This is a genomic window from Endozoicomonas sp. ISHI1 (assembly GCF_024606225.1).
Lineage (GTDB): Bacteria > Pseudomonadota > Gammaproteobacteria > Pseudomonadales > Endozoicomonadaceae > Endozoicomonas_A.
On sequence record NZ_JAGRPU010000041.1, the window covers coordinates 1 to 51,689 of the forward strand.

A 51,689-nucleotide genomic window follows, 5' to 3' on the forward strand; every position below is an offset into this window, starting at 1 on the left:
GACACGTTACAGCTCGACGTTAAACCCTACGCAAGAGTGGAGTTAGACACGATTCGTCGTGCATCCACGGTGACGGCGTAGATAAGTCTACATAATTACAGATTATGTTAGATTTTTAGTAGCGGCATTCATAACTTCTAACAGGGCTTAATCGGTAGCACGATCTGAAAGAAATCACTATCTATAGCTTTATACCGATTTCTTTTGGATGGCTATGGAGGGATCATCCACTGTTTTCTGATATCAAAGTTCGTTGCGGGTATTCTCATTTTTACCAGGATTAAACTTATCAAACTCCTGATCAGCCAGTGGTGTATTCACGGCTGCGGCCTCTGGCGCTGCAGTCGCTCTGTTGTCACCGCTCTGTTGCCAATCGTAGAAGATGCCCAGTGTGTAAGAGTAAGGAATACTTTCTGCGTGAGAGAATGACCATTTAGGCACATTTTCCCTGAAGTATCTCTCCCAGCCATTTTCATACATCTTCACGGTGTGATCGCGTCGTTCACGGAACTGAAGATAATTCTCTTTCCGCGTCCAGCCATGCATCATATGGTTGGCTTTAACACGGTTGGCATACTCTTCTTCCGTTTCACTGAAGCGTTGAGGCGTGGCAATGGCAGTTCGTTTTACATAGTCAGATTCCGTTTCGCCCACGGCTGTCCAGCGATTGATCTTGTCAAGACCGCGGCCCAGAGGTCCGCCCAGCCATTGAGCGAGCATCTTGTTGTCGTTCATGAAGAAGTCGAAAGTGAGACTGGATGCCAGAGCGAATCCGAAGGTTTGAGCATAGGTAAACCCGGATATAAGACCATGGGTGTATGCTCCGACGGTGGCTACCGGACCCAGCACCAGACCGGCTGTGGCCGAGGCCAGAGTCTTTACTTTTTGTGGCGTTATCCGGTGCAGCAGTGGTACCTGAAATCCTTGTCCGGAACCCATGGATTTCACCATTTCGGGAACCAGACGGGAAATGCTGTGATACATCCGGGGGTTGGCGTTGTGTTGTCTGGCAAACAGCATGGTGCCGGTTCTCAGCAGAATGACTGAAGAGGCGACCTTGCCCAATGGCATCGCCAGCCCACCCACTTCAGAGAGTTGTTCCATTTCACTGTGGAAGGTGTACTGGCGCGCCCGGTCAAGATCAACACCATAGTGTTCCAGCCAGTGCTGGAAAGGTATGAGCATCCTGTGCGTGTAGTCACCCCTGTTGGTCAGGTCCAGAAGATAGAGCAGCGACATGTTTGACAGTGATAGCATGGTAGCCTGCAACACATTATGAGCCACCAGCAGAGGTTTGTAGCTGGAAAAGTACCAGGTGGCAATCTGTGCCAGAGAGGCTGAAGGTTTGATCCAGTAATCATTGAGCTGTCGCTCAACCGCTGTAGCATGAGCCTGCATCAATGTACCATGGATGATCTCGATCAGGTCTGATTCAGACAGGCCAACAGCATGGGCATAAGGTGCCAGAGTATCCTGAGCATGGGTCAGGAATGCCAGAGTCCTGCGACCGTTATCAAAGGCAACATCGTCAAGAACGTAGTTGGCGATGAGCGCAGTAGCGTACTCTTGCATGCCGGCAACAGACTCTTTCATGCCTGCCGGGCCAGTGGCGGTCACGGTCACAGGAGTAAAGGCACTTTGCATGAATTCCTCAGTACCCTCGTCGGACAGCATCTGGACAACCTTCCTGAACTCAGTCACCTTGACGCCATGTTTATAACCAAGAAAGTGCTCAAATTCAGTCACTGTCTGATAACCATCGACACCTCTGACGGCCTTCATGTGGTGCTCAAGTTCAACCTTGCTGATCAGACCTTCACGCAGCAGAGCGATGATCCTGTTACCGCTGGCAGAACGGGCAGCGAAGTATTCCGGGAAGCTTTTCAGGTCCTTTGGTTCATACTCGACGTAGTGAATGCCTGCTTTGCCCATGCCGAGAATTTCGTCGTCGTATTCTTGTGCCCCTGTTGCTATCTCTTGCCTGGCGCGGTACGACAGAATCTGGACTTCTTTGAGAACTCTCGGAGGTTGAGATTCCGATGAGGATGTCCTCAGGCTTTTGAAAATTTCCACAATCCGACTGGCCTGATCAAACCTCAGATGGTTTCCGGCCAGTGCCCGCATGCGAATCGGTGCAAATTCATCGTCAAAATCGAAAGTCGTCAGCAATGGTATGGCCTTACCGCTTTCTCTTGCAACTACTGTCAGTCCAATTGCAGCGTCCAGGGCTTGCTTTTTAAGAGGGTGCTGCTGTGTGAATTTTTGGATAGCGTTCAGAACTTTTGCCTGTTTCGGCGTGTATTGGAAGGGACCGCCGTCACTTTGGATGGCTTCCTCTGCAGCCTTCAGGACTATCTTCATTCTCTCAATGTATGCTTTCCTGCTTTTAATCTCATCTTGCAGATGAACCTGTTCCTGAATCAGTTTTCGGATCCTGCCGCCAAAACCATCATTCCCGCCCAATTGTAGCTGTTTGTTTCTCAGGGCATTAAGCCGTTGTTCGTGGGTGTCATTGGCGTCTGGTTTAAGACCCACGGCTTCTTCAGTGGCGTCAAGAGCCACGTTTTGAAATTCCGTCAGAGCGACTTCTGCTTTTGATACAGCATCACTTGTTTGCTCCAGGGCCAAATTCAGCCTGACCATTTCGTTTTCATATACGGTTTTAGCCTGCTTATCGTAGTCTTCAAAATCGATAACTTCCTGTTTTTTTCGATCCAGATTCTCTTGTAAATTTCTCTCTTCAAGCCTTGCAAGGGTCACTTCCATACTCTTCCTGTCGTGCTCACGCAAGAATTGTGCGATCTGAGTGTACTTTTTCCAGGTTAAAATCACTTCACCCAATGCTTCATCGGATTGGTTCTGAACATCAGAATTTGCGTAGGCTGCAATGGCAATAAAGTAATCAGATTCTTCCTTCAATCCGAGGTCACCAGTCCGGATGTTCAGATTTGATTTGGTTCTGATTTCCTCAAGGACTTCATCTCGTTTTTCTGCACTGCATTCCAGCAGGAAGTGCTTGATGTCCCTCATTCGCTCTTCAGGGGTTTGCTCATCAACTGCAGCCAGACCCAACCCGATCTGAACATCTTTCATTCCTTGATTGAGAGCTGTTTTTTCTTTATCCGAGATATGTCGGAGATCAGCACGGTTCAACGCCAATACTACGTTTTTGCCACGAAGAGTCTTCAATCTGTGATAAACACCCGCCAGTTCACTTTCAGCTTTTTTAATGGCTCGCCTGGCCATCGCGACATCACGATCAAGGGCGAATCGGGGCTTATGCCCCAGGCGAGCCATTTGCCTGTCCAGTTCATTTTCAATGGCTGCGATACGCTCATCAACCTCGGGCTGACCCGCTTTAAGCACTTCTACATCCAGATGTTCAAGTTTTTCCTCAATTAGACAGTTCTGCTCGTCTATACCGGCATGACTTTTATAGCCCTTAATCTTGAGTTGAACAGCAATTTGATTGTTTCTGATTCTCTTGGCACCTTCATCGTCATAAGTTTCGATTACTTCTTCCATTAATTCCCGAATTTTCTTTCTTAGAGCATGCTGCTGGTCGGACAGATTGGCATCGTCTGCAAACCCTATCTGCAGATCACCGGCCAGTTTAGCTATGAAGATTTTTCCTTTTTCTTTGGCAGCAGGATTTACATGAGGGTGGATATTTAGCGCCTTCTCCATAGCGGTAAGATAATGTGCCTGTCGTTCTCTGGCTCGCTGATCAGATTCTTCGACTATAAATTTGAGACGATCACGAATACCAAAGAGTATGATATCCACCCCCACCAGCCCCGCCTTCAGATCTCTTTCCAGATGCTTCTCCAGGTCTGGTCTGTCAGCTTCCCACCAGACGAAGTTTTCCATCTTACTCAGCTCGTCATTTGGAACATCACCGCTATCAAGCCTTGTAAGAACCCTTTCCAGTCTTGTTGCTTTGTCGTCCCCTTCATTGATTTCGATCTTGAGTATTGCTTCCAGGGATTGCAGTGTGAACCAGGCCTCTTCCTCTGATTGCTGCCTGGCTTCTCTGATATATAGTCGCATGTCTTCAGAAATGACCTGACGTTGAAAATACACATCGTCCTTTTCTCTAAGGTGACTCTTCCTCCCCAGAGCTTTTCCCGCAGCACGGAGTGTCTCAAGTACTTCAGGCATGGCTTTTGAATGGCATGGTATGCTGATGTCTTTCAGTTCTTCTTCCAATGCTGCATTCTTGAGAAGCGTGTTGTAAACCATTGACTTCAGGGCATTGAGGTCTTCTGTCGTGATGTCTTGATTCAGTTCACTCGAATCAGGGGCGGAAGTCGCTGCCAGCGCAGATTTTCTGGCCCTGGTGTAAGAACTCTTTATGTCCTCTTGTTCATTTATTGTTTGGCTCGGTTGCAGAAACCCTTCCTGATTGACCTGAGCTGCCTTCTGCTTCGTGTACTGCTGAATGGTCAGGGAACGGACTTCAGGCTCCTTGTCGATATCCGGGATCAGATCGAGCTGGTGTTGAATCTTGGCCAGGCGATTGTGGATTACAGCATCAATCCGTTCTGTCTGTTGTTGCAGCTGCTGTTGCAGGTAATGCAGGATGGACTGATAACGTGCATTGAGATCGTTTTCATTGTTTGGAGTAATATCGAGCTGCTTTTCAATGTCGGCCATTTTTGTTTTCACAGCTTCTTCCAGAGGCTGTTCTATTACGGCATCTGTTACAGCAACCGATCTTTTGATTTCATGAATTCTCTTTATGATCAGTCTTGCTTGTTCTTCTGGTGGCTGGCTATCATCCCAGTAATCAATACCAAGCATCTCTGCCAGTTGTGTGTTGTAAACCATACCGGTTTCTTTTATGGCATCATGGAGGTGTTGTTGCAGATACTGGATTCGTTCGACTTTATACTGAAGTTTCTGTGACTGCTCTTCCAGTTTTTTCAGCACTTTACGAATCAGTACGAGGTCATCTTCAACTTGTTGCTTGAGCCCAAGTGCTCTGTGTTTTTTCTTTTCATTGGCAGTAGCTGTCTCCGATATAAGCTCTAATTGGTTTTTAACCCGGATGAGTTCGCTTTTTGTTGCGATGTGCTCTTGCAGCTGTCTTTCCCACTCAACCGTTTGTCTGGCCATGTTGCTCACAACTTTGGCAGCAAACTGTTCGTTGTGGTTAAAAACATCGAGCTGTGATTCGTCGACGACGGGTATAAGATTCATAATACCCTTAACGAAATTCTGACTGATCAGAAGCTCTTTGAGTGCGGGTTTGAAACTGAAGTGTTTGGCGAGTTGAATCTGCAACCAGGTTGGCGTGATGACAGACGAAGCGGCTCTGACATGCTCTGGTGTGAATTCAAATTCGACTGCCTGAGCTGGAGTGGCAATGGACAATGCCAACTGGAGACATTCGTAGTATGAAAGCGCAAGCACTGCCAATTTATCTTCGTCTGTAAGCGTTGTCGGTTGATCTTTGTTGACTCCGGCGTCGTGCCGCGCAGCAAACCCCTCCAGCAGTGCCATCTGCCTGCTCCGAATGGCGTACTGGTAGCTTTTGACCCTGTACTTTTTAACCCATGTTGCAGCAGGGGCGGGGGTATTAGTCTCAGCTTCTACCCAGAATTTATAGAGGTTTTCTACAAAAGCGATATCATCGGGATTCGGCTTCTGGCCTCGGAAAACAATAACCTCCCCGGGAGCTTCTTTTACTTCCAGCTTTGGGTAACCTGCAGGCGCTGGATAAACCCGCGTGTCATCCTCGACGTGAACAACATAGCCGACAGGTTTGCTGTGTGCTAACAGATCATTAAGGGCCTGCTGTTGTAAATTTTCTTCCAGGACATGAACCTGCATATAGGCAGAAGTGGCTGCCGCCAGGAGAGCCTCATCATTGACAAAGAGTGATTGACCCAAACGTTGCAGTTCAGGGGGCTGATCGTCTAAAGCGATAAGACGCATGAAGGTACGCCCATTGACTTCAACCTTTTCAACTTCAATGGTGGCAAGAGCGACGTAGTGATCGTTTGTTCCGAGGTTTCCTGCTCTGTCGCTGGCAACTTCCAGCACAGTAGCCAGTTGCTCGGGGCTGGCGATTTTAGTAAATGGTTCTAGTGCCTGGATGCATAGTACTTGATAACGGATGGCCTCAACTGAATCCTGATCGGTCATTCCGTCTCTGACTTCAATAAGCAGTTCCTTTTCTTCAAGGTTATGGGTGAACCTGAAGACGCCCTCACCACCCACTTTCAGAACTTTGGTGTATTTCTGAGCAACGTTATCCTCGTCTGTTTCAAACTGATCAACAGTGGAAACGCCACCATGAATACTGTAGAGAACTTCTGTAAAGCTCGTAGAAGGAAGGTCATAGCCCTCACTTCTTCGAGGCTCATAAGGGTAAGTGGTTGTAGAGGATTTGGCTATTGGCTGTTCGTTAAGACCTAAAGTTGGCTGAAGCATGACCTCACTCTGGATAAACTCCGCATATCCATTGCCCGGAATAACGGCAGATTTTGTCTGCAGCCTGCGATCGGCCAGTGCCTGTGTACCAATGATGGAAGAGCTGATGGCAACTGCCACTGCAAGACATAATGCATTGGGACGAGCACTTGTCATTCTGTTACCTCAGAGCTGAGTACTTTTGTCACCGGAAAAAGTGATGTTCACACCAGACGAGTAAGCAACGGTTAATCGTCCATGGCTGTCAATTGGCTGTCCTGTCAGCACTGTTTTTCCACTCGTAGAAGGTGCCCAAAGTGTAAGAGTAAGGAATACTTTCTGCGTGGAAGAATGACCATTTAGGTACATTGTCCCTGAAGTATTTCTCCCAGCCATGCTCGTACATCTTCATGGTGCGGTCACGTCGTTCACGGAACTGAAGATAATTCTCGTTTCGTGTCCAGCCACGCATCTCGTTCCGCATCCAGCCATTTATCATGTTGTTTGTTTTAATACGGTTGGCATACTCTTCATCCGTTTCTTTGAAGCGCTGAGGCGTGGCAATGGCAGTACGTTTTACATAGTCAGATTCCGTTTCACCCACACGTCTCCAGCGATTAAGCTTGTCAAGACCCCGGCCCAGAGGTCCACCCAGCCACTGAGTAAGCATTTTGTTGTCGTTCATGAAGAAGTCGAAAGTGAGACTTGACGCCAGAGCGAATCCGAAGGTTTGAGCATAGGTAAACCCGAATAAAAGACCGTGGGCGTATGATCCGACAGTGGCTACCGGGCCCAGCACCAGACCGGCTGTGGCAGAAGCCAGAGTTTTCACTTTTTCTGGTGTGATTCTGTGAAGCAGTGGCATCCGAACTCCTTGTCTGGAAGCCATGGATTTCACTATTTCGGGAACCAGACGGGAAATGCTGCGATACATCCGGGGGTTGGCGTTGTGTTGTCTGGCGAATAGCATGGTGCCGGTTCTCAGCAGAATGACTGAGGAAGCGGCCTTGCCCAATGGCATCGCCAGCCCACCCACTTCAGAGAGTTGTTCAATTTTACGGTGGAAGGCGTACTGGCGCGTTCGGTCAAGATCAACACCGTAGCGTTCCAGCCAGTGCTGGAAAGGTGTGAGCATCCTGTGCGTGTAATCACCCCTGTTGGTCAGGTCCAGAAGATAGAGGAACGACATGTTTGACAGGGATAGTATGGCAGCCTCCGGGGTGGTATGGGCCACCAGCAGAGGTTTGTAGCTGGAGAAGTACCAGGTGACAATCTGTGCCAGGGACGCTGAAGGTTTGACCCAGTAATTATTGAACTGTCGCTCAACCGCTGCGGCATGAGCCTGCATCAATGTGCCATGGATAGCTTTGATCAGGTCTGATTCAGACAGGCCAACGGCATTGGCATAAGGTGTCAGGGTATTCTGAATATTGGTCAGGAATGCTGCCGTTCTGCGGCCATTTTCAAAGGCAATATCGTCAAGAAAGTAGTTGGCAATGACCGCAGCTGCGTACTCTTTCATGCCGGCAACAGACTCTTTCATACCCGCCGGGCCATTGGCGCTCACGGTTACAGGAGTGAAGGCACTCTGCATGAATTTCTCAGTACCCTTGTCGGACAGCATTTGCACAACCTTATTGAACTGAGGCAAATTGACGCAGTGTCTGTAGCCAAGGAGGTGCTCAAATTCATCCACTGTCTGATATCCATCGACACCTCTGACGGCCTTTATATAGTTTTCAAGTTCAATCTTGCTGATCAGACCTTCACCCAGCAGAGCAATGATCGTGTTACCACTGGCAGAATGGGTAGTGAAGTATTCTGAGAAGCTTTTCAGGTCTTTTGGTTCATACCCGAAGTGGTGAATGCCTGCTTTGCCCATACCGAGAATTTTGTCGTCATATTCCTGTGCCCCTGTTGCCATCAGACGTCTGGCCTTGTTCGACAGAATATGCACTTCTTTGAGAACTATCAGAGGTTGAGATTCCGGTGAGACCGCCTTCAGGCACTTAAAAACTTCCACAATCCGACTGGCTTGTGTAAATGTCAGTTTTTCTCCGATTATTGCCTGCAGGCGAATCGGTGCAAATTCATCGTCAAAATCGAAACTCGCAAGAAATGATGTTGTTTTAACGCTTTCTTCTGCTAACTCTGCCAGACCTATTGCGGCTTCCAGAGCTTGTTTTTTAAGAGGGTGCTGCTGTATGAGTTTGTGGATAGCGTTCAGAACTTTTGCCTGCTTCGGAGTGAACTGGAAGGGGCCAATGTCACTTTCGACGGCTTCCTCTGCAGCCTTCAGATCCTCCTTCATTCTCTCAATGTCTGCTTTCCTGATTTCAATCTCACCTTGTAGATGAGCCTGTTTCTGAATCAGTTGCCGGATCATGCCGCCAGTACCCTCATTACCGCCCAGTTGTATCTGTTTGTTTCTCAGGGCATTAACCCGGTCTTCATAGGTGTCAGAAGAGTCTGGTTGAAGCCCCACGGCTTGTTCAGTGGATTCAAGTATCTCTTTAAGATCCTCCAGAGCTTTTTTCGTTTCTGCTACAGCCTGACTTTTATGCTCCAGGTCTGAGTTCAGCATAGCTATTTCGTTATTATGCAGGGCTTCAGCCTTCTCATCGATCTCTCCAGAAGGGGTGTTCTCCTTTTTTTTAAGAGCCAGATGCTCTTTTACATTAGTTTCTTCACGCAGTGCATGAGTTAACTCCATACTTTTCCTGTCGTGCACACGCAGGAAGTCTTTGACCCGAGTGTACTTTTGCCTGGTTAAAGGCAGTTCACCCAATGCGTAATGGGCTTCGTCCGGGTCATTAGAATTTGTATGGGAAGCAATAGCAATAAAGTAATCTGCTTCCTCCATTAATCCGGGGTCACCTTGTATCTGAAGGTTAAGATGTTTACTGGCAGCTTCCAGTTTCTCGAGGACTTCATCCCGTCTCTCAGCGCCGTCTCCCCTCAGGAAATGTCTGATGTCGTCTACTCGCTCTTCAGTGGTTTGCCCGTCGTCTGCAGGCAGGTCGTAATCGATCTGGATTTGTTTAATGGCCTGATTGAGAGTCTTTTCGTCTTCGTCCGTGATAGCAGGGTAGACGTCGGTACGACTCACATAGACCACTTGTTTGCGACGAATATTATTCAGTTTTCGATGAACACCTGACTGATTACTTTCAGCTTTTTTAATGGCTCGTTTGGCCCTGGCGACATCACGATGAAGGTCGAACCGGGGCTTAGGACCCAGACGAGCCATTTGCTTGTCCAGCTCATGTTCAATGGCTGCGATACGCTCATCAACATCAGGCTGACCCGCTTTAAACACTTCTTCATCCAGATGTTCAAGTTTTGCCTCAATCAGACTGTTTTGCTCGTCTATACTGCCGTGATATCTGTAGTTCTTAATGTTGAGTTGATCGGCAATTTGATTGTTTTTGATTCTCTTGGCACCTTCATCGTCATAAAATTCGTTTACTTCTTCCATTAATTCCTGGATTCTGTCTCTTAAAACATGCTGCTGGTCGAAAAGGTTGGCATCATCTGCAAATCCCAGCTGTAAAGCTCTGGCCAGTTGAGCCATGAAAATTTTGCCTCTTTCTTGAGCAGCAGGGTTTTCATGAGGGGAGATATTTAGTTCCATCTCAAGAGCGGTAAGATAATTTAGTTGTTGTTCTTCGGCTCGCTGATCCGATTCTTCGACTACGGAGTTGAGACGATCATGAATATCTGAGAGTACGATATCCGCCTCCGGCAGATCTGCCTCCAGGGCTGGTCCCGGCCGTAAGATCATGTACATCCCACTCAGCTCGTGATATGAGACATCACCGCCATCAATCTTTGCACGGATCCTTTGCAGTCTTGTTGCTTTGTCATCACCTTTATTGATTTTGATGGTGAGTATTTTTTCCAGCACTTGCAGTTTGATCCGGGCCTTTAACTCTGACACCCGTCTGGCTTCTCTGATGCACAGATGCATAAGAATAGCAATGACCTGACGTTGGAAATACACATCGTCCTTATCATTGAGGCGATTCTTTTTCCCCAAAACTCTTGCTGCGGCACGAAGTATCCGAAGCACTTCAGGCATGGCTTTGGGGTGGCCTGGTGTGCGGATGTCTTTCAGTTCTTCTTCCAGCGCTGCATTCTTGAGAAGCGTATTATAAAGTCTTGCCTTCAGAGCATTGTGGTCTTCTGTCGTGATGCCTTCATTCTGCTCACTCAGATCAAGGCCAGGGATCTGCCGCTTCAGGTACTGCTGAATGGCCCGGGAACGGACTTCCGGATCCTGCTTGCTTGCCATTTCAAACGTCTGTCCGGCAAAGTCGCCAATGACTTTGGAAGCAAAGCTTCCGTCTTCGGGAGGAGAAACGCCGTAGGCTTTGGTGACAATGGGTACCAATTCATGAATATTCTGAACAAAATGCCGGTTAGACAGCAGATCTTTAAGTTCAGGTTTGAAGCCGAAGTGTTTTAAGAGTTGATTATACATCCAGGTTGGCGTCATGACCGACGAAGCGACTCTGACGTGCCCTATTGAGAATTCAAATTCATCTGCGACACCTTGAGTAGCACTATCTTGAGTAGCACTATCTTGAGTAGCACTATCTTGAGTAGCACTGGTCAATGCCTGCTGAAAAGACTCATAGTACGCAAGCGTCACCAGTATATCTTCGTATGATCGAGTCGTCAGTCCATCTTCGTTAAGTCCGGCATTGTGCTGTGCAGCTAACTCCTCCAGTAACGCCGTTTGCCTGTTTCGAATGACGTACTGGTAGCTTTTGACCTTGTCTGTTTTGATCTTTGTTATTGTTTCAGTAGCGGGTGGGAAGCCATAAAATTCTTCCAGGAGGTGGTACAGACCCATTTGCACAAAGGCGATATCGCTGGGATTCTGTTTCTGACCACGGAAGACAATAATCTCCCCCGGAGCTTCATTCACTGCCAGTTTTGGATAGCCAGCAGGTACAGGATAAGCCTGTGTCTCATCCTCTGCGTGTACAACATAGCCAACGGGTTTAAGGTAGGACAACAGATTAGTCAGGGCCATCTGTTGTAAGTCTTCCTTCAGAACATGAACCCGGGTATAGGCCGTGGTGGCCGCTGCAAAAAGAGCCTCATCATTGACAAAGAGCGATTGCCCCAGATGCTTCAGTTCCAGAGGTTGATCGCCCGCGGCGATAAGACGCATAAAGGTGCGCCCGTTGACTTCAACTTTGTCTACTTCAATGGCGGCAAGGGCAACATAGTGATCAATTTCGCCCAGGCTTCCTGCTCTTTTATTGGCTCCTTTCAGTATTGCGACCAGCTGTTTGGGGTTGGCGACTTTCGTTAATGGTTCTAATGGTTGGATGTCACCTGATTGACTACAAACAGCCTCGACTGAATCCTGACTGGTCATTCCGTCTCTGACTTCAATGATCAGTTTGCTGTCTTCAAGGTTATGGGTGAACCTGAAGACTCCCTCATTACCGACCTTTAGAATTTTGGTGTATTTCTGAGCAACCCCATGCTCGTCTGTTTCAAACTGATCAACACTGGAAACACCCTCATCGATGCCAGAAAGAACATCTGTGAAGCCTTCAGAGGGAACGTCATAGCCTGCTCTGGCTACCGCCTGATCAGGGTAGGTGGTGGTAAAGGATTTGGGGATTGGTTGCTGGTCGTGACCTAAAGTTGGCCGAACCATGACTTCACTGTGGGTAAACTCCCCACGTCCACTGCCCGGAATATCGACAGATTTTATCTGCAGCCTCCGATCGGCCAGTGCCTGTGAAGCAGCGATGGAAGAGTTGATGGCAACAGCCACTGCAAGGCTTAATGCATTGAGGCGGGGATGTGTCATTCTTCTACCTCAGAGCTGAATACTTTTATTGCCGTGAAAAGTAATGCTTACACCGGGCGAGAAAGCAACTTCTAATTTAATCGCTCATGGCTGTTTTACCATGCTGTTGAGACAATCTAGTCCACAGTGGCAAAAGTTCAACGCCAGCAAAATTGAGTTGTTTTTTTCAGAGAAGGAGTGCATTCATGGCTTCTAACATAGCTTCCAAGATAGCCTCTGACAGGGTTTAATCGATGGTATGGTCTGAAAGAAACCAGTATGTATTGCTTTATACCGGTTTCTTTTGGGTGGCTATGAAGGGATCATCCACTATTTTCTGATATCAAAGTTCGTTGCGGGTATTCTTATCTTGATCAGGATCGGACTTCTCAATCTTTTGATCAGTCAGTACTATTTTCACGGTTGCGGTTTCAGGTGCTGCAGTCCTTGATCCGAAGAAAACACCCAGAGTGCAGGAGTAAGGAATACTATCTGCGTGGGAGAATGACCATTCAGGCACATTTTCCCTGAAGTATTTCTCCCAGCCATGCTCATACATCCTCATGGTGCGATCACGTCGTTCGCGGAACTGAAGATAATTCTCGTTCCGCGTCCAGCCATGCATCATGTCCTTTGCCTTAACACGCTTTGAATACTCTTCATCTGTTTCATTAAAGCGTTGTGGCGTGGCAATGGCAGTACGTTTCACATAGTTCGCTTCCGTTTCACCCACACCTCTCCAGCGGTTGATCTTGTCAAGACTTCGGCCCAGAGGTCCGCCCAGCCATTGGGTGAGCATTTTGTTGTCATTCATGAAGAAGTCGAAAGTAAGGCTCGACGCCAGAGCGAATCCGAAGGTTTGAGCGTAGGTAAACCCGGATACCAGACCGTGGGCGTACGCTCCGACAGTGGCTACCGGACCGAGCACAAGACCGGCTGTGGCGGAGGCCAGGGTTTTCACTTTTTCAGGTGTGATTCTGTGCAGCAGCGGTACCTGAACCCCTTGTCCGGTGGTCATGGATTTCACTATTTCGGGCACCAGGCGGAAAATGCTGCGATACATCCGGGGGTTGGCGTTGTGCTGCCTGGCGAACAGAAGCGAGCCGGTTTTCAGCAGTATGACCGAAGAAGCGGCCTTGCCCAATGGCATCAGCAGCCCACCCACTTCGGAGAGTTGTTCAATTTCACTGTGGAAACCGTACTGGCGCGTTCGGTCAAGATCATCACTATAGCGTTCCAACCAGTGCTGGAAAGGCGTGAGCATCCTGTGCGTGTAATCACCTCTGTTGGTCAGGTCCAGAAGATAGAGGAACGACATGTTTGACAGCGATAGCATGGTGGCATCCAGTACATTATGAGCCACCAGCAGAGGTTTGTAGCTGGAGAAGTACCAGGTGACAATCTGTGCCAGAGAGGCTGAAGGTTTGACCCAGTAATCATTGAGCTCTCGCTCAACCGCTGCGGCATGAGCCTGCATCAATGTGCTGTGGATGGCCTTGATCAGTTCTGATTCAGACACGCCGACAGCATTGGCATAAGGCGTCAGGGTATCTTGAACATGAGTCAGGAATGCTGCCGTCTTGCGGCCGTTTTCAAAGGCAATATCGTCAAGAACGTAGTTGGCGATGACCGCAGCGGCGTACTCCTTCATGCCGGCAACAGACTCTTTCATACCCGCTGGACCAGTGGCGGTCACAGTCACAGGAGTAAAGGTGCTCTGCATGAATTCCTCTACACCCTTGTCGGATAGCATCTGGACATTAGCCCTGAAGAGTGGCACATTGACGCCGTGTTTGTGGGCAAGGAAATGTTCAAATTCAGCCACTGTCTGATATCCATCGATTTCTCTGACGACCTTCATGTAGTTCTCAAGTTCAACCTTGCTGATCAGACCTTCATGCAGCAGAGTGATGATCCTGTTACCACTGGCAGAACGGGTAGCGAAGTATTCCGAGAAGCTCTTCAGATCCTTTGGTTCATAGTTGACGTGGTGAATGCCTGCTTTGCCCATGCCGCGAATTTCGTCGTCGTATTCTTGTGCCCCTGTCGCTAGTTCAAGCCTGGCCCTGCGCGTAAGAATCTGGATTTCTTTGAGGGCATTCCCGGGTTGATCTCCAACAGGCTCGGGAGAGGATTCAGGGAAGGTCGCCTTCAGGCTCCTGAAAACTTCCACAATCCGACTGGCCTGTTTAAAAGTCAGTTTGTCTCCGATCAGTGCCTGCATGCGAATCGCTGCAAATTCATCGTCAAAATTGAAAGTCTCAAGCAATGGTGTTATTCCACCGCTTTTTCTTGCCACTTCTGACAGGCCAATTGCGGCTTCAAGAGCTTGCTTTTTGAGAGAGTGCTGCTGCGTGAATTTGTGGATAGCCTGCAGAACTTTTGCCTGTTTCGGAGTGTACTGGAAGGGACCACCGTCACTTTCGACGGCTTCCTCTGCAGCCTTCAGGGCCTCTTTCATTCTCTGAATGCCTGCTTCCCTGGTTTCAATCTCAGCTTGCAGATCAGCCTGTTCCTGAATCAGTTGCCGGATCTTGCCGCCAGTACCATCATCACCGCCCAGTTGTACCTGTTTGTTTCTCAGGGCATTAACCCGGTGCTCATAGGTGTCCGAAGAGTCTGGTTGAAGCTCCACGGCTTCTTCAGTGGTTGCAAGAGTCCCTTTAAGACCTGCCAGAGCATTTTTCGCTTCTGCTACAGCTTGACTTTTATGCTCCAATTCTGACTTCAGCATAGCTATTTCGTTATTATGAAGGGCTTCAGCCTCCTCATCGATGTCCCCGGAAGGAGGATGCTCCTCTTTTTTCAGAGCCAGACTCTCTTTTACTTTAGTTTCTTCACGCTGTGCAAGAGTGACCTCCATACTTTTCCAGTCGTGCAAACGCAGGAAGTGGTTGACCTGACTGTATTTTTGCCTGGTTAAAGGCAGTTCACCCAATGCGTAACCGGCTTCGTCCTGGTCGTTAGTATTTGTATGGGATGTAATGGCAATAAAGAAATCATCTTCTTCCATTAATCCGACGTAACCATGTATCTGAAGGTTAAGATTTTTGATGGCAGCTTCCAGTTTCTCCAGGACTTCATCTCGTCTATCAGTGCCGTCTCCCCGCAGGAAGTGCCTGATGTCGTCTACTCGCTCTTCAGTGGTTTGTTCTTCGCCTGCAGGCAGGTCGTAATCGATCTGGATTTGTTTAATGGCTCGATTGAGAGTCTTTTCGTCTTCGTCCGTGACAGCAGGGTAGACATCGGTTCGACTCACATAGACCACTTGTTTGCGACGAATATTATTCAGCTTTCTATGAACCCCTGACAGCTCACTTTCGGCTTTTTTAATGACTCGTTTGGTCATGGCGACATCACGATCAAGGGCGAACCGGGGCTTAGGCCCCAGGCGAGCCATTTGCCTTTCCAGCTCATTTTCAATGGCTGCGATACGTTCATCAACCTCGGACTGACCCGCTTTGAACAGTTCTTCATTCAGATGTTCAAGTTTTGCCTTAATTAGACTGTTCTGTTCGTCTGTGCTGGCTAGACCTTTATAGTTCTCAATCTTCAGTTGATCAGCGATTATATTGTTTCTGATTCTTTTGAGATCTTCATCGTCATAGATTTCGTTGACTTGTTCCCTTATTAATTCCTGAATTTTGTTTCTTAGAGCCTGCTGCTGGTGGGACAGATTGGCACCGTCTGCAAACCCTATCTGTAAATCACTAGCCAGTTTAGCCAGAAAAATTTTTCTTTTTTCTTTGGTAGCAGGGTTTTCATGAGGGTAGATATTTAGCTCTTTCTCCAGAGCGGCAAGATAATTGGCCTGTTGTTCTCTGGCTTGCTGATCCGATTCTTCGACTAAAAATTTGAGACGATCGCGAATTCTGGAAAGTACGAAATCATCCCTCAGGAGGCCCGCGTTCAGATCTCTCTCCAGGTTCTTTTTAATATCTGGCCTCTCACTTTTCCACCAGATGAAGTTGTCCATGTTGCTCAGCTCGTAATTTGAGACATCACCGCTATCAAGCCTTGTAAGAATCCTTTCCAGCCTTGTTGCTTTGTTGTCAACTTCATTGCTTTTGATCTTGAGTATTGCTTCCAGAGTTTGCAGTGTGAACCGGGCCTCTTTCTCTGATTGCTGTCTGGCTTCTCTGATGTATAGACGAATGTCTTCAGAAATGACCTGACGTTGAAAATACACATCGTCCTTATTGCTGAAGTGACTCTTTCTCCCCATAGCTTTTCCCACGGCACTGAGTGTCCGAAGTACTTCAGGCATGGCTTTGGGGTGGCCTGGTGTGTTGATGTCTTTCAGTTCTTCTTCCAGTGCAGCATTCTTGAGAAGCGAGTTATAAACACTTGACTCCAGGGCATTGAGGTTTGCTGTCGCGATGCCTTCATTCTGCTCACCAGGATCAAGGCCAAGGATCGCTGCAAGAGCAGATATTCTGGCTTTGGTGTGAGAATTCTCTATATCCTGTTGTTCATATATTGTCTGAATTCTGCGATGCAGGATTTCTTTTTGGGCATCCGTTATCGCAAGTTTTTGATTCAGGATTTGTATTTGAACATTTATTGTCTTAATTTTTTCAAGCAGGCGTTCTTGCTGAGCGTCAATATCAGCTTTGCCATCAAAATTCGGAATGTTCAAGACTGCGGCAAGGGTTGCATAGCGGGCTCTGATTCCAGTGGCATCTTTCGTATCTTTTGTGATGCTCAGTTGCTGAAAACGTTTCTGATCCTCAGTTGCCCACTGCTTCAGGTGCTGCTGAATGGCCCGGCATCGGGCTTCCGGCTCCGTGTCGACATCCGGGACCAAACCGAGCTGACGTTGAATGTTATTCAGACGATTGCGGACTACAGCATCAATCAGCTCTGTCTGTTGAAGCATTTGCTCTTGCAGGCAGAGTTTAATGAACTCATAGCGGGCACCGAGATCGTTTTCATTGTCTGGAGTAATATCGATCTGCTTTTCAATGTCTGCCAATTTTGTTTTTACGGCTTCTTCCCGAGACTGTTCTATCGCGGCATCTGTTGCGGCATCTGTCGCGGCAACCGATCTTTTGATTTCATGAATGCCCTTTCTGATGAGTCTGGCTTGTTCTTCTGGTGGCTTGCTACCATCCCAGTTATCAATACCCAGTTCATTGGCCAGTTGGGTATTGTACTCATCTCTGATTTCTGCCAGGGAAGCACGAATGTCTTTTATCAGCGTTGGCATTCGAGTGACTTCCTGCTGAAATTTCGTTAGCCTCTTTTTTTCTTGTTCCAGCATTTTTTGAAGTTCAAGATGCTGCTGAATGGTCCGATGACGGGCCTTCAGGTCATCTTTGTTGAGCGGGACCAGACCGAGTTGACTTTCAACGATAGCCAGTCTGTGCGAGGCCTCCTCCTGATCGGTCGCTTCAGTCGTATGTTGCATATACTGTTGAATGGACTTACAGCGGGCACCCAGATCGTTTTCATCGACCGGAGTAATACCGAACTGGCCTTCAATGGCTGCCAGTTGTGCTTTCAGAGCTTCAGGACCAGGCTGTCCTGCTGCGGCCACTGATTGATTGATTTCATGAATTTTTTTTCTGATAAGCCTGATTTGTTCTTCCGGTGGCTGGGTATCATCCCAGTTATCAATACCAAGCATCTCTGCCAGTTGAGTCTTGTAGGCTATACTGGCTTCTTCCCTGACATCACGGATTTGTTGTTGCAGATACGGGATTCGTTCGACTTCATGCTGAAGTTTTTGTGACTGATCTTCCAGTTCTTTCACCACTTTACGAATCAGTGCGAGCTCATCCTCAGCGTGTTGCCTGAGTTGAAGTGCTCTGAGTTTTTGCTCTTCACTGGTAGTGACTGTCTCCGATATAAGCTTTAACTGGTTTTTAACCCGGATGAGTTCGCTTTTTGTTGCGAGGTGCTCTTGCAGCTGTCTTTCCCACTTAACTATTTTTCTGGCCATGTCCCTCACGACTTTGGCAGCAAACTGTTCGTCGTGGTTAAAAACATTGAGCTGTGATTCGTCGACAACGGGTACAAGACTCATAATACCCTTAACAAAATTCTGATTGATCAGAAGATCTCTAAGTGCAGGCTTGAAGCTGAAGTGTTTTGCGAGTTGAATCTGCAACCAGGTTGGCGTGATGACAGAGGAAGCGGCTCTGATGTGTTCCAGTGTGAATTCAAAGTTAGCTTCCTGAGCCGGGGTGGCACTGGTCAATGCCTGCTGGAGAAATTCGTAGTATGAAAGCGCACGCACAGCCAGTTTGTCTTCGTCTGTAAGCATCATCGGTTGATCTTTGTTAACTCCGGCATCGTACCGTGTAACAAACTCCTCCAGCAGTACCATCTGCCTGCTTCGAATGGCGTATTGATAGCCTTTGATATTGTCTTTTTGAATCCATGTTGTAGCAGGGGCGGGGGTATTACCCTCAGCTTCGACCCAGAGTTTATAGAGGTTTTCTACAAAAGCGATATCATCGGGATTTGGCTTCTGACCATGAAAAACAATAATCTCCCCCGGAGCTTTTGCTACTATCAGCTTTGGATAACCTGCAGGCACAGGATAAAGCGCTGTCTCGTCCTCTGCGTATGCAACATGGCCGACGGGTTTGCTGTGTGCCGACCGTTCATTAACAACTTGCTGTTGTAAGTCCCCGGCGACAACGTAGCCGATGGGTTTGCAGTGTGCCAACAGTTCGTCAAGAGCCTGCTGTTGTAAATCCTCTCCAAGAAGATGAACCTGGATATAGGCAGAGGTGGCTGCCGCCAGAAGTGCCTCATCATTGACAAAGAGTGATTGACCCAGTTGCTGCAGTTCAGGGGGCTGATCGCCCGAAGCGATAAGACGCATGAAGGTACGCCCATTCACGGCAACTTTTTCAACTTCAATGGTGGCAAGGGGAACATAGTGATCGTCTGCGCCGAGGCTTCCTGCCAGGGTAGCGACAATGTCCAGCACGTCAGCCAGTTCTCCGGGTCCGGCGATTTTCGTCATCGGTTCTAATGACAGAATGCCACTTGATTGACCACGAACAACCCTGACTACGTCCTTATCAGTCATTCCGCCTCTGACTTCAATGACCAGTTTCTTTTCTGCAAGGTTATGAGTGAACCTGAAGACACCCTCATCGCCCACGTACAGGTCTTTGGTGTATTTCTGAGCAACGCCATTCTTGTCTGTTTCAAACTGATCAACACTGGAAACGGCACCGTCAATACCATAAAGAATTTCTGTAAAGCTCAAGGGAAGGGTAGAGTCCTCATTTTTCAGAGGCCGATAATTGTAGGTGGTTGTAAAGGATTTAGGTATTGGCTGCTCGTCAAGATCTAAAGTTGGCCGAACCATGACCTCACTCTGGGTAAACTCCGCATGTCCATTGTCCAGAATATCAGCAGATTTTGTCTGCAGCTTGCGAGCGGCCAGTGCCTGTGTACTTAGGATGGAAGAGCTGATGGCAATGGCCACTGCAAGGCTCAATGCATTAGGACGAGCATTTCTCATTCTATTACCTCAGAGTTGAGCACTTTTATTAACGTGGAAGTTGATTGCCACACCGGGCGAAGAAGCGACTTTTAACTGTTCATGGCTGTTAATCGCCCATGGTTGCTCCGGTAGGCTGCCGAGTGAATTTAGTTCACGGTGGCAAAACCGGTAAGCTATTGAGCGAATTTAATGAACAGTGGCAAAGTTCAGTGCCAATAAAATATAGACCCGGTGGCTCTGCTATTACCGCTGTTCTGCCATTCGTAGAAGGTACCCAGAGTGTAAGAGTAAGGAATACTGTCTGCGTGGGAGAATGACCATTTAGGTACATTGTCCCTGAAGTATTTTTCCCAGCCATGCTCATACATCTTCATGGTGCGATCACGTCGTTCACGGAACTGAAGATAATTTTCCTTACGCATCCAGCCATGTGTCATGTTGTTTGTTTTAACACGGTTGTCATACTCTTCATCCGTTTCATTGAAGTGCTGAGGCGTGGCAATGGCAGTGCGTTTCACATACTCAGATTCCGTTTCACCTACGCCTCTCCAGCGATTAAGTTTGTCAAGACTCCGGCCCAGAGGTCCGCCCAGCCACTGAGTGAGGATCTTGTTGTCGTTCATAAAAAAGTCGAAACCGAGACTCGACACCAGGGCGAATCCGAAGGTTTGCGCATAGGTAAACCCGGATACCAGACCGTGGGCGTACGTTCCGGCCGTGGCTACCGGACCCAGCACGAGACCGGCTGTGGCCGAGGCCAGGGTTTTCACTTTTTCTGGTGTGATCCTGTGCAGCAGTGGTACCTGAACTCCTTGCCCGGTAGCCATGGATTTCAACATTTCGGGAACCAGACGGGAAATACTGTGATACATATGCGGGTTGGCGTTGTATTGTCGGGCAAACAGCATGGAGCCGGTTCTCAGCAGAATGGCTGAGGAAGCGGCCTTGCCTAATGGCATTGCCAGCCCACCCACTTCAGAGATTTTTTCAATGCCACTGTGGTAGGCATATTGGCGGGTTCGGTCAGGATCAACACTGTAGCGTTCCAGCCAGTGCTGGAAGGGTGTGAGCATCCTGTGCGTGTAATCGCCCCTGTTGGTCAGGTCCAGAAGGTAGAGGAACGCCATGTTTGAGAGGGACTGACTGACAGCCTCCAGAGCGGTCCGGGTCACCAGTAAAGGTTTGTAGCTGGAGAAGTACCAGGTGACCGCCTGTGCCAGAAAGGCTGAAGGTTTAACCCAGTAGTCATTGAGCTGTCGCTCAACCGCTGCGGCATGAGCCTGCATCAATGTGTCATGGATAATCTTGATCAGGGCTGTTTCAGGCATGCCAGCAGCATTGGCATAAGGTGTCAGGGTATCCTGAACATTGGTCAGGAATGCTGCCGTCCTGCGGCCGTTATCAAAGGCAATATCGTCAAGAACGTAGTTGGCGATGACCGCAGCAGCGTACTCTTTCATGCCGGCAACAGACTCTTTCATACCTGCCGGGCTGGTGGCGGTCATGGTCACAGGAGTAAAGGCATTCTGAATAAATTCCTCAAAACCCTTGTCGGACAGCATCCGGACAACCTTCCTGAACTCAGGCACCCTGACGCCCTGTTTATAACCCAGGAAGTGCTCAAATTCATCCACTGTCTGATATCCGTCGACACCTCTGACGGCCTTCATGTAGTTTTCAAGTTCAAACTTGCTGATCAGACCTTCACGCAGCAGAGCGACGATCCTGTTGCCACTGGCAGAATAGGTAGCGAAATATTCCGAGAAGCTCTTCAGGTCCCCCGGTTCATGCTCGACGAAGTGAATAGCGGCTTCGCCCATGCCGAGGATTTCATCGTCGTATTGTTGTGGCCCGCTTTTAATGTGAGTTCTTGCCCTGTCCGCCAGCTTCTGGACTGCTTCCAAAGGATTCTGAGACTGATCTTCCAGAGGCTCAAACGTGAATTGCATTGTCTTCAGATTCTTGAAGACTTCCACCATCCGACTGGCCTGATTAAACGTCAGATCGTCCCCAACCTCTGCCTGTAAGCGAATCGGTGCAAATTCATCGTCCAAGTCAAAAGCCAGTAGATTGGGTATTGGCTTACCGCTCAGTTCTGCTGACTTTGCCAGACCAATGACAGCTTCCAGAGCCTGTTTCTTGAGAGGATGCGCCCGTATGAAGGCGTGCAAATCGGCCAGTATTTTTACCTGTTTCGGCGTGTACTGGAAGGGACCACCCTCGTTTTCAACGGCATACTCTGCAGCCCTCAGAGCTTCCCTTAATATCTCTAATTCCGCTTTTTTGCCTTCTACTTCACTTTTTAGACTTTTCTTTTTTTGGGTCAGTTGCAGGATCTTGCCGCCAGTGCCATCGTTCCCACCCAGTTGTAACTGTTTGTTTTTCACGGCTTCCACCCGGTCAGCAAAGCGGGCAGCAGGGTCTGGCTTATGACCTATGTCGTCTTCAATGGCTGCAAGATTCGCTTCATGGGCCTTCAGAGCTTCTTGTGCTTTTGATGTTTTTGCTTTTTTCTGTCTCAGGACTAAATCCAGCACTTCTCTATCTTGCTCAAGTTTGGTTTTGGTTTTCGGATCGATGCCTTTGGAGTGCTCTATCGCCTGATTTTTACTGTTCAGCTCCAGTTGTGTTTGCTTTTGTTCATCTTGTGCATAGGCCAATGCCATTTCTCTCGCCTCGTGCTCATGCAGGAATTTCGTGATCTGAGTGTACTTTTTCCTGGTTTCGGGCAGTTCACCCAATGCTTCATCGCCTTCATTTCGATCATGGGAGGCTGCATATTCTCTGATGGCATTAATGTAATTGCCTACATTTAAATGGTTATCACGGTCAAACTCAAAAGGGATTTTCGTAACACTAACGGTAGTCCACAGCTGTTGAATGACGCCAACTTCGCTTTGTGAATAGTATTTGCTTTTCTGAAAATAACGTTCGATGTCGTTTAATAAGTCTTCAAGGATTTGATTATCAGCCTGACTCAGGCCCAACCTGGCATGAATGTGTTTGATTGCCCCATTGAGAGCCTTAATGATTTTATCCCTGTCGGGGGGGACGTCAGCAGACTCTGCTAATACCACTTGTTTAAGATGAATAGCATCCAGTTTGCGATGAAGTTCCTCCAGTTCCTTTTCAGCTTCTTCTGTGTCTTCTCTGGCTCTGGCTAGCTCACGATCAAGAACGTATCGGGGTTTAGGTCCCAGGCGAGCCATTTGCCTGTCAAGCTCATTCTCAATGGCTGCAATACGCTCTTCAACCATAGGCTGACACGCTTTAAAAACGGCTATATACCGCTGTTCGAGTGTTTCTTTAATGAGATTGATCTGATCATCTGCAGGGGCATCCTCTTTATAGTCCAGAATGACAAGGCGCAATGCCATTTCATTATTTCTTTCTCTTATGATGCCTTCATCATCATAGGGTTTGCTCAGTTCGGAATTTAATGTCCGAAATCCGGCTCTTAGAACAACCCTCTGTTCATTCAGGCTGGCATCTTTTTCAAATTCTATTTTCAGATCATCGGCCAGTTTAGCAACCAGGTCTCTGGCTCTTTCCTTGGCAGCAATGTTTTCCCTCTTGTCGATAAGCAGCGCGTCCTCTACAGCTATAAGCATCTGTTCCTGTTGTCTTGTGATTCGAAAATCCTCGTCTTCGACATAGAGGCTCAGGCGCCAGTGAAGCCTGTCAAGTTTAACTTTTCTTTTTTCGTATTCAGTGGTGAAGTCTTCTTCCCAGAGTGCATTATTTATATCATCCAGCATTTTTTCGGTGACATCATCGCTGTCAAGTCTGGTAAGAATCCTGTCAAGTCGTTTTGCCTTGTCATCTCCTTCATTGACTTCGATTTTGAGCATTGCTTCTACGGTTTTCAGCAGATTCTGCGTCTCTTCCTGAGCCTTCTGTCTGGCTTCTGTGATGGCTGTCTGCATCCTCCCGGAAATGGCCTGACGACGGTAATACTCATCGTCTTCGCTGTCGGGATCACCCATTTCCAGTGCTTCTTCGACGACACTTAGTTTATCAAGTACTTCGGGCCTGGTTATGGGGTGCCCCGGTGTTCTGATGTCTTCCAGTTCTTCTTCCATACTGGCAAGCTTGTTTACATTCTCATGTATTGCTTCTATCAGTGTGATCTGATCCCCCAATGTGCTGTCTTCAGGCTGTTTCTTACCATAAAGCACTGCCAAAGCATTTCGCATGAGTTTGTCGTAAGTTATGTCAATATCGCTTTGAGCATTCAGTTCCTGAACTCTCTGAAGGATCCGTTCTTGATGAACGTCCAATGTTTCGCGTTGAGCATTCAGTTTCTGAATGCTCTGAATCAGAAGTTTTTGTTGAGTCTCAATATCTGCACCGCGATCAAAATCCTTGATGTTTAAATGCGCGGCAATGGTTGCAGCTATTTTTTGAGCTTCTGTTCCGGTGCTCTGTTGCTGAAGATATTCCTGATCGACCTCGGCTACCTGCTTGATTTCCTGAGTTTTCAGGCTGATGAGCCTGGCTTGCTCTTCCAGTGGCTGGGTATCATCCCAGTTATCAATTCCAAGCTCTGCTGCCATTTGGATGTTGCGAGCTATTTTGGCACCTGCTCTGGCATCACGAACGGGTTGTTCCAGCTTTGGAATTTGTTCGACTTCCTGCTGAAGTTTCTGTAACCGGTTTTGCTGTTTTTCTTGCTCTTGTTGATTCGCCAGTTGGTGCTGAAAGGCCTCAAGTTGCTGCTGTATATTGTATTGCTGGACATCGTAGTCCAAAATAGTGAGGCAAAGGGCTCGCAGTTGATTTTCACTAACCGGGGGCGGAACGGGCCGATCTCCAATGATAGCGGACAGTTCGTGGTAGGGCTTAAAGGCTAGTTCTGCCCTTAGTTGCACAAGCTGTTGAATGGACTCAATGCGGGCAACCCGATCATTTTCATCGATCGGAGTAATACCGAAATGGCCTTCAATGGCTGCCAATTTTGTATTCAGAGCCTCATCGGACTGTCCTTTTGCGGGCTCTGTTGCAGACACCGCTCTGTAGATTTCATTCGTTTTTTTTCTGATGATTCTGGCTTGTTCTGCCAGTGGCTGGGTATCATCCCAGTTGTCAATACCAAGCTCCGCCGCCATTTGAATGTTGCGAGCTATTGTGGCATCTGCTCTGGCATCAAGAACTTGTTGTTCCAGCCTTGGAATGCCTTCGACTTCCTGCTGAAGTTTATGTGACAGCTGTTGCAGTCCTGCCATCACTTTAAGAGTCTGTAGAAACTCATTCTCAACTCGTTGCCTGAGCTGAAGTGATCTGTATATTTTCTGGTGACTATCAACAATTGTCTCCGTTAAGAGTTTCATCTCCTTTCTGAGCTGGACGAGTTTGAGTTCTGTTGTCTGTTGCTGCTCTTTCAGCTCGCTTTCTATCTCAATCAGCTGTCCGGCCATGTCGCCCGTGACTTTGGAAGCAAACTTTTTGTTCTCCCCAAGAGCATCGATCTGCGCTTCGTTGATACCGCTTAGAACGGCTACCACTTGCTGAATATTCTGAATAAAGAGCTGACTGGTCAGAAAATTTTTAATGACGGGTTTGAAACCGAAGTATTTTACCAGTTGAGAATGCATCCAGGTTGGCGTGGCAACTGATAAAGCCAATCTGATGTGTGCTGTTGTGAATTCAAATTCATCGGCTTTGTCTGGAGTAGCGCTGGTTAATGCCTGCTGGATAGATTCATAGTATGTCAGCGTAATCAGTTTAGCTTTGCTAAGTAGAGCATCTTGCTGTACAGCTAACTCCTCCAGCAGTTCCATTTGCCTGTTTCGAATGACGTACTGGTAGCCTTTGACCTTATCTTTTTTTACCTGTGTGGTTGTTGAAGGAATGGGGTTATTAGCGAAATCTTTTACCAGGAGTTTATAGAGGCCTTCCACAAAAGCGAGGTCGGTCGGATTCTGTTTCAGATGATGGAAAACAATAGCTTCTCCCGTAGCCCCGGTCACTTCCAGTTTTGGATAACCCGCAGGCACAGGATAAGTCTGTGTCTCACCCTCGATGTGTTCAACATAGCTGACAGGTTTATAGTATGACAACAGATCATTCAGGGCTTTCTGTTGTAAACCTTCCTCCAGAACATGAACCTGGGTGTAGGCAGAGGTGGCTGCTGCCAAAAGCACTTCATCATTGATGAAGAGCGATTGACCCAGACGTTGCAGTTCAGGAGTCTGATCGCCTGTAGTCATAAGAAGCATAAAGGTGCGCCCGTTCACTTCAATTTTGTCTACTTTAATGGTGGCAAGGGCGACATAGCGATCAACTTCGCCAAGGCTTCCTGCTCTTTCATTGGCTCCTTTCAGTACTCCGACCAGCCGTTTGGGGCTGGCGATTTTCGTTAACGGTTCCAATGGTTCGATGTCACCTGATTGATGACGAACAGCCTTTATTGAATCCTGACTCGTCATTCCTTCTCTGACTTCAATGACCAGTTTCTTTTCTGCAAGGTTATGGGTGAATCTGAAGACTCCCTCATTACCGACCTTGAGGACTTTGGTGTACTTCTGAGCAACATCATTCTCGTCTGTTTCAAACAGATCAACACTGGAAACGCCAACACCGATGCCAGAAAGCGCGTCTGTGAAGCCTTCAGAAGGAACGTGATAGTCTGCTCTGACTTGAGTCTGGTCAGGGTAGGTGGTGGTAATGGATTTGGGTATTGGCTGCAGATCATCACCTAAAGTTGGCTGAACTATGATCTCGCTCTGGGTAAACTCCACATGTCCATTGACCGGAATATCGACAGATTTTGTCTCCAGCCTGAAACCGGCCAGTGCCTCTGTACTAATGATGGAAGTGCTGATGGCAATAGCCACTGCAAGGCTTATGGCATTGGGGCGGGCATGTGTCATTCTGTTACCTTGGAGCTGAGTACTTTTATTACCGTGCACAGTGATTGCCATAGCAGGCGAGGAAGCGACTTCTATTCGCTCATGGCTGTTAATTGCTTATGGCTGTTCCGGTAAGCTGTTGAGTGAATTTAGTTCACAGTGGCAAAAGTTCAACGCCAGTAACATTGAGTTTTTTTTCAGGGAAGGCTTTCCTTCGGTGCTGCAATTCCTGACTCGAAGAATGCACCCAGGGTGTAAGAATAAGGAATACTTTCTGCGTGGGAGAAAGACCATTCAGGCACATTGTCCCTGAAGTATTTCTCCCAGCCTCTCTCGTACATTTTCATGGTGCGATCACGTCGTTCACGGAACTGAAGAAAATTCTCGTTCCTTGTCCAGCCGTGCATCATTTTGTTTGCCTTAACACGATTGGCATACCCTTCATCCGTTTCATTGAAGCGCTGAGGCGTGGCAATGGCAGTACGCTTCACATAGTCCGCTTCCGTTTCACCTGCACCTCTCCAGCGGTTGATCTTGTCGAGACTGCGGCCCAGAGGTCCGCCCAGCCATTGAGTGAGCATCTTGTTGTTGTTCATGAAAAAGTCGAAACTGAGACTCGACGCCAGAGCAAATCCGAAGGTTTGAGCGTAGGTAAACCCGGATACCAGACCGTAGGCGTATGCTCCGGCCGTGGCTACCGGACCCAGCACCAGACCGGCTGTGGCAGAGGCCAGGATTTTCACTTTTTCTGATGTGATCCTGTGCAGCAGTGGCACCTGAACCCCTTGTCTGGAAGCCATGGATTGCAACATGTCGGGAACCAGGCGGAAAATGCTGCGATACATCCGGGGATTGGCGTTGTATTGTCTGGCAAACAGCAGAGAGCCGGTTTTCAGCAGAATGACTGAGGAAGCTGCCTTGCCCAATGGCATGACCAGCCCGCCCACTTCAGAGATTTTTTCAATGCCGGTGTGGTAGGCATATTGCCCGGTTCGGTCAGGATCAACACCATAGCGCCCCAGCCAGTGCCGGAAAGGTGTGGGCATCCTGTGCGTGTAATCGCCCCGGTTGGTCAGGTCCAGAAGATAGAGGAATGCTATGTTTGAGAGGGACAGTCTGGCAGCCTCCGTGGCGGTCTGGGTCACCAGTAGAGGTTTGTAGCTGGAGTAGTACCAGGTGACTCCCTGTAACAGGAAGGCTGAAGGTTTGACCCAGTAGTCATTCAGCTGTCGCTCAACCGCTGCGGCATGAGTCTGCATTAATGTGTCATGGATAGCCTTGATCAGTTCTGATTCAGATACGCCAGCTGCATTGGCATAAGGTGTCAGGGTATCCTCAATATTGGCCAGGAATGCTGTCGTCCTGCGGCCATTTTCAAAGGCAATATCGTCAAGCACGTAGTTGGCGATGACCGCAGCTGCGTACTCTTTCATACCGGCAACAGACACTTTCATGCCCGCCGGGCCAGTGATCACGGGCACAGGCGCAAAGGCACTCTGCATGAATTCTTCAACACCTGTGTCGGACAGCATCTGGACAACCTTCCTGAACTCAGGCACCCTGACGCCCTGTTTATAACCAAGGAAGTGCTCAAATTCATCCACTGTCTGATATCCGTCGACACCTCTGACGGCCTTCATGTAGTGCTCAATCTCAGTCTTGCTGATCAGGCCTTCACGCATCAGGGCGATAATCTTGTGACCACTGGCAAAATGGGTAGTGACGAATTCCGAAAAACTTTTCAGGTCCTCTGGTTCATGCTCGACGTAATGAGTGGCTGTTTTGCCCATGCCGTAAATGACCTCATCGTATTCCTGAGCCCCATTTTGCAGCTGATTCCTGGCTCTGAAAACCAGCCTCTGGACTTTAGCCAGAACATTCAGAGGTTGACCTTCCACAGGCTCGGAAGAGGGGAGCGGGAAGATCGTTTTCAGGCGTTTGAAGACTTTTACAATCCGGTTGGCCTGATCAAACGTCAGACTTTCTCCGACCAGTGTCCGCAGTCGGACCGGTGCAAGTTCATCGTCAAAATCGAAGGTCGTGAAGCAGGGCATTGCCTTACCGCTTTCTACAGCTAATTCTGCAAGACCCATTGCAGCTTCCAGAGCTTGTTTCTTGAGAGAGTGCTGCTGCATGAAGTCGCGTATATCGGTCAGAACTTTGACCTGTCTCGGCGTGAACTGAAAGGGACCACCGTCATTTTCGACGGATTTTTCTGCAGCCTTCCGGAGTTCCTTCATTCTCTCAATGTCTGCTTTCCTGGTTTCAATCTCACTTTCCAAGCGAGCCTGTTCCTGAGTCAGTCGCCCGATGTCGCCACCAGTAGCATCATTGCCGCCCAATTGTAGTTGCCTGTTTCGCAGGGCATTAACCCGATGTTCATAGTTGTCAGCAGGGGCGGGTTTAATACCCACGGCTTTTTCAGTGGCTCCAATAAGCGCTTGATAATCTGCCAGATCTTGTTTTGCATTGGATACAGCTTCTCTTTTATGCCTCAGGGCTAAAAACAGCTCAGTTATTTGTCCTGGTAAGGGTTCAGCCAAATCATCGATGGTACTAAAAATATTCTCATGTATTTTACAAATCAGAGCCGCTTCTGCGAGATCCTCATCAGCCATTGCACAGGTTAAATCTATACTTTTCATGTCGTGCTCATGCAGAAATTCCGTGACCTGAGCGTACTTTTTTCTGGTTAAAGGCAGCTCACCCAGTGCTTCATCGAATTCGTCCTGTCCCTGACGATCTTTAAAGGCTGCATTGGAAATAAAATAATCAGCTTCTTCCTCTGTACCGAGGTCATCCCCCTGGATGTTAAGACCTGCTCTGGCTCTCAGTTTTTCATGGCCTTTGCCACGAAGAGTATTCAACTGGTGATGAACACTTGCCAGCTCACTTTCAGCTTCTGCTACTACTCGTCTGGCCCTGGCTACCTCACGATCAAGTACGTATCGGGGTTTTGGCCCCAGCCGGGCCACTTGCCTGTCAAGCTCATTCTCAATGACTGCGATGCGCTCGTTAATGTCAGGCTGACCCGCATTAAAAACTTCTTCATCCAGCGCCTGGAGTTTTTTTTCAATCAGACTGTTCTGGTCGTCGATAGTGGCATCGTCTTTATAGTCCCCAATGTTGAGTTGATGAGCCATTTCATTGTTCCAGGCTCTTCTGGCAACTTCTTCATCACAGTCTTTGCTCACTTCGTCCAGTAACTCACTGATTTTGACTCTTAGGGCATACTTCCGGTCAGGCAGGGTGGCATCCTTCTCAAACGCTACCTGCAGCTTACTGGCCAGCTCAGCAGTGAACGCCATGCTTCTTTCTCTGGCTGCAACGTTTTCATGAGGATATATCCTGAGCTTGTCTTCTATAGCTGCAAGATAACCTGTCTGTTTTTCACTGGCTTGCTCATCGACCTCTTCGACTTTATAGGTGAGGCGCCTGCGAAGTATACTGAGCCATTCCGGGCTCCCTTTTTTCGGATAAGAAAGGGTAATATCTGTAAGAGGGCTCTCGGGTTTGAGACTCTTCATGTACTCAAGTCTGCGGTTTTCTTGTGTGACAATATTATATATCTTGTCCAGCATGTACTCCGGGACATCATCAGCATCAAGCCTTGTACGAACCCTGGCAAGTCTTGCTGCTTTGTTATCACCTCTATTGATTTTAATGTTGAACACCTGTTCTGTGGCTGACAGTATTTCCAGGGCCTCTTCCTCTGCCCGCTCACTGGCTTTTGTGATGAATGCCTGCATGCTGTCAGAAATATCCTCGCGACGGAGATACACACCATCGTTTTCATCAACGTCACTCATCTCAAGGGCTTTTTCTACGGCACTCAGTGTCTCAAGAACTTCAGGCATGGCTTTGGGGTGGCCTGGTGTTTGGATGTCATGCAGTTGTTTTTCCAGCTCTTTAAGTTTGAAGAGCTTGGCATGTACTGTTGACTCCAGGGTGTCGCGGTCTTCCAGTGTGGTGTCTTCACTCAGCTTGATATCAAGAATCGCCGCCACAGCATTTTTCCTGAGCCTGGTGTAAGAATGCTCCATATCGCGTTGTTTGCGCATTTTATAAAGTTTTTGACGCAGACGTTGCCCCTGGGCATTTATTTTCTTAAGTTTTTTAATCAGGCGTTCTTGTTGGGCGTCAATATCTGCATTGCTATCAAAGTTCTGAATGTTTAAATGCGCGGCAATGGTTGCATAGCGGGCTTTGATATCAGGTTCATTTTTAGCATCTGTTCTGGTGCTCTGTTGCTGAAGATATTGCTGATCGATCTGCACTTCCCGCAACTTAAGGTGCTGCTGAATGTTCTGGCAACGGACTTCCGGGTTCTTTTCATTATCCGGAACCAGACCAGACTGACCTTCAGTGTTAGCCAGAATATTCTGCATTAACCGATCGGTTAGTTCTGCCTTTTGTTGCAGGTGGTGTTGAATGTTTCGACAGCAGGTATCCAGTTTGTTTTCATTGACAGGAGTAATACCCTGCTTGCTGACAGTGGCCGCCAGTTTTTCTTTTAAAGCTTCTTCCCCGGGTTGTCCTGATCTGGTAATCGATGTTGCGGTAACTGGTGTTGCGGTAACTGGTGTTGCGGTAACTGGCGTTGCGGAAATCGATGTTGCTGCTATCGCTTCACGAACTTCTTTTTTCAGAATGGGAGTACGATCGACTTCTTTCTGAAGGTTCTGTATCCAGTGACTCCGTTCTGCCAGTTCTTTTTCGATCTGAGCGTCCTGTGTCCTAATGTGTTGCTGAATGGTCCGGCAACGCATCCCCGGGTCTTTTTCGTCAACCGGGACCAGACCAAGCTGACCTTCAATGTACGCCAGATTATTCTGGATTATTCGATCGCTCGCGTCTTCCGTGATTATACCGAACCGATAATCAATTAAAGCCATATTATTCTGGATTAACCGATCGGTTAGTTCTTCCTTTTGTTGCAGGTGCCGTTTAATGGGCTGAAGGATATCCGGGTCGCCTTCATTGATCGACGTAATATCGCGCTTGCCGCCAATGGCCGCTGGTTTTGCTTTTACAGCTTCTTCAACTGGCTGTCCGGTTGCGGCAACCAGTTGTTTGATTTCATGTCTAATGAGACTGGCTTGTTCTTCGGGTGGCTGGGTATCATCCCAGTCATCAATACCAAGCTCTGCTGCTATTTGAGTGTTGCGAACTTTTGTAGCATCTGCTCTGGCATCACGAAATTGTTGTTCCAGCTCTGAAATTCGTTTGACTGCCTGCTCTTGTAGATGCTGAGCTGGCGGATAAACGACCTCAGGCGCATGCGGCTTAAAGAGCTGCAGAATGGCTTTGTGTCGGGCTTCCAGGTCATTTTCGTTGTTCGGAATCAGACCGAGTTGATTTTCAATGCTGGCCAGTCGGATCTCCTCTGCGATGGGGTCTGCCTTTTGTTGCAGAGGCTTTCCTTTTGCAATAATTGTTGCGACCGTCATCTGGTGAATTTGATGAATTTTTTTTTCGATATGTCTGAGTTGTTCTCCGAGTGGCTGGGTATCATCCCAGTCAACAATACCAAGGTTTGCTGCCCGTTGAGTGTTGTAAGCTTTTCTGGACTCTTCTCTGGCGTCACTCATTGGTTGCAACTTTGGAATTCTTTTTACTTCCTGCTTTAGCTTCTCCAGCTGGTTTTGCATTCTTACAATTACTATTCGAGTGTTTGCAAGTTGATTCTCATATTCTTGACAGAACAAAAGTGCTATCGGATTTTCCTTTTCACTGCAATTAGCTTCCTCCGAAGTGAGTTTTAACAGGTTTCTGAGCTGGATGAGTTCTCTTTCATTTGCCTCCTGCGCTATCAGTTGAGTTTCTACTTCAATCAGCTTTCTGGAGGTCTCTCTCATAACGTTGGAAATAAACGCTTCGTCATGCTCAGACGTTTTGGCCTTCGTTTGGCTAGTATCACTCATCGAGAGTATCACTGGCTGAATGTTCTTAATAAAGATCGGGTTAGCCAGAAGATTTCTAAGTACGGGTTTGAAGCTGAAGTGTTTTTCGAGTTGATTATGAAACAAGGTTGGTGTGAAGAACGACGAAGCGACCCTGATGTGCCCTATTGTGAAATCAAATTCATCTGCTTGATCTGAACTGGCAATGGTCAGTGCCTGCTGGATAGATTCATAGTCTGCAAGCGCACTCAGTTCTAATGTGCCAAGACCAGCACCGCGGCAACAATCCAACCGTTCAGCAAACCCCTCCAGTAGCGCCATCTGCCTGCTTCGAATGACATACTGGTAGCTTTTGACCTTGTCTTTTTTTACCTGTGCTACGGCGGGAGTGGGGTTATTAGGGTTATTTTCTTCCTGGAAGCTGTTGAGGCGTTCCACAAAAGCGATGTCGGTCGGGTTCTGTTTCTGACCGCGGAAAACAATAATTTCCCCCCGGGCCTCAGTTACTTCCAGTTTTGGATAACCAACAGGCATTGGATAAGCCTGTCTTTCATCTCTAACGTGTACAACATAGCCGACGGGCTGATGGTATGACAAGAGATCATTCAGAGCTTGCTGTTGTAAATCTTCCCCCAGAACATGAACCTGGGTGTAAGCAGAGGTGGCTGCTGCAAGTAAAACTTCATCGTTGACAAAGAGCGATTGACCCAGACGCCTCAATTCAGGAGGCTGATCACCGGAAGCGATAAGACGCATGAAAGTGCGCCCTCTTACTTCAACTTCGTCTACTTCAATGGTGGCAAGGACAACGTAGTTATCAGCTTCGCCCAGGTTTCCTGCTCTTTCATGCGCACCTTTCAGCACTCCGGCCAGATGTTCGGGATTGGCGATTTTTGTTAGCGGTTCTAAGGGTTGTACATCACCTGACTGAGCTCGAACAGCCGCAATTGAATTCTGATGGATCATTCCGTCTCTGACTTCAATGACCAGCACCTTTTCTGCAAGGTTCTGGGTGAACTTGAATACCCCCTCATTACCGACCTTCAGGACTTTGGTGTACTTCCTGGCAACGTCATCCTTGCTTGTTTCAAACTGATCAACCATGGAAACGCCGCCCCCGATGCCAGAAAGAACGTCTGTGAAGCCTTCAGAAGGAACGTCGTAACCCGCATTGACTTCAGTCTGATCAGGGTAGGTAGTTGTAATGGATTTGGGTATTGGCTGCTGGTTATCACCCAAAGTTGGCTGAACCACAACCTCACTCAGGATATACACCGCCTGTCCATTGCTCTGAATATCGACAGACTTTGTCAGCAGCCTGCGATCGGCCAGTACCTGTGTGACAGTGATGGAAGAGCTGATGGCTACGGCCACTGCAAGACTTAATGCATTGGGGCGGGCACATGTCATTCTATTACCTCAGAGCTGAGTACTTTTGTCACTGTGAAAAGTGAGGTCCACACCAGGCGAGGGAGCAACGGTTAATCACCCATGGCTGTCAATTGCTCATGGCTGTCCTGTCACCACTTTGTTGCCATTCGTAGAAGGTACCCAGAGTGTAAGAGTAAGGAATACTTTTTGCGTGGGAGAATGACCATTTAGGCACATTGTCCCTAAAGTATTTCTCCCAGCCATGCTCATACATCTTCATGGTGCGATCACGACGTTCGCGGAACTGAAGATAATTCTCGTTCCGTGTCCAGCCATTTATAATGTTGTTTGTTTTAATACGGCTGGCATACTCTTCGTCCGTTTCATTGAAGTGTTGAGGCGTAGCAATGGCAGTACGTTTCACATAGTCAGATTCTGTTTCACCTCCGCCTCTCCAACGATTAATCCTGTCAAGACTGCGGCCCAGAGGTCCTCCCAGCCACTGAGTGAGCATCTTGTTGTCGTTCATGAAGAAGTCGAAAGTGAGACTCGACGCCAGAGCGAATCCGAAGGTTTGAGCGTAGGTAAATCCGGATAAAAGACCGTGGGCATATGCTCCGACCGTGGCTACCGGTCCCAGCACGAGGCCGGCTGTGGCAGAGGCCAGTATTTTCACTTTTTCTGGTGTGATCCTGTGCAGCAGTGGTACCTGAACGCCATGTCCGGTAGCCATGGATTTCAACATTTCGGGAACCAGACGGGAAATACTGCGATACATATGCGGGTTGGCGTTGTACTGTCTGGCAAACAGCATAGAGCCGGTTCTCAGCAGAATGACTGAGGACGCGGCCTTGCCCAGTGGCATTGCCAGCCCGCCCACTTCAGTGACTTTTTCAATGCCACTGTGGTAGGCATATTGCCCGGTTCGGTCAAGATCAAAACCATAGCGTTCCAGCCAGTGCTGGAAAGGTGTGAGCATTCTGTGGGTGTAATCACCCCGGCTCGTCAGATCCAGAAGATAGAGGAACGCCGTGTTTGAGAGGGACAGGTTGGCAGCCTCCATGGCGGTTTGGGTCACCAGTAGAGGTTTGTAGCTGGAGTAGTACCAGGTGACAGCTTGTACCAGAAAGGCTGAAGGCTTGATCCAGTAATCATTCAGCTGCCGCTCAATCGCTGCGGCGTGAGCCCGCATCAACGTGTCATGGATAACCTTGATCAGGTCTGATTCTGAGATGCCGGCAGTATTGGCATAAGGTGTCAGCGTGTCCTGAATATTGGTCAGGAATGCTGCTGTCTTGCGGCCATTTTCAAAGGCGATATCGTCAAGAACGTAGTTGGCGATGACGGCAGCTGCATACTCTTTCATGCCGACGACAGACTCTTTCATACCTGCTGGGCCAGTCGCGGTCACAGTCACAGGAGTAAAGGCATTCTCCATGAATTCTTCAGCACCCTTATCGGACAGCATATCGACAACGGCACTGAAGTGAATCACATTGACGCCGTATCTGTAGCCAAGAAAGTGTTCAAATTCATCCACTGTCTGATATCCGGCGACGCCTCTGATAGCCTTAATATAGTTCTGAAGTTCAACCTTGCTGATCAGACCTTCACGTAGCAGAGCGATGATCTTGTTACCACTGGCATAACGGGCAGCTAAGTATTCGGAGAAGCTGTTCAGGTTCCCCGGCTCATAATCGACGTAGTGAATGGCTGTTTTGCCCATGCCGAGAATTTCGTCGTCGTATTGTTTAGCTCCGCTTTGCAACTCATCCCTGGCCCTGTACATCAGCTGCTGGATGTTTCTCAGCACATTCGAAGGCTGATTTTCTACAGATTCGAAAGCGGGGGCCGGGAAGGTCGTCTTCAGACTCTTGAAGACTGTCACAATCCGATTGGCCTGATCAAACGTCAGAGTGTCTCCGACCAATGCCCGCAGGTGGACCGGTGCAAATTCTTCGTCAAAATCGAAAGTCGTAAAGTCGGGTATGTCCTCACCACTTTCTACGGCTAATTCTGCCAGACCTATTGCGGCTTCCAGGGCTTGTTTCTTGAGAGAGTGCTGCTGCGTGAATGTGTGGATGGCGTCCAGAACTTTTGCCTGCCTCGGCGTGCACTGAAAGGGACCGTCATCATTTTTGACGGCTTCCTCGGCAGCTATAAGGACATCCTTCATTCTCTCAATGTCTGCTTTCCTGACTTCAATCTCACCTTCCAGACGGCACTCTTCCTGAATCAGTTGCTGGATCTTGCTAGCATCATGACCGCCCGGTTGTGCCTGTTTGTTTCTCAGGGCATCAACCTGTTGTGTACTGGTGTCGGCAGGTTCTGGTTTAAGACCCACGGCTTTTTCAGTGGTGTCAGGAACGGCTTCCAGATTCTCCTGTGCAACAGCCTCTTCAAGCAGGGCGTGGGCCTGTTGCGTACTTTTCCCGTCGTACTCACGCAGGAATTTTGTGACATGATTGTACTTTTTCCTGGTCAAAGCCAGTTCACCCTCAGCGCCATCATCCGGGACAGCCATGAGGTCGGCAAGACTCTGCCAGATTGCCAATTGTATGCGACGAATATCATTCAGTTTTTTATTAGCCGTCTTCTGCTCACTTTCAGCTTCTTGTAGTGCCCGTCTGGCTTCAGCCAGCTCACGATCAAGAGCGAATCGGGGTTTTGGTCCCAGGGGAGCCATTTGCCTGTCAAGCTCATCCTCAATGGCTTTGACACGTCCATTAACATCGAGCTGGCCCGCTTCATAAATTTCAGTACCGAAGCGCAAGAGTTTATGTCTAATTAGACGAATCTGGTCGTCAATAGCGGCATGATCCTCATAGCCCTCAATGTTGAGTTGATGGGCTATTTCATTGTTTCTGTCTCTTTTGACACTTTCATCTTCGTAGGTTCCAAGTACCTCGTACAATAATGCCCAGGCTCTCGATACCAGAATACGCTTCTGCTCATTCAGGCTAACATCCTTTTCAAACTCTACCTGCATATCATTGGCTAGTTTAGTAGTAAAAGCCTTGCTTTTTTCTATAGCGGCAACGCTTCTACGAGGGTTGATTTCCAGCGCCCGTTCTATAGCCGAAAGATAATGTGCCTGTTCATTTTTGACTCGCTCTTCTGATACTTCGACTTCAGATCTAAGGCACTGATGAATCGTTTCGAGCCTGAAATCCCTTCCTCTCAGATCTTCCCAAGCCGTGCTGTAATCGCTCCAGATGATCTTGTCCATCTCATCCAGGTCGTCAGCTGAGATATCATCGCCATCAAGCCTTTTGTGAATCCTCTCAAGTCTTGCTGCTTTGTCATCACCTTCATTGATGTCGATGTTGAATAATTTTTCTGAGCCTTCCAGTATGATCAGGGCGTTTTTCTCCAGGCGCTCTTTGGCATTTATGATGTACTTCTGCAAGTCTTCAGAAATGATCTGGCGATGAAGATACACGTCGTCCTCATAACTGAGACGGTCGTCCTCCAGAATTTTTTCCACGCTTGTCAGTGTACTGAGTATTTCAGGCCTGGTTTTGGGAGCCAGTGTTCGATCCATTATTTCTTTCAGCCTTTCAAGCTCGAAGAGCGTCATGTTTATTGCCACTTCCACGGCGTCGAGTTCTTCGGGAGTGGTGTTATCATTCAGCTCAACACCAAGAGTAACTGTTAGATCCTCTTCAGTGTTAGATTTAGAGGAGGTGCGAGCATCTCTGCTTCTCTGAACTCTCTGAGGCGGTTGTTCTTGCTGAGCATTGATGGCCTCAAGTTGTTGACGCAGACGTCCTTTTTTATCATTAATCGTATTGATTTTTTGAATCAGGCGTTCATGTTGAACGAAAACATCTGCATTGTTGTCAAAATTCCAAATGTGTAAGCGTGCGGCAATGGTTGCATGATGGGATTTGATTTCAGCTTCTCTTGTAGTATCTGTTCTGAAGCTTCGTTGCTGAGGATGTTGTCGAGCGACCTGAGCTTTCTCTCCGGAGTGTTGTTGAATGGCTTTTTGACGGGCTTCCAGATCAGCTTCGTTGACGGGACTCCGACCGATCTGTCCAACGACGGGTAGTTCTTGCCCAACGGGTGAATCCGCATCTTCTTCCGGTTGCTGTTGAGTGGACTGAAAGCGGGCAACCAGATCGTTTTCATTGACCGGAGTTATACCGGGCAGGCCTTCAGGGAAGGCTAGTATTGCTTTGAAGATTTCTCTATCAGGTGGTTTTGCCCCAGGTAATTTGGTCAGTGCAATGATGTTCTCAAGAAGTTTTCTTCCGGGGAGTTCGTCTTGATCTTGGGGTAGCAGGCTATCATCCTGGTTATTAGTAGCAAAATCCCCTGCCATTTGAGCGTTATGAGCGATTTTGGCATCTGTTCTGGCACCAAGGACTTGTTTTACCTGTGATGGAATCCGATGGACTGCATCCCGTATTTTCTGATTCTGATTCTCCAGATCTTTCAGCTCGACACTTAACAGTGCAAGCGAATTTTCGTAGCGTTGCCTGTCTCTCAGTTTTTCCTCATGACTACGAACGGCAATGGCCTTTGTTTCTTCGGCTTGTTCCGTTGCGTAAAGTAATTTTTCGTTTAGCTCGACGAGTTTGGCCTCTTTTACCCGCAACCTCTCCAGATCGTTGTTAAACTCTGACAGCTGTCTGTTCATCATATCGCTCATGACTTTGGAAGCAAACTCTCCGTCTTCCCGGGAAGTGTCGATCTGCAGCTTGTTGATATGGCTGATAACGGGTATCACTTTCTGAATATTCTGAACAAAGTGCGGGTTAATCAGAAGATTTCTAAATACGGGTTTGAAACTGAAGTGTTTTACGAGTTGATTATGCATCCAGATTGGCGTGATGACTGAAGAAACGACTCTGATGTGTTCCAGTGTGAACTCAAATTCATCTGCTCCATGTGGAATAGCACTGGTCAATGCCTGCCGGAGAGATTCATAGAATGCAAGCGCACGCATCGTCAGTTTGTCTTCATTTGAAAGTGTTGTGGGTTGATCTGTGTCAGCAGCGGCGTCGAGCCTCCCGGTAAACTCCTCCAGCATTTCCATCTGCCTGCTTCGAATGATGTACAGGTAGCTTTCGAGCTTGTATTTTTTAACGTGTGTCGTTAATGCCGGGGCAGAGTTACTACTCTTATCTTCTTCCCAGTGCTTATGCAGGCTTTCTACAAAAGCAATATCATGGGGATTCTGCATCTGACCATAGAAAACAATAACCTCTCCCGGAGCTTCCTCTACTTTCAGCATTGGATAACCTGCAGGCACAGGATAAACCTGTTTGTCATCCTTGACATGCACAACATATCCGACGGGTTTACTGTATGCCAATAGTTCATTAAGAGCCTGCTGTTGTATATTCTCTCTGAGGATATGAACCTGGATGTAGGCCGAGGTGGCTGCTGCCAGGAGAGCCTCATCATTGACAAAGAGTGATTGACCCAGACGTTGCAGTTCGGGGGGCTGATCACCCCCTGAGATAAGACGCATGAAGGTACGCCCATTCACTTCAACCTTGTCGACTTCAATGGTAGCCAGGGAAACATAGTGATCACTTTTGCCGAGGTTTCCCGCTCTCTCCTCAGCACCTTCCAGCAGCCAGAACAGTTGAGTGTGGCTGGCAATTTTCGTTAACGGTTCCAATGATTCCATGCCAGCCAACTGAGAGCGAACAGCCTCAACTGAGTCCCGATCAGTCATTCCGCTTCTGACTTCAATGACCAGTTCCTTTTCTTCAAGATTATGGGTAAACCTGAAGACTTCCTCATCACCCACCTTCAGGACTTTAATGTATTTTCGGGCAACGTCATTTTCGTCTGTTTCAAACAGATCAACGCTGGAAACACCCCCGCAGAAATCAGAAAGAATATCTGTAAAACCTTTAGCAGGAATGACATAACCTGCACTGACTTGAGCCTGATAAGAGTAGGTGGTTGTGAAAGATCCGGGTATTGGCTGCTGGTCATCACCTAACGTTGGCCGAACAATGCTCTCACTCCGGGTAAACTCCACAGGTCCATTGTCTGTAATATCGATAGATTTTGTCTGCAACCTGCGATCGGCCAGTGCCTGTGTGACAATGATGGAAGAACTGATGGCAATGGCTACGGCAAGGCTTAATGCATTGGGACGAAATTTTCTCATTCTACTACCTCAGAGCTGATTACTTTTATTACGGTGAAAAGTGATTACCACAGCAGGCGAGGAAGAGACTTCTAATCGCTCGTGGCTGTCAGCGGGTCATTGTTTCCGGTAGAAATCCTGATTGAGGGGTTATTTTCCTTGATGACCATGAACTTTCTGATCATCCCCCATTTGCCACTCATAGAAGACACCCAGAGTGTAGGAGTACGGAATGCTTTCTGCATGGGAGAATGACCATTTAGGCACATTGTCCCTGAAGTATTTTTCCCAGCCATGTTCGTACATCTTTATGGTGCGATCACGTCGTTCACGAAACTGAAGATAATTCTCGTTTCGTGTCCAGCCATACATCATGTTGTTTGCTTTAACACGGTTGGTATGTTCTTCATCCGTTTCATTGAAGCGTTGGGGCGTGGCAATGGCAGTACGTTTCATATAGTCAGACTCCGTTTCGCCCGTGCCTCTCCAGCGGTTGATCCTGTCAAGACTGCGGCCCAGGGGGCCACCCAGCCATTGAGTGAGCATTTTGTTGTCGTTCATAAAGAAGTCGAAAGTGAGACTCGACGCCAGAGCGAATCCGAAAGTTTGAGCGTAGGTAAACCCGGATAAAAGACCGTGAGCGTATGCTCCGACCGTGGCTACCGGCCCCAGCACGAGGCCGGCTGTGGCAGAGGCCAGAGTATTCACTTTTTCTGGTGTGATCCTGTGCAGCAGCGGTACCTGAACCCCTTGTCCGGAAGCCATGGATTTCACCATTTCAGGCACCAGACGGGAAATGCTGCGATACATCCGGGGGTTGGCGTTGTACTGCCTGGCAAACAGCAGAGAGCCGGTTCTCAGAAGAATGACCGAAGATGCGGCCCTGCCCAATGGCATGGCCAGCCCGCCCAATTCAGAGATTTTTTCAATGTTGGTGTGGTAGGCATATTGGCCGGTGCGGTCAAGATCAACACCATAGCGTTCCAACCAGTGCTGGAAAGGTATGAACGCTCTGTGCGCGTAATCACCCCGGTTGGTCAGATCCAGTAGAAGAAGGAACGCCACGTTTGAGTCAGACAGCCTGATGGCCTCCTCGACGGTATGGGTGGCCAGCAGAGGTTTGTAGTTGGAGAGGAACCAGATGACGTGCCGTATCAGAGAGGCTGAAGGTTTGACCCAATAATCATTGAGCTGATGCTCAACCGCTGCGGCATGAGCCTGCATCAAGGTGTTATGGATAGCCCTGATCAGCTCTGATTCAGACACGCCAACGGCATTAGCATAAGGTGCCAGAGTATCCTGAACATTGGCCAGGAAGGCCACCGTCCTGCGGCCGTTATCAAAGGCAATATCGTCAAGAACATAGTTGGCGATGACTGCAGCTGCGTATTCTTTCATGCCAGCAACAGACTCTTTCATACCTGCCGGGCCAGTGGCGGTTACGATGACAGGAGTGAAGGCACTGTGCATGAATTCCTCTGCACCCTCGTCAGACAGCATTTGAACAACCTTTTTGAAGTGACGCACATTGACCCCGTGGCGGTAGCCAAGGAAGTGCTCAAATTCATCCACTGTCTGATAACCATCGACACCTCTGACCGCTTTCACGTAGTTCTCAAGTTCAACCTTGCAGATCAGACCTTCACGCAGCAGATCAATAATCTTTTTACCACTGGCAGAACGAGTCGCGAAGTATTCCGAGAAGCTTTTCAGGTCTCCCGGTTCATGCTCGACGAACTGAATAGCCCTTTTGGCTATGCCATTAATTTCGTTGTCGTATTGTTGAGCCCCGGTTTTCATCTCATTCCTGGCCCAGTAAACCAGCTCCTGGACTTTTTCCAGGATATTCAGAGACAGATCTCCTTCAAGTTCGACATTGTAGTGGGGCGGGTAGTGCGTCTTCAGTCTCTCGGAGATTGTCACAATCCGAAAGCCCTGGTAGTGCGTCTTCAGATTTTTGAAGACTGTCACAATCCGACTGGCCTGATCAAACGTCAGATGCTCTCCAACCATTGCCTGCAAACGAATCGGTGCAAATTCATCGTTAAAATCAAAAGTCGTAAGGGTTGGTATTGCATTACCGCTTTCTGCTGCCAATCCTGCCAGACCGATGGCGGTTTCCAGAGCTTGCTGCTTGAGAGGGTGCTCCTGCATGAAGTCGTCCATAGCGGCCCGAACTTTTGCCTGCCTCGGCGTGTACTGGAAGGGACCGTCGTCATCTTCGACGGCTTTCTCTGCCGCTTTCAGGACTCCCTTCATTCTCTCAATGGCGGCTTCTCTGACTTTAATCTCACCTTCCAGATGAGCCTGTTTATGAATCAGTTGTTGGGCCTTGCTGCCAATAACATCATCACTGCCCAGTTGTAACCGTTTGTTTCTCAGGGCATTAATCCGTTGTTCATGAGTATCAGTAGCGTCTGGTTTGAGACCCACGGCTTCTTCGACGGTGTTAAGAGCTGCTTTACGATAATCCGCCAGAGCCTCTTTTGCTTTTGATACAGCTTCACTTTTTTGCTTCAGGACTAAACCCAGTGCGTCCATTTCCTTTTCATGTGCGGCTTTAGCCTGCTCATCAATGTGTCCGGGATCTTCAATCTCCTGTTTTTTACGATCCAGATTCTCTTTTGCATCTCTCTGTTCAAGCCGTGCATTGGTCACTGCCATAATTTTCCTGTAGTGCTCACGCAGGAATTCCGTGATCCGAAAATGCTTTTGTCTGATTAAAATCTGTTCACCCAATTCGCTATAGACTTCATCGCTTGCTTCCCGAACAAGAGTATCTACATAAGCCAAAGTATCGATAAAGTCATCAGCTTCTTCCTGTAAACTGAGGTCATCTCTAATCTGAACATTAAGATTTATTTTGGTTTTCAGTTTCTTAAAGATTTCCTCTCGTCTTTGTATACCGTGTTCTTCCAGAAAATCATTGACGTCCTCTACTCGCTCTTGAAGGGTTTGCTCGTCATCTGCAGTCAGACCCAGCCTTATTTGAACTTGTTTCATTGCCCGATTGAGAACTATGTCGTCTCCATCCGAGATACTTTCGTGTACAGCTGGGGGGCCGGTAAATAAATATTGTTTGACACGAATAGCATCCAGCTTTTGCTTAGCTGTCTTCTGCTCACTTTCAGCTTCTTCTATTGCTTCCCTGACTGTGGCTACTTCACGATCAAGAACGTACCGGGGTTTGGGGTCCAGGCGAGCCATTTGCCTGTCAAGTTCATTGTCAATGGCTGTGATATGCTCATTAACCTCAGAAACACCTGCTTTGAAAACTTTTTCTTCCAGCTGTTCGAGTTTTTTTTTAATTAGAATGTTTTGGTCTTCTATACCGGCGTCATCTCTATAGTCCTCAATGTTGAGTTGATGAGCAATTTCATTGTTTCTGGCCCTTCTGAACACTTCATCGCCATGGGTTTCTTCTACCTCACCCATTAATTCCGAAATTTTGCAGTAAATAACATTCTTGTTGTCGTTGAGGTGAACGTCGTTTTCAAATACTACTTCCAGATCGCTGGCCAGTTTAGCAAGGAAAGTCTTGCCTCTTTCTTTTGCCGCATCGTTTACAATGGGGTAGATCTGCAGCCTGTCCTCTATATCTTTAAGCAGCCTTTCCTGTTGTCTTACGACTCGCCAATCCGCAGCTTCGATATAAAAGGTAAGTCTGATTAGCTTATCGTATTTACTGGTTCTTTTTTGAGCAACTGTCTTTTGAGCAACTGCGGTGTAAGCTTTCCAGGGAATTTGTTCTATCGTATCCAGCATGGACTCTGAGATATCATCGTTATTAATTTTTATTTCAATCCTGTCAAGTCTTGTTGCTTTGTCATCACCCTCATTGACATTGATCTCGAGTGCTTTTTCTACGGCTACCAGCATCTCCAGAGCTTCTTCCTCTACCCGCTGTCTGGTTTCTGTGATGTATGTCTGAATTTCTTTAGAAATGGCGTCACGACGGTAATAAACATCGTTCTCTGTATCGAGGTTATCTATATTCAGAATATTTTCCACAGCAGTCAGTTTTCCAAGTACTTCAGGCCTGGCTTCGGGGTGGCCTGGTGTTCTGATGTCTTTCAGTTCTTGTTCCAGCTCTTTAAGTTTGAAGAGCTTGTAATTGACTGTTGATTCGAGGGTGGGGCGATCTTCCAGTGTGGTGTCTTCACTCAGGTCAATACCAAGAACCGATGCCAGAGCTTTTTTTCTGGTCCTGGTGTAAGAATTCTCTATTTCGCGTTGATCGTCCATTTTATTAAGTTGTTGACGCATATGCTGCTGATGAGCATGCACCTGGTTGATTTCATGAATTTTTATACTGATGAGTCTGGCTTGTTCCTCTTGGGGCTGGGCATCATCCCATTTGTCAATACCGAGCTCTGTTGCCAGTTCACTGTTGCGAGTGTTTGTCGCTTTTGCTCCGGCAGCATTAAGTTGTTTTACCAGCTCGGGGATTCGTTTGTTCTCCTGCTCAAGTTGGCCAATCAGGTCTTTTTTCTCTTCCAGCTCTTGATTAATCTTTTTAAGCTCATTGACAACTTGCTGATTGATTTGGACTAGTCTCAGTTTTTCCTCAATACCGCTCATGAGCGTTGTCGTTCTGTGTTGAAATGCTTTGCTTAGCGCGGTGAGTTCGGCCTCTCTTGCCAGCAGCTTTTCCAGTCTGGTTTCCATCTCAAGCAGCTGCCCGGCAGAGTCACCAATGACTCTGGAAGCAAAGCTTCCGTCTTTGTCAAATGAATTGCCAGAAGGGTCGCCAGGCATTTTGCTGGTAGCGGGTATAACTTTATGTATATTTTGGATAAAATTCCGGTCAGTCAGAAAATTTCTAAGTACGGGTTTGAAGCGAAAGCGCTCTGCGAGTTGAATATGCACCCAGGTTGGCGTGATGATCGACGAAGCGAATCTGACGTGCGGTGCTGTGAATTCAAATTCATCTGCTGTATCTGGAGTAGCATAGGTCAATGCCTGCTGAAGATATTCATAGTATTCAAGCTTCGCCAGTTTACCATCGTATGCAAATGTCGTTTGTCCACTTCCAATAAGTTCAGTATTTTGTTGCGCAGCTAACTCTTCCAGTATTGCCATCTGATTGCTTTGAATGACGTACTGGTAGCTTTTGACCTTGTCTTTTTTAACCCATGCTGTTGCTTCAGGAGGGGGGGCGTTGTTGCCAAATTCATTCCGCCAGGTGTCAGCGAGAGCTTTCACAAAAGCGATGTCGGCGGGGTTCTGCTTCTGGCCACGGAAAACAATAATCTCTCCCGGAGCCTCAGTCACTTCCAGTTTTGGATAATCATCAGGTACAGGATAAGCCTGTGTCTCATCCTCGGTGTGTACAACATAGCCAACGGGTTTATGGTATGACAACAGATCATCCAGAGCCTCCTGTTGTAACTCTTTCCCCAGTAGATGAACCTGGGTGTAGGCAGAGGTAGCTGCTGCGAAAAGCGCCTCATCGTTGACAAAGAGCGATTGACCCAGGCGCTCCAATGCAGGGGGCTGATCACCGGAAACGATGAGACGCATGAAGGTGCGCCCTTTCACTTCAACCTTGACTGTTTTTAGGGTGGCAAGGGCAACATAGTGATCAACCTGGCCAAGGTTTCCTGCCCTTTCATTCGCACCTTTCAGCACTCCGATCAGATGTTCAGGGCTGGCAACGTTCGTAAACGGTTCTAATGTTTGAGCGTCGCCCAGTTGAGCGCGAACAGCCCCAATTGAATCCTGATGGATCATTCCGCCCCTGACTTCAATGACCAGTTCTTTTCCTTCAAGATCATGGGTGAACCTGAAGACCCCCTCATTACCCACCTTCAGGACTTTGGTGTATTTCCGGGCAACGTCATTCTCGTCGGTTTCAAACTGATCAACACTGGAAACGCCACCCTCAATGCCAGAAAGAATGTCTGTGAAGCCTTCAGAAGGAACGTCATAGCCCGCTCTGACTTCAGCCTGATCAGGGTAGGTGGTGGTAAAGGATTTGGGTATTGGCTGCGAGTCATCATCTAAAGTGGGCTTAACGATGACCTCATTCTGGGTAAACTCCATCTGTTCATTGCCAGAAATATCGACAGATTTTGTCTGCAGCCTGCGGGTGGCCAGTGCGTCTGCAGTAATGATGGAAGAGCTGATTACAATTGCCACTGCAAGGCTCAATGCATTGGGGCGGGCATTTGTCATTCTGCTACCTCGGAGCTGAGTATTTTTTGTTACCGTGAAAAGCGATTGCCATACCGGGAGAGGAAGCGACTTTTCATCGCTCATGGCTGTCAATTGCTTATTTGGGTAGCTTCAAGGGTCTGCTTGATTGTGAGTGATTTCTCTCATCGTAAACAGATGCTTTCTTATTATTATCGCCCTTTTGCCACTTGTAGAAGGCACCAAAAGTGTAGAAGTAAGGAATACTTTCTGCATGGGAGAATGACCATTTAGGTACATTGTCCCTGAAGTATTTTTCCCAGCCATGCTCGTACATCTTCATGGTGCGATCACGATCCTCACGGAACTGCAGATAATTTTCCTGTCGGGACCAGCCATACAGTGTGTTGTTTGCTATAACACGGCTTGCATATTCTTCATCGGTTTCACTGAAGCCCTGAGGCAAAGTGATAGCGGTACGTTGCAAATACTCATTCTTCCTTTCACCCACGCCCCGCCAGCGATTAATTTTGTCAAGACTGCGGCCCAGAGGTCCGCCCAGCCATTGAGTGAGCATCTTGTTGTCGTTCATGAAGAAGTCGAAAGTGAGACTCGACGCCAGAGCGAATCCGAAGGTTTGAGCATAGGTAAACCCGGATAACAGACCGTGGGCGTATGCTCCGACAGTGGTTACCGGTCCCAGCACCATTCCGGCCGTGGCAGAGGCCAGGGTTTTGACTTTTTCTGGTGTGATTCTGTGTAGCAGGGGTACCTGAACCCCTTGTCCGGAAGCCATGGATTTCACCATTTCGGGCACCAGACGGGAGATGCTGCGATACATCCGGGGGTTGGCATTGTACTGTCTGGCAAACAGCAGAGAGCCGGTTTTCAGCAGAATGACTGAGGAAGCGGCCTTACCCAATGGCATTACAAGACCGCCGATCTCAGAGAAACCTTCAATTCTTCCGTGGTAGGCATATTGCCTGGTTCGGTCAAGATCCACACCATAGCGCTCCATCCAGTGCTGGAAAGGTATGATCATCCTGTGCATGTAATCGCCCCTGTTGGTCAGATCCAGAAGATAGAGGTGATGCATGTTTGTGAGGGATAGCCTGACAGCCTGCCAGACGGTATGGGTCGTCAGCAGAGGTTTGAAGCTGGAGAAGAACCAGGTGACCGCTTGTACCAGAAAGGCTGAAGGTTTGACCCAGTAATCATTGAGCTGATGCTCAACCGCTGCGGTCTGAGCCTGCATCAAGGTGTCATGGATAGCCTTGATCAGCTCAGATTCAGACACGCCAGCGGCGTTAGCATAAGGTGCCATAGTATCCTGAACATTGGCCAGGAATGCTGCCGTCCTGCGGCCGTTATTAAAGGCAATATCATCAAGGACGTAGTTGGCGATGACCGCAGCTGCGTACTCTTTCATGCCAGCAACAGACACTTTCATAGCCGCCGGGGCAGTCACAGCAGGAAAAATATGCAGAATGAATTCCCCGGCACCCCTGTTGGACAGCGTCCGGAGAGCGGCCTTGAAGTGAGTCAACTTGACGCTGTGTTTGTAGCCAAGGAAGTGTTCAAATTCATTCACTGTCTGATAGTCATCAATTCCTCTGACGGCCTCTATGTAGTTCCAAAGTTCAACCTTGCTGATCAGGCCTTCTTGCAGCAGAGTTATGATCCTGTTACCGCTGGCAGAACGGGTAGCGAAGTATTCCCGGAAGCTTTTCAGAGTCGGTTCATCCCCGATTAAGCGAATCGCTGATTTGCCCATGCCGAAAATTTCTTTGTCGTATTCTTCAGCCCCGGATCCCATCTCATTTCTGGCCCTGTGCACTAGTGTCTGGATTTCTTGCAGAGGGCAGGGCTCGTCGAGGTATTCAGGGAAGATTGTCTTCAGGTCCCTGAAGATTTGCACGATTCGACTGGTCTGATCAAACGACAGTTTGTCTCCAACCTGTACATGCAAGCGCAACGATGCAAATTCATCGTCAAAATCGTAAGTCGGAAGGTCGGGTATTGCCTTACCGTGCATTACGGCTAATTCGGCCAGACCATTTGCGACTTGCAGGGCCTGTCGTTTGAGAGGGTGCTGCTGTGCGTATAGGTGGATAGCGTACAAAACTTCTGCCTGTTCCGGCGTGTACTGGAAGGAACCACCTTTATTTTCGACCTCTTCCCCGGTAGCCTTCAGGGCTGGTTTGTCAGTGGCTACCTCTTCCCCGGTAGCCTCCAGGGATGGTTTGTCAGTGGCTACCTCTTCCCCGGTAGCCTCCAGGGATGGTTTGTCAGTGGCTACCTCTTCCCCGGTAGCCTCCAGGGCTGGTTTGTCAGTGGCTACCTCTGGTTCAGGAATGTATCGGGGTTCAGATCCCCGGGCGATTTGTCGGTCAAGCTCATTCTCAATGGCGGCAATACGCTCATCAACGTATGGCCGACCCGCCATATCAACGCCTCTATCCAGCCACCGGAGTTTTGCTTCAATGAGCCCGATCTTATCCTCCTCATTGAAACAACGCTCGCAGTTAATGTTGAGTTGACGAGCAATTTTATTGTTTCTCTCTCTTCTGAAATCTTTACTGCCATGGATGTCGTTTGCTTCTTTGTCTAATGCCTGAATTTTGCTTTTTAGGGCATTCTTCTGGTGCTTCAGGCTGGTACCTTTGTCAAATTCTACTTTCAGAACTAAAGCCAGTTCTGCAACTGTATCCTTGCCTCTTTCTTTAGCAGCAGGGTTTTCACTCTTGTCGATGTTCAGCTCGTTTTCTACAGCTTCAAGCATCCTTTCCTGTTGTCTTAAAACACGCGCATCCGGTAGCGGGTCGTCGACATAAAGGTCAAGAAAATCTCGAAGGTTCCAGGCTCTTGCTTTCTCGTCGTTGCTCCACTCCATGTCTATTTTCCAGATGAAAGCTTCCATCTCACGAAGCATGTATTCCGGGATTTCACAGTCAAATATATGGCGAACTCTGTTAAGTCTTGTTACTTTGTTATCCTCTTTGTTAACTTCGATTTCTAATATTTCTTCTACTCTTTCCAGTGTATCCAGAGCCTCCTGTTCTGCCTCTTCTATGGCTTTTGTTGCGTATGAGTGAATGTTCTCAGAAATGGCGTTACGACGATGATACACATCGTCCTTGCTATTGAGTCCATCCATCTTTAGGGCTTTTTCCACTGCAGTCAGTTTCTCAAGTACTTCAGGCATGGTTTCGGGGTGGGCTGGTCTTCGATCAATTTCTTCTTCCGAACCTGCAATTGTCTCAGGTTGTTGACGCTGACCTTGTTCCCGGTCAGTGATTGATATAAGTTTTTGAGCAAGTTCCGACATTCTCAAGCTTTGCCTGATACTTTGAGAGGCTGATGCCAGTGTGTGCTCTGTCAATTCATTTTGCTTTGCGAGCAATGCCTCTGTTGTCCTGAGGTTCTCTAACTGGTTTTCTATCTCCAGTAGCTGCCCGACAAAGTCGCCGATCACTTTGGCCACAAAGCCCTCGTTCTGGCCGGAAGAATCATCAAAAGGATCATTAAAATCACCGCCATACGGATTGGTGCGAAAGGGCGCAACTTCGTGAATAGTCTGAACAAGGTGCCGGTTAGTCAGGAAATTTCTAAGAACAGGTTTGAAGCCGAAGTGTCTTAACAGTTGAATATGCAGCCAGGTTGGCGTGATGTACTGCGAAGTGAAACTGACGTGTGTCATTGTGAATTCGACTTCATCTGCTCCATCTGAAGTAGCACTGGCCAATGCCTGCTGAAGATTTTCAAAGAATGCAAGCTCTACTACCTTATCATCGTATTCTTCACCGATGTCGAGTCCGGCATCGTGCTTTGCAGATAAACCCTCCAGTATCGTCATCTGCCTGCTTCGAATGATGTACCGGTAGCTTTTGACTTTGTCTTTTTTAACCTTTGCCGTGTACTTATGATCATAACCGATATGCCCCTCCCAGACGTCACGGAGCCCTTCAACGAGAGCGATATCGGTGGGGTTCTGTTTCTGACCACGGAAAACAATAATATCTCCCGGAGTCTCAGTCACTTCCAGTTTTGGATAACCAGCAGGTACAGCATAAGCCTGGGTCTCATCCTCGACGTGTACAACATAGCCGACGGGTTGATGGTATGACAAAAAATCCTCCAGAGCTCCCCGTTGTAGATCTTTCCCGAGAACATGAACCCGGGTATAGGCAGAGGTGGCCGCTGCGAAAAGCGCATCATCATTGACAAAAAGCGATTGACCCAGTCGCTTTAACTCAGGAGGCTGATCACCTGCTGCGATAAAACGCATGAAAGTGCGCCCGTTCACTTCAACCTTGTCTACCTCAAGGGTGGCAAGGGCAACATAGCTATCGGCTCCGCCAAGCTTTCCTGCTATTTTATTCGCACCTTTCAGCACTCCCACCAGATTAACGGGGCTGGCCATTCCAGTAAACGGTTCTAATGTCCAGGTGTCTCCTGATTGAGCGCAAACAGTCTCAATTGAATCCTGATGGGTCATACTGTCTCTGACTTCGATAAGCAGTTTCTCTTCTGCAAGGTTATGGGTAAACCTGAAGACCCCTTCATTACCTACCTTCAGGACTTTGGTGTACTTCAGAGCAACGTCATTCTCGTCTGTTTCAAACTGATCAACACTGGAAACGCCACCCTCGATGCCAGAAAGGACGTCTGTGAAGCCTTCAGAAGGAATGTCATAGCCTGCTCTGACTTCGGTCTGGTCAGGATAGGTAGTGGTAAAGGATTTAGGTATTGGCTGCGAGTCATCATCCAGAGTTGGCTTAACGATGACCTCGCTCTGGGTAAACTCTACCTGTTCATTGCCCGAAATATCGACAGATTTTGTCTGCAGCTTGCGATCGGCCAGTGCGTCTGTAGCCATGATGGAGGAGCTGATGGCAACTGCTACTGCAAGGCTTAATGCATTGGGGCGGGCATGTGTCATGGTATTACCTCGAGGCTGGGTATTTTTATTACTGTGAAAAGCGATTGCCACACCGGGGGAGGAAGCGACTTATTAATCGCTTACGGCTGTCAATTGCTTATCTGAGTAGCTTCAAGGCTTTTCTACCGGAGCAGTCTCTGTGGGCTCAGAAGGAAAGGTTACACTTGACGCCAGCACTGGTGTTTCATTAGTCAACTGTCTGGTAATCATGTTAGTTGTTTGTTGCGTGATTAATTCACCATAGCTTTCCTACTTGTCCCACTTCTCATCAGCTTTAATTTGGTCGCCAGAGATGGCAGTCAAAAAGCTTGATTGATGGAGATTCCTCTTGTCATTAACAGGCGTTTTCTACTATCGCCCTGCTGCTACTCGTGGAAGGCACCAAAAGTGTAGAAGTAAGGAATACTTTCTGCATGGGAAAAAGACCATTTGGGCATAATTTCCCTGAAATATTTCTCCCAGCCATTTTCATACGTTGCCATGGTGCGATCACGTCGTTCACGGAACTGAAGATAATGCTCGTTCCGGGTCCAGCCATACATCGCGTTGTTGGCTTTAACACGGTTTGCATAGTCTTCATCGGTTTCACCATAGTGTTGAGGCGAAGCAATAGCTGTACGTTTCACATATTTATCTTGCGTTTCCCCCACGCCTGTCCAGCGATTAATCTGG

At 48.0% G+C, this 51,689-nt stretch carries 9 protein-coding genes; all 9 read right to left on the reverse strand.

Annotated features, from left to right (window positions below; all coding sequences use genetic code 11):
- Window positions 1–243: 243 nt before the first annotated feature.
- A complete protein-coding gene (locus KBW69_RS19585) occupies window positions 244–6,594 on the reverse strand; it encodes a hypothetical protein (RefSeq protein WP_257281954.1) in 6,351 nt (2,116 codons plus the stop codon).
- An 88-nt stretch (window positions 6,595–6,682) separates the two neighbouring features.
- The gene (locus tag KBW69_RS19590; RefSeq protein WP_257281955.1) at window positions 6,683–12,253 is read right to left on the reverse strand and encodes a hypothetical protein; all 5,571 of its coding nucleotides are present in this window, start codon (window positions 12,251–12,253) and stop codon (window positions 6,683–6,685) included.
- A 322-nt stretch (window positions 12,254–12,575) separates the two neighbouring features.
- A complete protein-coding gene (locus KBW69_RS19595) occupies window positions 12,576–19,718 on the reverse strand; it encodes a hypothetical protein (protein ID WP_257281956.1) in 7,143 nt (2,380 codons plus the stop codon).
- Window positions 19,719–19,906: 188 nt separating this feature from the next.
- On the reverse strand, window positions 19,907–26,572 hold the full coding sequence (locus KBW69_RS19600) for a hypothetical protein (RefSeq protein ID WP_257281957.1): 6,666 nt from the start codon (window positions 26,570–26,572) through the stop codon (window positions 19,907–19,909).
- Window positions 26,573–26,748: 176 nt separating this feature from the next.
- Window positions 26,749–33,864: a hypothetical protein gene (locus tag KBW69_RS19605; protein WP_257281958.1), complete on the reverse strand. Its 7,116-nt coding sequence runs from the start codon at window positions 33,862–33,864 to the stop codon at window positions 26,749–26,751.
- An 88-nt stretch (window positions 33,865–33,952) separates the two neighbouring features.
- A complete protein-coding gene (locus tag KBW69_RS19610; protein ID WP_257281959.1) occupies window positions 33,953–39,961 on the reverse strand; it encodes a hypothetical protein in 6,009 nt (2,002 codons plus the stop codon).
- A gap of 129 nt (window positions 39,962–40,090) precedes the next feature.
- A complete protein-coding gene (locus KBW69_RS19615; RefSeq protein WP_257281960.1) occupies window positions 40,091–46,117 on the reverse strand; it encodes a hypothetical protein in 6,027 nt (2,008 codons plus the stop codon).
- Window positions 46,118–46,214: 97 nt separating this feature from the next.
- Entirely contained in the window at window positions 46,215–51,017 is a 4,803-nt protein-coding gene (locus KBW69_RS19620; protein WP_257281961.1) for a hypothetical protein, read from the reverse strand.
- Between the two features lie 365 nt (window positions 51,018–51,382).
- Window positions 51,383–51,689, reverse strand: a 307-nt coding sequence (locus KBW69_RS19625) for a hypothetical protein (RefSeq protein ID WP_257281962.1), incomplete at its 5' end; no start/stop codon positions are given.

Excerpts from the sequence above, each read along its gene's own strand:
- KBW69_RS19620 (WP_257281961.1), bottom strand. The coding sequence starts at position 51,017 with ATGACACATGCCCGCCCCAATGCATTAAGCCTTGCAGTAGCAGTTGCC.
- KBW69_RS19600 (WP_257281957.1), bottom strand. The coding sequence starts at position 26,572 with ATGACACATGCCCGCCCCAATGCCATAAGCCTTGCAGTGGCTATTGCC.
- KBW69_RS19615 (WP_257281960.1), bottom strand. The coding sequence starts at position 46,117 with ATGACAAATGCCCGCCCCAATGCATTGAGCCTTGCAGTGGCAATTGTA.
- KBW69_RS19605 (WP_257281958.1), bottom strand. The coding sequence starts at position 33,864 with ATGACATGTGCCCGCCCCAATGCATTAAGTCTTGCAGTGGCCGTAGCC.
- KBW69_RS19585 (WP_257281954.1), bottom strand. The coding sequence starts at position 6,594 with ATGACAAGTGCTCGTCCCAATGCATTATGTCTTGCAGTGGCAGTTGCC.
- KBW69_RS19610 (WP_257281959.1), bottom strand. The coding sequence starts at position 39,961 with ATGAGAAAATTTCGTCCCAATGCATTAAGCCTTGCCGTAGCCATTGCC.
- KBW69_RS19595 (WP_257281956.1), bottom strand. The coding sequence starts at position 19,718 with ATGAGAAATGCTCGTCCTAATGCATTGAGCCTTGCAGTGGCCATTGCC.
- KBW69_RS19590 (WP_257281955.1), bottom strand. The coding sequence starts at position 12,253 with ATGACACATCCCCGCCTCAATGCATTAAGCCTTGCAGTGGCTGTTGCC.